This is a genomic window from Rhizobium sp. LC145, from assembly GCF_001005825.1.
Classification (GTDB): domain Bacteria; phylum Pseudomonadota; class Alphaproteobacteria; order Rhizobiales; family Rhizobiaceae; genus Neorhizobium.
The window spans coordinates 1-57671 of the sequence record NZ_LBHV01000006.1 but is presented as its reverse complement, the minus strand read 5'-3'; the positions used below and the strand labels follow the sequence as shown (position 1 = coordinate 57671).

Annotated in this window: 52 protein-coding genes, 1 tRNA gene and 2 pseudogenes (1 of these 55 running past the window's edge); 27 read left to right on the top strand and 28 right to left on the bottom strand. The window is 58.4% G+C overall.

Annotated elements, in window-relative coordinates:
- Nucleotides 1–293: the 5' portion of a DUF2147 domain-containing protein gene (locus tag YH62_RS17955; RefSeq protein ID WP_046795643.1), read on the bottom strand. 46 nt of this gene lie to the left of the window's left edge; 293 of the gene's 339 nt are visible here — the first part of the coding sequence; its start codon is at nt 291–293; its stop codon lies off the left edge, out of view.
- A 484-nt stretch (nt 294–777) separates the two neighbouring features.
- Between YH62_RS17955 and YH62_RS17950 the strand changes: the two genes are divergently transcribed.
- Nucleotides 778–1044, top strand: a complete 267-nt coding sequence (locus YH62_RS17950; protein WP_046795642.1) for a sel1 repeat family protein — start codon at nt 778–780, stop codon at nt 1042–1044.
- Between the two features lie 94 nt (nt 1045–1138).
- Here YH62_RS17950 and YH62_RS17945 read toward each other — a convergent pair whose 3' ends face one another.
- Both YH62_RS17945 and YH62_RS17940 read right to left on the bottom strand, forming a co-directional pair.
- Nucleotides 1139–2260 carry a pyridoxal phosphate-dependent aminotransferase gene (locus tag YH62_RS17945; protein ID WP_046795653.1) on the bottom strand — a complete coding sequence of 374 codons (1122 nt, stop codon included), beginning with the start codon at nt 2258–2260 and terminating at the stop codon, nt 1139–1141.
- 70 nt (nt 2261–2330) lie between these two features.
- Nucleotides 2331–3197, bottom strand: a complete 867-nt coding sequence (locus tag YH62_RS17940) for a LysR family transcriptional regulator (RefSeq protein ID WP_046795641.1) — start codon at nt 3195–3197, stop codon at nt 2331–2333.
- 144 nt (nt 3198–3341) lie between these two features.
- On the opposite strand from YH62_RS17940, the gene YH62_RS17935 reads away from it, so the two are divergent.
- Nucleotides 3342–3584 carry a hypothetical protein gene (locus tag YH62_RS17935; RefSeq protein WP_052760454.1) on the top strand — a complete coding sequence of 81 codons (243 nt, stop codon included), beginning with the start codon at nt 3342–3344 and terminating at the stop codon, nt 3582–3584.
- Here the strand turns inward: YH62_RS17935 and YH62_RS17930 are convergent.
- Complete coding sequence (locus YH62_RS17930) at nt 3548–3901, bottom strand: PilZ domain-containing protein (protein ID WP_046795640.1); 354 nt, start codon at nt 3899–3901, stop codon at nt 3548–3550. The genes YH62_RS17935 and YH62_RS17930 overlap by 37 nt on opposite strands.
- A gap of 217 nt (nt 3902–4118) precedes the next feature.
- On the opposite strand from YH62_RS17930, the gene YH62_RS17925 reads away from it, so the two are divergent.
- From YH62_RS17925 to YH62_RS17905, 5 genes are all read left to right on the top strand, one after another.
- Nucleotides 4119–5336, top strand: coding sequence for an FAD-dependent oxidoreductase (locus tag YH62_RS17925; RefSeq protein WP_046795639.1), 1218 nt, complete (start codon nt 4119–4121; stop codon nt 5334–5336).
- Nucleotides 5337–5360: 24 nt separating this feature from the next.
- Nucleotides 5361–6161, top strand: coding sequence for an HpcH/HpaI aldolase/citrate lyase family protein (locus tag YH62_RS17920; protein ID WP_046795638.1), 801 nt, complete (start codon nt 5361–5363; stop codon nt 6159–6161).
- A 255-nt stretch (nt 6162–6416) separates the two neighbouring features.
- Nucleotides 6417–6507, top strand: a tRNA-Ser gene (locus YH62_RS17915).
- A 407-nt stretch (nt 6508–6914) separates the two neighbouring features.
- Nucleotides 6915–7988, top strand: coding sequence for a porin (locus YH62_RS17910; protein WP_046795637.1), 1074 nt, complete (start codon nt 6915–6917; stop codon nt 7986–7988).
- A 169-nt stretch (nt 7989–8157) separates the two neighbouring features.
- The gene (locus tag YH62_RS17905; RefSeq protein WP_046795636.1) at nt 8158–9087 is read left to right on the top strand and encodes a site-specific integrase; all 930 of its coding nucleotides are present in this window, start codon (nt 8158–8160) and stop codon (nt 9085–9087) included.
- Nucleotides 9088–10010: 923 nt separating this feature from the next.
- Here the strand turns inward: YH62_RS17905 and YH62_RS31030 are convergent.
- The 4 genes from YH62_RS31030 to YH62_RS17885 form a co-directional block, all read right to left on the bottom strand.
- The gene (locus YH62_RS31030; protein ID WP_280950066.1) at nt 10011–10136 is read right to left on the bottom strand and encodes a hypothetical protein; all 126 of its coding nucleotides are present in this window, start codon (nt 10134–10136) and stop codon (nt 10011–10013) included.
- A 46-nt stretch (nt 10137–10182) separates the two neighbouring features.
- Complete coding sequence (locus tag YH62_RS17900) at nt 10183–10389, bottom strand: hypothetical protein (protein ID WP_046795635.1); 207 nt, start codon at nt 10387–10389, stop codon at nt 10183–10185.
- Nucleotides 10390–11363: 974 nt separating this feature from the next.
- The gene (locus YH62_RS17890; protein WP_046795633.1) at nt 11364–12437 is read right to left on the bottom strand and encodes a porin; all 1074 of its coding nucleotides are present in this window, start codon (nt 12435–12437) and stop codon (nt 11364–11366) included.
- Between the two features lie 286 nt (nt 12438–12723).
- A complete protein-coding gene (locus YH62_RS17885; RefSeq protein WP_046795632.1) occupies nt 12724–13734 on the bottom strand; it encodes an NAD-dependent epimerase/dehydratase family protein in 1011 nt (336 codons plus the stop codon).
- A gap of 518 nt (nt 13735–14252) precedes the next feature.
- Between YH62_RS17885 and YH62_RS30795 the strand changes: the two are divergent.
- The 3 genes and pseudogenes from YH62_RS30795 to YH62_RS17875 all read left to right on the top strand — a co-directional run.
- A pseudogene (locus YH62_RS30795) lies at nt 14253–14460 on the top strand (hypothetical protein); the annotation flags it as partial.
- A 276-nt stretch (nt 14461–14736) separates the two neighbouring features.
- On the top strand, nt 14737–16203 hold the full coding sequence (locus YH62_RS17880) for an SLC13 family permease (RefSeq protein WP_046795631.1): 1467 nt from the start codon (nt 14737–14739) through the stop codon (nt 16201–16203).
- A gap of 144 nt (nt 16204–16347) precedes the next feature.
- Nucleotides 16348–17523, top strand: coding sequence for a glycerate kinase (locus tag YH62_RS17875; protein ID WP_046795630.1), 1176 nt, complete (start codon nt 16348–16350; stop codon nt 17521–17523).
- A gap of 202 nt (nt 17524–17725) precedes the next feature.
- Here the strand turns inward: YH62_RS17875 and YH62_RS17870 are convergent, their stop codons facing one another.
- Nucleotides 17726–18319: a nitroreductase family protein gene (locus YH62_RS17870; RefSeq protein WP_046795652.1), complete on the bottom strand. Its 594-nt coding sequence runs from the start codon at nt 18317–18319 to the stop codon at nt 17726–17728.
- A gap of 408 nt (nt 18320–18727) precedes the next feature.
- Here YH62_RS17870 and YH62_RS17865 point away from each other — a divergent pair, with 408 nt between their 5' ends.
- From YH62_RS17865 to YH62_RS17855, 3 genes are all read left to right on the top strand, one after another.
- Nucleotides 18728–19627 (top strand): LysR family transcriptional regulator, encoded by a 900-nt coding sequence (locus tag YH62_RS17865; protein WP_046795629.1) that lies wholly within the window; start codon nt 18728–18730, stop codon nt 19625–19627.
- Between the two features lie 350 nt (nt 19628–19977).
- On the top strand, nt 19978–20295 hold the full coding sequence (locus tag YH62_RS17860; RefSeq protein ID WP_137326849.1) for a hypothetical protein: 318 nt from the start codon (nt 19978–19980) through the stop codon (nt 20293–20295).
- Between the two features lie 186 nt (nt 20296–20481).
- Nucleotides 20482–20709: a hypothetical protein gene (locus YH62_RS17855; protein WP_046795627.1), complete on the top strand. Its 228-nt coding sequence runs from the start codon at nt 20482–20484 to the stop codon at nt 20707–20709.
- A gap of 753 nt (nt 20710–21462) precedes the next feature.
- Here the strand turns inward: YH62_RS17855 and YH62_RS17850 are convergent.
- The 5 genes from YH62_RS17850 to YH62_RS17830 all read right to left on the bottom strand — a co-directional run bounded on the left by YH62_RS17850 (nt 21463) and on the right by YH62_RS17830 (nt 27025).
- Nucleotides 21463–22023, bottom strand: a complete 561-nt coding sequence (locus tag YH62_RS17850) for a hypothetical protein (protein WP_046795626.1) — start codon at nt 22021–22023, stop codon at nt 21463–21465.
- Nucleotides 22024–22216: 193 nt separating this feature from the next.
- Entirely contained in the window at nt 22217–23671 is a 1455-nt protein-coding gene (locus YH62_RS17845; protein ID WP_046795625.1) for an aldehyde dehydrogenase family protein, read from the bottom strand.
- A gap of 120 nt (nt 23672–23791) precedes the next feature.
- Nucleotides 23792–24871 carry an MBL fold metallo-hydrolase gene (locus YH62_RS17840; RefSeq protein WP_137326848.1) on the bottom strand — a complete coding sequence of 360 codons (1080 nt, stop codon included), beginning with the start codon at nt 24869–24871 and terminating at the stop codon, nt 23792–23794.
- Between the two features lie 46 nt (nt 24872–24917).
- On the bottom strand, nt 24918–26036 hold the full coding sequence (locus YH62_RS17835; protein ID WP_046795650.1) for an NAD(P)-dependent alcohol dehydrogenase: 1119 nt from the start codon (nt 26034–26036) through the stop codon (nt 24918–24920).
- A 263-nt stretch (nt 26037–26299) separates the two neighbouring features.
- Nucleotides 26300–27025, bottom strand: coding sequence for a pirin family protein (locus YH62_RS17830; protein WP_245282126.1), 726 nt, complete (start codon nt 27023–27025; stop codon nt 26300–26302).
- A 326-nt stretch (nt 27026–27351) separates the two neighbouring features.
- On the opposite strand from YH62_RS17830, the gene YH62_RS17825 reads away from it, so the two are divergent.
- From YH62_RS17825 to YH62_RS17810, 4 genes are all read left to right on the top strand, one after another.
- Nucleotides 27352–29031, top strand: coding sequence for an MFS transporter (locus YH62_RS17825; RefSeq protein WP_052760453.1), 1680 nt, complete (start codon nt 27352–27354; stop codon nt 29029–29031).
- Between the two features lie 121 nt (nt 29032–29152).
- Complete coding sequence (locus tag YH62_RS17820; protein WP_046795623.1) at nt 29153–30253, top strand: Gfo/Idh/MocA family oxidoreductase; 1101 nt, start codon at nt 29153–29155, stop codon at nt 30251–30253.
- A 126-nt stretch (nt 30254–30379) separates the two neighbouring features.
- Complete coding sequence (locus YH62_RS17815) at nt 30380–31396, top strand: aldo/keto reductase (protein ID WP_046795622.1); 1017 nt, start codon at nt 30380–30382, stop codon at nt 31394–31396.
- A 30-nt stretch (nt 31397–31426) separates the two neighbouring features.
- Nucleotides 31427–32404, top strand: coding sequence for a LysR family transcriptional regulator (locus YH62_RS17810; protein WP_082118405.1), 978 nt, complete (start codon nt 31427–31429; stop codon nt 32402–32404).
- Between the two features lie 54 nt (nt 32405–32458).
- Here YH62_RS17810 and YH62_RS17805 read toward each other — a convergent pair whose 3' ends face one another.
- The 4 genes from YH62_RS17805 to YH62_RS17790 form a co-directional block, all read right to left on the bottom strand.
- Nucleotides 32459–33178 carry a L,D-transpeptidase gene (locus tag YH62_RS17805; protein ID WP_046795621.1) on the bottom strand — a complete coding sequence of 240 codons (720 nt, stop codon included), beginning with the start codon at nt 33176–33178 and terminating at the stop codon, nt 32459–32461.
- A 127-nt stretch (nt 33179–33305) separates the two neighbouring features.
- Entirely contained in the window at nt 33306–34223 is a 918-nt protein-coding gene (locus tag YH62_RS17800) for a LysR family transcriptional regulator (protein WP_046795620.1), read from the bottom strand.
- Nucleotides 34224–34376: 153 nt separating this feature from the next.
- Complete coding sequence (locus YH62_RS17795; protein WP_046795619.1) at nt 34377–35126, bottom strand: MerR family transcriptional regulator; 750 nt, start codon at nt 35124–35126, stop codon at nt 34377–34379.
- Between the two features lie 9 nt (nt 35127–35135).
- On the bottom strand, nt 35136–37040 hold the full coding sequence (locus YH62_RS17790) for a S9 family peptidase (RefSeq protein WP_046795618.1): 1905 nt from the start codon (nt 37038–37040) through the stop codon (nt 35136–35138).
- A gap of 1301 nt (nt 37041–38341) precedes the next feature.
- On the opposite strand from YH62_RS17790, the gene YH62_RS17780 reads away from it, so the two are divergent.
- Genes YH62_RS17780 through YH62_RS29140 form a run of 3 tightly spaced genes read left to right on the top strand, consistent with a single transcriptional unit; the run spans nt 38342 to nt 39925 of the window.
- The gene (locus YH62_RS17780) at nt 38342–39016 is read left to right on the top strand and encodes a response regulator transcription factor (RefSeq protein WP_046795616.1); all 675 of its coding nucleotides are present in this window, start codon (nt 38342–38344) and stop codon (nt 39014–39016) included.
- Nucleotides 39003–39638, top strand: coding sequence for a hypothetical protein (locus tag YH62_RS17775; protein ID WP_052760452.1), 636 nt, complete (start codon nt 39003–39005; stop codon nt 39636–39638). The genes YH62_RS17780 and YH62_RS17775 overlap by 14 nt, the downstream gene beginning before the upstream one ends.
- A gap of 29 nt (nt 39639–39667) precedes the next feature.
- On the top strand, nt 39668–39925 hold the full coding sequence (locus YH62_RS29140; RefSeq protein WP_052760451.1) for a hypothetical protein: 258 nt from the start codon (nt 39668–39670) through the stop codon (nt 39923–39925).
- Between the two features lie 141 nt (nt 39926–40066).
- Here YH62_RS29140 and YH62_RS17770 read toward each other — a convergent pair whose 3' ends face one another.
- Nucleotides 40067–40396, bottom strand: coding sequence for an antibiotic biosynthesis monooxygenase (locus YH62_RS17770; protein WP_046795615.1), 330 nt, complete (start codon nt 40394–40396; stop codon nt 40067–40069).
- On the bottom strand, nt 40393–41379 hold the full coding sequence (locus YH62_RS17765; RefSeq protein ID WP_046795647.1) for a zinc-dependent alcohol dehydrogenase family protein: 987 nt from the start codon (nt 41377–41379) through the stop codon (nt 40393–40395). The genes YH62_RS17770 and YH62_RS17765 overlap by 4 nt, the downstream gene beginning before the upstream one ends.
- Nucleotides 41380–41531: 152 nt before the next feature.
- Between YH62_RS17765 and YH62_RS17760 the strand changes: the two genes are divergently transcribed.
- Nucleotides 41532–42464, top strand: coding sequence for a LysR family transcriptional regulator (locus tag YH62_RS17760; protein WP_046795614.1), 933 nt, complete (start codon nt 41532–41534; stop codon nt 42462–42464).
- Between the two features lie 257 nt (nt 42465–42721).
- Here the strand turns inward: YH62_RS17760 and YH62_RS17755 are convergent, their stop codons facing one another.
- The 3 genes from YH62_RS17755 to YH62_RS17745 all read right to left on the bottom strand — a co-directional run bounded on the left by YH62_RS17755 (nt 42722) and on the right by YH62_RS17745 (nt 45996).
- Nucleotides 42722–43786 (bottom strand): MFS transporter, encoded by a 1065-nt coding sequence (locus YH62_RS17755; RefSeq protein ID WP_197082532.1) that lies wholly within the window; start codon nt 43784–43786, stop codon nt 42722–42724.
- 347 nt (nt 43787–44133) lie between these two features.
- Entirely contained in the window at nt 44134–44898 is a 765-nt protein-coding gene (locus tag YH62_RS17750; RefSeq protein ID WP_046795613.1) for a 3-oxoacyl-ACP reductase family protein, read from the bottom strand.
- Between the two features lie 168 nt (nt 44899–45066).
- The gene (locus YH62_RS17745; protein ID WP_046795612.1) at nt 45067–45996 is read right to left on the bottom strand and encodes a LysR family transcriptional regulator; all 930 of its coding nucleotides are present in this window, start codon (nt 45994–45996) and stop codon (nt 45067–45069) included.
- A 191-nt stretch (nt 45997–46187) separates the two neighbouring features.
- On the opposite strand from YH62_RS17745, the gene YH62_RS17740 reads away from it, so the two are divergent.
- The 5 genes from YH62_RS17740 to YH62_RS17720 all read left to right on the top strand — a co-directional run bounded on the left by YH62_RS17740 (nt 46188) and on the right by YH62_RS17720 (nt 51141).
- Nucleotides 46188–46784 (top strand): NADPH-dependent F420 reductase, encoded by a 597-nt coding sequence (locus tag YH62_RS17740; RefSeq protein ID WP_046795611.1) that lies wholly within the window; start codon nt 46188–46190, stop codon nt 46782–46784.
- Between the two features lie 65 nt (nt 46785–46849).
- A complete protein-coding gene (locus YH62_RS17735) occupies nt 46850–47803 on the top strand; it encodes a zinc-binding dehydrogenase (RefSeq protein ID WP_245282125.1) in 954 nt (317 codons plus the stop codon).
- A gap of 97 nt (nt 47804–47900) precedes the next feature.
- Nucleotides 47901–48638 (top strand): glucose 1-dehydrogenase, encoded by a 738-nt coding sequence (locus YH62_RS17730; RefSeq protein WP_046795610.1) that lies wholly within the window; start codon nt 47901–47903, stop codon nt 48636–48638.
- Nucleotides 48639–49138: 500 nt separating this feature from the next.
- Nucleotides 49139–49861 carry an alpha/beta hydrolase gene (locus tag YH62_RS17725; protein ID WP_046795609.1) on the top strand — a complete coding sequence of 241 codons (723 nt, stop codon included), beginning with the start codon at nt 49139–49141 and terminating at the stop codon, nt 49859–49861.
- Nucleotides 49862–50022: 161 nt separating this feature from the next.
- Nucleotides 50023–51141, top strand: coding sequence for a Gfo/Idh/MocA family oxidoreductase (locus YH62_RS17720; protein ID WP_046795608.1), 1119 nt, complete (start codon nt 50023–50025; stop codon nt 51139–51141).
- A 244-nt stretch (nt 51142–51385) separates the two neighbouring features.
- Here the strand turns inward: YH62_RS17720 and YH62_RS17715 are convergent, their stop codons facing one another.
- Nucleotides 51386–51619, bottom strand: coding sequence for a helix-turn-helix domain-containing protein (locus YH62_RS17715; RefSeq protein WP_137326847.1), 234 nt, complete (start codon nt 51617–51619; stop codon nt 51386–51388).
- A gap of 43 nt (nt 51620–51662) precedes the next feature.
- Here YH62_RS17715 and YH62_RS17710 point away from each other — a divergent pair, with 43 nt between their 5' ends.
- A complete protein-coding gene (locus tag YH62_RS17710) occupies nt 51663–51887 on the top strand; it encodes a hypothetical protein (RefSeq protein ID WP_046795606.1) in 225 nt (74 codons plus the stop codon).
- A gap of 217 nt (nt 51888–52104) precedes the next feature.
- On the opposite strand, the gene YH62_RS17705 is transcribed toward YH62_RS17710, so the two are convergent.
- The 4 genes and pseudogenes from YH62_RS17705 to YH62_RS30185 form a co-directional block, all read right to left on the bottom strand.
- Entirely contained in the window at nt 52105–54054 is a 1950-nt protein-coding gene (locus YH62_RS17705; protein WP_046795605.1) for a MacB family efflux pump subunit, read from the bottom strand.
- An 8-nt stretch (nt 54055–54062) separates the two neighbouring features.
- Nucleotides 54063–55256, bottom strand: a complete 1194-nt coding sequence (locus YH62_RS17700; RefSeq protein ID WP_046795604.1) for an efflux RND transporter periplasmic adaptor subunit — start codon at nt 55254–55256, stop codon at nt 54063–54065.
- Nucleotides 55257–55475: 219 nt separating this feature from the next.
- Complete coding sequence (locus tag YH62_RS17695) at nt 55476–56837, bottom strand: HAMP domain-containing sensor histidine kinase (RefSeq protein ID WP_046795603.1); 1362 nt, start codon at nt 56835–56837, stop codon at nt 55476–55478.
- Nucleotides 56824–57015 (bottom strand): annotated as a pseudogene (locus YH62_RS30185) (winged helix-turn-helix domain-containing protein); the annotation flags it as partial. The gene YH62_RS17695 and the pseudogene YH62_RS30185, both read right to left, overlap by 14 nt.
- Between the last annotated feature and the right edge of the window lie 656 nt (nt 57016–57671).

Here is a 57671-nt window from a genome sequence, read left to right as displayed (position 1 = left end):
CAGCCCTTCATCCGCAGCGAATTGCCCGAGACGGTGCCCGACCCGCTATAGGTCTTGTCTTCGGCCGGATCGGTGATCTGCCCGCTATATTGCCCGCCCGTGCCGGAAAGTCGGCCGATCTGCTTTCCCGCATGCTTGCCGGTGACCAGCGTCACGCAATAGGCGCCGCCGCAAGGGCCGATCTTCGCGGTTTCGCCGCTTGCCGTTTTCCAGTTTCCTTCGATTGCTTCGGCGGCGTTTCCGGCCGTTGCGGCAACCAGCACGAAAGCTGCCGCCAGCATCAATTTCTGCATCCTCGTTTCCCTCCCGATGCATGAGGCACGTTCATTGCGGACATGCCTTTTTCCTCCGGCCTTCCTCCAGAAAGCCGGTTCCCACAATATCTTACGCGAACGTAAAGGTAAATATGTGCGGAGGCCGGCTTCATCACCTCCGCGTCTGGTGCATCCGGCAAGGCTGACGCGATTCTTGGTTAGCAATCCGTTGAAATTCCAATTCTGAAGTTTTCGTAAAAATCCTGCAGAAGTCCTTAATAGGCAGGAGTTCCGATGTTTAACAAAAACTCAAATTTACCAATCATTTGAACTTTGTTTTCGGCAAATTAAGCATGCGTTTTAAGCGAGTTTTTGAAGGTTTCCGCGAAGGTTTGGGCATCAGACGAGCGGGAAACCCGCCGGCCGAGGGATCAAGAAGCCGCATGAAGACGGCGATCTCGAGGAGCCCGAAAGGGCATCGAAACAGGGACGATGAATAACAGGTACGAACAGGGATAAACCGATGGCACATTTCGAAACGCACATGTCCGAGCCCACCATGATGAGGGGAGAAGGACGCGCCGACGCTCTCTGTGAGATGGGAGTGCGGTACGCGACAGGCCGCGGGGTGGATCGCGATCTGGTTGCCGCGCACAAGTGGCTTAACATTGCCGCCATCAAGGGCTGCGATCGCGCCGCCGAGTTGCGCGCCGATCTGGTGTCGACGATGAGCAAGGCCCAGCTTGCCGAGGCGCTCCGCGCGGCTCGCGACTGGATGACGGTGCATTGAGTAGTGAGTAGTGATTAGCCGTTAGTGAGCAGAAATGCGGATTGCGCCAAGGTCCGCATGTGAAAGCTACTCACTACTCACTACTCACTACTCACTACTCACTACTCGCTACTCGCTTCAAAACCTGCGGCAGTGCCTTTGCCAGCAGCGTCATGTTCTCTTCCGGCCCGGTGCTGATGCGGATGCAGCGATTGAGCGGTGCCACGCCTGGCATACGAATGAAGACGCCGTGCTCCATCAATCCGTCGACGATCGCGCGGGCGTGGGCTCCGTCGCGGCCGCAATCGATGGCGACGAAATTGGTCGCTGAGGGCAGGGGGACAAGGCCGTCCTCGCGCGCGATCGCCGCGATCCGCTCCCGAGAGGCTTTTATCTTGCCGATCACTTCGGCTAGATAGGCCTGGTCCTTGAGCGCAGCGATTGCCGCCGCTACTCCGACTATGCTCATGCCGAAGTGATTACGGATCTTGTCGAAGGCCTGCGCCGTGCCGGGCGTAGAGATCGCGTAGCCGACGCGAGCGCCTGCAAGCCCGTAAGCCTTCGAGAAGGTGCGGGTGCGGATCACGTTGGGCAGGTCGATCAGCGCGGAGATCGGCGGTGTCGCCCCGGCGGGCGCGGTTTCGCAATAGGCCTCGTCGAGGATCATGAGGCAGGTTTCCGGCAGCGCCTTGGCAAAGGCCACGATGTTGTCGGCATCGTGCCAGCTTCCCATCGGATTGTCGGGATTGGCGAAATAGACGAGCGGCGCATTCTCCCGCTTCACCGCATCGAGAAGCCCTTCCAGATCCTCGCGGTCGTCCACATAGGGCACCGTGACCAGCCGCCCGCCATGGCCGGCAACGTGGAAGTTGAAGGTGGGATAGGCGCCGAACGAAGTTACGACCGGCATTCCGGGCTCGATGACGAGCCGCACGATGAGACCGAGCAGAGAATCGATCCCTTCGCCCACGGCGAGATTGTCGGACGAGCAGCCGAGATGGGCGGCGAGCGCCTGTTTCAGGAGAAAGTTCTCCGGATCGGAATATTTCCAGGTTTCCGTCGCCGCGGCACCGATCGCTTCGATCACGGAAGGCGCGGGGCCGAAGCCGTTCTCGTTCGCGCCGATGCGCGCCTTGACGGTAAGCCCCCGATTGCGCTCGATCGCCTCCGGCCCGACGAAGGGAACGGTTGCGGGAAGCGCGCCGACCAGCGGCGTGAAACGCGAAAATGCAGGCATGACGATGTCCCGGTTATGAAAGCCGGCACACAATAAGAGCGATTCTTTCCCATGCAAGGGCCGCGTCCGTTCACGACGTCCGCTCGCCGCGGAACCGCTTCTCCTCGTCCTTGAAGAGACGGCTCAGCCGCTCGATCACGAGGCGTATCTCCGGACGATGGCGATCGTCGTCATTGGCGACGATCCATATCGTGTGGGTGAGGTCCTCTATAATGTCACCCTGACGCCGAAGCCCAGGCTGCGAATCGCCCACGAAACACGGAAGGACGCCTCTGCCGTTGCCGCTGCGGATCAGCCGGGCAAGCAGGGCCGGCGAGTTCGTCCAGGTAAGAATGTCGGCCTCGTGATGCTGGAACACCCATTTGTCGGCGGGCGAAAAGGCATTCTCGGTGCCGATGGATATCCAAGGCAGCTCGTCGGAATCGGGAAGGTCCGAGGCCTTATATATAGCATAGGCGATGTCGACGGAGCGGCGCACCGCGACATTGCCGCTCTGCGGCCGGCGGTTGACGAGGCCGACATTCGCCTCCCGATAGGTGAAATCGACGCCTGCGTGCAGAGATTTGCAGCACAGGCGAAAGCGGTCCTCGCCGCCTCGGAGAGCTGGGATATTGTCGGCGATGAAGCCCGAAAGCCAGACATCGCTGCCGATCGAGACGATCGGGAGCGCAAAGGCCTTCCTGTGCCAGTCGGATATGCTTTCCGCCGTCCGGCGCATGGCCCGCACGTGTTCGAGCAGGACCTCGCCGTCCGGCGCCAGCCGGTATCCCTGTTGGCTGCGCACGAACAGGGTGCGCCCGGTCACCCTTTCGAGCGCCAGCATCCGCCGGCCGATCGTCGGCGCGCTGATGCCCGTGCGCTCGGCCGCGCCGCTGAGGCCGCCCTCCTGCGCCACATGGAAGAACAGTTTGAGGTCGTCCCAATCGGCATCCTTCATGGCGGCACCCTTATGCCTCAAACGGCGACTTCTCCATCTTTCAGCGGTGAAACGCGCCTTTCGCCGTCGCGTCTACAGGTCCGCTCCCAACCTCCCTAGCTGAACGGCAGGTATAGCCAAGACATTATAGATGGAGTGGATGCCATGCTTCTCAACTGGGTAAGGCTCTGGGAGCGTCTTAGGGACGAGGATTGCAAGAAGAAGAGCAATCCTCTTGCCGATCCGCTGGAGGGCACCGAATGGCGGGGTCTCCTCTGGGCGCTGCCGTTTCTCTCATGGGTTTCGGGCGGTTCTTCGCGCGCCGGCCGGAATCGGCCGGGCCGCCGCCTGCGATCGGAAAACGACGAACCTCAATGGCTCGTTTCGAAGTTCAGCCGCACGACGTGATGCAGGAATTCCGGATCGATCAGCATGTTGAAGCCGACCGTCAGCCTTTCCTCTTCCCGGCGGATGACCGTGCAGCCGATCTCGTCGTGGATGCCGAGGATTTCCAGGAAGAAATTGTTCGGCACCGGCATGTGCGGGGCGATTTCCAGTTCCGCACCATAGAGAGAGATGGAGTGGACGAGGCAGCGGAAATGCGTGGTCGTGCTCAACCGCCGGCCGACGAAGATGATTCTGCCTGGGCGATCCACGGTGAATTTCTGGAAGGCCCGGTCGCGCGGCGCGTCCCGTTTCGGGTCCTCGTCCATATTCAAGGGCATGGCACCCTCCTTTTCTCCTCATGCGGTCAGTCTAAGCCCAGATCGGCTGACGCATTCTGAAACAGATCATTAAAATGCCGTCTGTCCCGCGCGTTTTCGTCGCGCCATGGCTTCCGTGCGTACGCGCAACCGTCTGCGGTTGACGGGCAGGCGCGGCAGGGTTACGCCTCAACTGACGCGACATGCGTCATGTGGCGGATGTGTCAGGGGGATCGAGGTGACAGGCAGGCTGGTGATCGTCGGCGCGGGGCAGGCGGGTTTCGCGCTCGCCGCGAAGCTTCGCTTGCTGAAGGATGAACGGCCCATCACCCTGATCGGCGCCGAGGACGTGCCGCCCTATCAGCGCCCGCCGCTTTCCAAGAAATACCTGCTCGGCGAGATGGAATTCGACCGGCTGACCTTCCGCCAGGAAAACTGGTATGCGGAAAACCAGGTCGATCTGAGGCTTTCCACCCATGTCGAGGAGATAGACCGGGCCGCCAGGCGGGTGCGCATGCAGGACGGCTCCGTTCTGGACTATGAGACACTGGCGCTTGCGACCGGCTCCACGCCGCGCACACTGCCCGCCGCCATCGGAGGCGATCTCGACGGGGTCTTCGTGGTCCGCGACAAGCGCGATGCCGATCTGCTTTCCGGGGAGATGCGGGCCGGCCGGCGGCTTCTCATCATCGGCGGCGGCTATATCGGCCTGGAGGCGGCGGCGGTTGCCCGCCATCTCGGCGTCGAGGTGACGCTGATCGAAATGGCCGACCGTATCCTCCAGCGCGTCGCCGCCAAGGAGACCGCGGACGCCATGCGCGCCATCCACCTGCGGCACGGGGCGGTGATCCGCGAGAAGACCGGGCTCGTGCGGCTGCTCGGCGAAGGCGGCAAGGTGCGCGGCGCCGAGCTTTCCGATGGTTCGGTGGTCGATGTGGATGTCGTCATCGTCGGCATCGGCGTGATGCCGAATGACCGGCTGGCGCAGGAAAGCGGCCTTGATGTCGGAAACGGCGTAATCGTCGACGAATTCGGCCGCACCTCCGATCCTTCCATCTTCGCGATGGGTGATTGCGCCATGCTGCCCTGGAGAGGGCGGCGAATTCGTCTCGAATCGGTACAGAATGCCGTCGATCAGGCTGAAGCCGTGGCGACCGTTCTGGCGGGTGACGGCGAACCTTATGATCCGAAGCCCTGGTTCTGGTCGGACCAGTATGACGTGAAACTGCAGATCGCCGGCTTCAATCTGGGTTACGACGAGACGCTGGTGCGACCTGGAATGCGCGAGGGCAGCCTTTCCATCTGGTATTTCCGGGAAGGCGAGTTCATCGCCGTCGATGCGATCAACGATGCCAAGGCCTATGTCACCGGCAAGAAGATGCTGGAAGCGGGGATAGCGCCGGACAGGAGGGTGCTCGCCGATCCATCCATCGATCTCAAGCAGCTCCTTTCCTGACTCCTTTAATACTGGACGAACAACATGCCCGTGCCGAAGAATCACTTCAAAGCCGCCATTCGCGAGGATCGCCTGCAGATCGGCCTTTGGCTGAACATGGGCGAGCCGCTGCCGGCGGAGATTGCCGGAACCGCCGGTTTCGACTGGCTGGTGATCGACGGGGAGCACGGGCCGAACGACCTGCGCAGCATTCTGGCCCAATTGCAGGCGCTCGCGGCCTATCCGGTCGAGCCGGTGGTGCGCGTGCCGGTCGGCGAGCCGTGGATGCTCAAGCAGGTGCTCGATATCGGCGCGCGGACGATTCTCGTGCCCATGGTCGATTCGGCGGATCAGGCGCGCGAGCTGGTGCGCGCGCTGCGCTATCCGCCTAAAGGCATTCGCGGCGTCGGCGCGGCGGTGGGCAGGGCTTCCGCCTTCAATGCGGTCGCCGACTATGCCGATACCGCGGAGGACGAGATCTGCCTTCTGGTGCAGGCCGAGACCATGGCGGCGATCGCCGATCTCGAAAACATCGCGGCCATCGAGGGCGTGGATGGGGTCTTCATCGGTCCCGCCGATCTTTCCGCCGACATGGGCTATCTCGGCCGCATGGAAGCGCCGGAGGTGCAGGAGGTGATCGAAAAGGCGATCGCGACAATCACCGGCGCGGGCAAGGCCGCGGGCATCCTGACTTTCAGCGAATCACTCAACCGCCGCTATATCGATCTCGGCGCCCGATTCGTCGCTGTCGGCGCCGATGTGACCGAATTTGCCGCAGCACTTCGTGGGCTCGCATCCCGCTACGGCCGGGGCGGCGAACCTGCCGGACAGCGGGCCGGCTATTGAGAATCGATCTGTCCGCGGCAAGCATCGCCCGAAGAGCCGGCGTTCGGCCAGCGTGTGAATGCCACCGAATCGCCGGATCTGCGTCAGATAATCCATCGGCTCCGCCAGGACGGCCCGCTGGAGAATCAGCGCGCGCGAGCGGGGATATCAATCTCCCTGGGAAGCAGTTCGGACGGTGTGATTCGTCCAAAACTTGGCGGATGAATTCACAAAGGCCTTGCATTCACAGGCTCTTCAACTTACTGAGGCCTCACCGGAGAGGTGGCCGAGTGGTCGAAGGCGCTCCCCTGCTAAGGGAGTATACGTCAAAAGCGTATCGAGGGTTCGAATCCCTTCCTCTCCGCCATCAACACCATGCGTTTCGGGGTTTTCCACACCCGCCCGCTCATCCACATTCGGCATCGCCCTTTGCGGGAAAAGCCGTTCCGCGATGAACCGCATCGGTTGTTGCGCCCATTTCCCCTATGCCTTTGCTAAGTAACTGGCACATAAGTCCTTTCTTAACGAAGGGTAAATGTTGATGCCGTCCTGCTCTCGCTTTTGTGTCCTTTCGGCAACAGCCTTCATCGAAGCAGGTCGGATGAGCTTGTTTGGCTGTAGTTCAAGATTGCATGGCCTTCGACGTCTTGTATTTTCACATTCGGAAGCGAGGCGGTGGATCGTCCGTTTTCTGGTAATCGCGGGGATGGGGCAGGGAACGCTGTCCTTCAGCAAAGAACCCAGACCCAAACGAAACTTTGACTGGAGGTCAAAATGAACATCAAGAGCCTTCTTCTCGGCTCCGCTGCTGCCCTCGCAGCAGTATCTGGCGCCCAGGCGGCCGACGCGATCGTGGCCGCTGAGCCCGAGCCGATGGAATACGTTCGCGTCTGCGACGCGTTCGGTACTGGCTACTTCTACATCCCGGGTACGGAAACCTGCCTCAAGATCAGCGGTTATGTCCGTGTGCAGGTCGATGGCCGCAGCGATTTCGATATCGATGGCGTGGAACTGCAGGACGGCGGTTACCGCACCAACACGCGTGCTCAGCTTCGCTTCCAGGCGAAGAGCGACACCGAGTTTGGTGAGCTGCACTCTCAGATCACGCTGCGCGCCAACAGCAACAGCGATGACGACTACTACCTCGAAGAGAGCTTCATCCAGCTCGGCGGTCTGCAGGTCGGTTACTTCTACAACTACTTCGATATCGGTCTGCCGGGTGAAACCGTTCTCTCCGACGGCGGTCCGATTGCTGGCGCTGACTACATCGGTGGCGACACCCTGAACAACTCGATCCGCTACACCTTTGCAACCGAGGCATTCCAGGCTTACATCCAGGGTGACGCTTTCAACTCGCAGGCTGGTTGGAAGACCGACGAAGCCGGTAACGACGACGAACTCGGCGTCAACGGCCTGATCGGCGGCACGTTCGGCGGCGTATCCGCTAACCTCTTCGCGGCTTACGACTTCGACTACGAAGACACTGTTATCGCTTCCACGATCACCGCTGCGATCGGCCCGGGCGAACTCGGCATCTTCGGCGTGTACTCCTTCGGCGCGACCCGTTACTGGGACTTCTCTGAATGGACGATCGGCGCTGAATACGCCATCGCTGTCAACGAGAAGTTCAGCATCGCTCCGGGCGTTCAGTACTGGGATAACATCCTGTACGATGCCGACGGTGACTATGATGGCGGTAGCGCTTGGCGCGTTGGCGTGACCGCTGACTACAAGATCACCGAAGGCCTGACCGCCAAGGCGACCATCAACTACACCGACGTTGACCTCGACGACCTCGGCGATGGCGATCGTTGGGACGGCTTCATCCGTCTGCAGCGCTCGTTCTAATCTGATCTAGCGAATTCGATAGCTCGCAGCCTTCGGGTTGCGGGCTGTTGCTGTTGTGCAACTGCGCAACGAAGATGCTCGCATTCAAGCAGCATTTTCTTTCAGTGCACGTTGATGACAGAGCCGTGTCATTGTTTCTTTGCCTGACGGAGAGGCAGGAGAAACTGAGTTGGCGGGAGAGGCTGATCCAGACGCCGAAGGCGACTTCAGCACGTTCAAGCTAGCATATTCGGTTAACTTCCAATTCAATCAAGGCGGCCCATTCAAGGCTGTCAAAAGCATTAGTCTCTCCGAATTGTTCCAGAAGTATGGAGACATACTCTGGGAGGTTGGAAGCCATCGAAACAATGTCGCAGCCTTCATCGCTGAACTGGACGACATTTTGCTCGGGGCAACGTTCACTACTTTTTCTCAAGAGATGGTGGACGGCCTGATCGGCGAACTGCGCAAACGGAGCAACAGCAACGCAACCATCAACCGAAAGATGGCAGCGTTAAGCAAGTTGCTGCGGAAAGCGTTCAAGATGGGCGACCTACATAGCCTACCCGAGTTCAAGCGGCAAAAGGAACGAGCGGGGCGGATCCGTTTCCTCGAAACAGACGAGGAAAAGCGCTTGTTCTCGGCCATTGCTTCAAAGGATGAGCACTATCATGCACTGTGCGTGTTCCTTGTCGACACCGGGGCGCGCCTGGGCGAAGCAATAGGTCTGAGGTGGAATGACATCCATGAACGGCGGGTCACCTTCTGGATTACAAAATCGGGCAAAAGCAGAACGATCCCACTTACGCCCCGCGCGTTAGACGCAGTTACTGCTCAAAAAGGCCGTCCCGAAGGCCCTTTCGTTGCTATCGATCAGCAGCGATTCCGTTACATTTGGAATAGCGCAAAAGATCAGGTTGGCATGGGCATTGATCGAGATATCGTGCCACATGTTCTTCGCCACACCTGTGCTTCACGTCTGGTGCGGGGAGGAGTTGACATCAGGCGTGTACAAATGTGGCTTGGCCACCAAACATTGCAGATGACAATGCGCTATGCGCATTTGGCCTCGCACGACCTCGATGTTTGTGTGCCTATCCTCGAGCGAGCTTCAGGCTAAGAACGAGCCCTTCCTCCCGTCGATTTTGACTGATGGTCAGAATAGAATTCTGGCCATCAGTCAAAGAGAGGCGGCCTCCTCGTGGGCTTGTTTGCCGGCCCGCAACTTGTTCTGTGGACGAGAAAGCAATGCTGCTCCGGAGGGAGCATGGCCTCGAAGCGAATCGGTTTGCAACCAGGTGAGGTACACTGCCAAAGTCAACCGTCTGCATACGACTCAGTCTCGGTAGGTGATGGGCGACATCTGTACGCTCTTAATTGGATGTGGCGCGAGAACGGTGCCCTGCTCTCGACAATTCAGCGACTTTGCCAGCCAGTTGCCCGGCGGTGCCTGGCCTGCAAGCTGACGAAGTTGTCAATCGTTGACTTGGCTGTCATCACGGCGTTGTCGGGAATAGCACCTGCGCATGGCTTTTCCATAGGTGTACCGGCACAGACTGTCACCACACCAAAAAACGTTCATCTCGTTCAGGACCGGGACCCAAGCATACCTGAGCCAAGGAGAGTTGTGCGAGATAGGGAGGATAGAAGAGATCGGCGCGAGTGGCGACGGGACTGGCGCGGAGATAGGCGAGATCGCTATGGCTGGTATAATTACTCGCTTGCCGACACGTCATGTCGATTGGTGCTCTGCCCGATATCGTACCTACCGGGTTTCCGACAACACCTATGTGCCGCGAGCGGGGTGTCAGAGCCGAGTGCAGATTACCATATTATTGATACCTGATCGCGAACCAGAGACATGAACCCGTCGCGTTCAGGCGGGTTCATCGGTCGTAAGCAGGCACGACACTGGAAGTACGCCGAAACGACACCCGCGCGACAGCTTGCAATTTCAGCCATAACGGGCTCGATCAGCCTCCGTGTCAATTGACAGGAGGGCGGGCTTTTAGGGAAACAGTTCGCCTGTTCCGGCCAAACCCTTCAATAAGAGCCGCCGCCTGCATGGCTGCCTTGGTCTTGAGGAGGCACCGGCTTCCTATCCGCGGTGGCGCACCCGCTGAATGCGATGATAGCCAGCAACATAATGGAGTAGATGATCCATTTCATGGCACTTCTCCCGCGAAACAATTTGGGGAATGGAACTCGAGAGAGCTTACTGCTCTTTGGGGCCATTCGCCAGTTGATCCATTGCCGGATCAACGCCGGGGCACAATGCGGGTGCCACTCTCTGATCGATCCGCGCGCCCACTCCGCTCGCGTTCCATCCTGTGAAGCTCAGGAACGCTAATGCGTCCGCGGCTGCCGTGATCATGATCACGATCACCACGACTTCCATACCAATCTCGGTCAAACCGATCATAGGTGCGATAGCCGACGTATCGCCCTGATCCTCCGTCCCCAACGCAGCCGGCCAGGAATGAACAGACAATGCCAATCATAGTGGCCAAGGTGAAGGTTCTGATATTCATGATAGTCTTTCCTGGATTCTTGATGACGATCAACGATACCGATTTCTGAGAGTTCCGGATATGCGGAAAGATACAAAAGAAGCGAAGCGGTGGATCACCGTCCAGGTCGTCAACCGGAAGCTTGTGGCGGTTGGCGGATAGTAGCTGCCTCTCAACCGGCAATTCTGGGAGCTTCCCGCGGTCAAGCCAGTTCGGACGATGGATGGGATGTAATCACAATGACAAGAGAGAAATTTTCCGCATAATTCAAAGCTTTTTACGATCACTGTCCTATCACTCAGCCTTGCCACAGTAGCAGTAGCTCAAACCGCAGGCGGAAGCAGGGGTGAGGCTGGCTCCGGACAGGGTGAGGCTGCCGGGGGCGGCGCATCAAACGGCTCCCAACGCACGGACGACAAAAGTAGCGCAAACAGGAATTGTGGCTACACATCAACGCATGGAACGGTGGGCAGCACCACAGGTTCCGTGCCACTCCCATCGCCGATACTTCTTGCTAACGTGATTGATGAGCATGGGATGCGGTTCTCATCCTCATTCCTCGTCAATGCCTAGGCCTTGAACTGGAACGTGCAGGGCATCATTCCACGGATTGCGATCCGGAGTGTTCGTATGCGCCAAGATGGGCAGACATTTCCCAACAACCGCCCGATCCGTTGGGGCGTTGGATTGGCGTTCAGGAGCTGGATCGAGTCCAGTCGACTCGGCTTTCCCTTTGCCTCCGTTAAGCAAGGAAACAATGATGAGACCGTCATCATTCATGCTGCGCGACAATGCGACCTCGACAGGAGCATTCCGATCGCTCGATTGATGAAACAGTAGCTCGCAGCCTTTTGGCTGCGAGCTACTTGTTTTTAGTTGGCTCAGATCAGAACGAACGCTGCAGACGGAGGAAGCCGTCCCAACGGTCGCCGTCGCCGAGATCGTCAAGATCGACGTCAGTGTAGTTGACGGTTGCCTTGAGATCCAGTCCTTCGGTGATCTCGTAGTCAGCGGTTACGCCAACGCGCCATGCGCTGCCGCCGTCATAGTTACCATCGGCATCGTACAGGATGTTATCCCAGTACTGGACGCCCGGAGCGATACTGAACTTTTCGTTGACCGCAATGGCGTATTCAGCGCCGATCGACCATTCAGAGAAGTCCCAGTAACGGCTGGCACCCGTCGAGTAAACGCCCATGATACCGAGAGTTCCCGGACCAAGACGCGCCGTAATCGTGGAGGCGATCACCGTCTCTTCATGGTCGAATTCATAGGCAGCGAAGAGGTTAGCGGATACGCCGCCGAACGTGCCGCCGATCAGGCCGTTAATGCCGAGTTCGTCATCGCTGTCGTCAGCATCGGTCTTCCAGCCGGCTTCCGAATTGAAAGCATCGGCCTGAAGGTAAGCCTGGAACGCCTCGTTCGCAAAGGTGTAGCGGATCGAATTGTTCAGGGTGTCCCCGCCAATGTAGCCGGCACCGGCAATCGGACCTTCGTCGGAGAGGAAGGTTTCTCCGTCCAGACCGATGTCGAAGTAGTTGTAGAAATAGCCAACGCGCAGACCGCCGAGTTCGATATAGGTCTCGTTCAGGCTAAAGTCGTCGTCGTCGTGGTTTTCGCCACGCAGAGTAATGAGCGAAGTCAGGGTACCGAGTTCGGTGTCGGTCTTGGCCTGGAGTTCTAGCTGCGCGCGCGTACGGGTCCGATAGCCGCCATCCTGGAGTTCCACACCGTCGATGTCGAAGTCGCTGCGTCCTTCGCCCCCCGCACGGACGTAACCGCCGATCTTGAGGCAGGTTTCGGAACCAGGGATGTAGAAGTAACCGGCGCCGAATGTGTCGCAGACGCGAACGTATTCCATCGGCTCGGGCTCAGCGGCCACGATCGCATCGGCAGCCTGAACGCTGGACAACGCCACAACCGCGCCGGCTGAGCCAAGAAGGAGGCTCTTTAGGTTCATTGGTAAACTCCTATTAAAATTGAGGATCATCTTAAAATGGTGATCACCCCGAATTTCGAGTTCCCCTCGGGGCCGAGGTCCGCGAACTCGTTGTTATCAGCTACGCACCAACAGGTGGTTTGTAAATCGACGATCAGCATGACCTGCCGTATTCAGGTCTGCTTTGAAGTTCACTGTGGGATAACGGACACACAATGCTTGCCAAGCAGGCAAATTAACTAATTTTTAGGCAATTAGCCTCCTGGATGAGCTTTCCTTTTCACGGGACGGTAAACCGATCGGCGATCTACAAATCCAGCTCTTTCAAATATATCCGAAACCAGTCTACGAATGCGCGAACTCCAGCATCCAGACCGGTCTGCGGCTTGCGCCCGGTCAGCGCAACTAGAAGATCGGGATTCGCGAAGGTGCCTGGAACATCCCCCTTCTGCATCGGCAACATCACCCGCTTCGCCGGGCGCTCCATAACCCGCTCGATCGTTTCGATGAAGTCGAGGAGGGCCACCGGCTGCCCACCACCAATGTTCATGATCCGAAAGGGTGCCTGATACGAAAGCGTATCGATTTCAGGCACCCGGTTTTCCTCGGAGGGGGCGATATGCGAAAGATCGATGATAGAATCCACCAGATCATCGATATAGGTGAAATCACGGCTCATCTTGCCTTCGCCGTAGATTTCAATCTCTCGATCCTCCAGCATGGCTTTCACAACCTTGAAGAGCGCCATGTCTGGCCGTCCCCATGGACCATAGACCGTAAAGAAGCGGAAAGCAGTTGTCGGTACCTTGTGCAGATGGGCATAGGAATGCCCCATCACTTCCATCGCCTTCTTGGTGGCTGCGTAGAAGGCCAGCGGCTCGTCGGCCTTATCGCTTTCGCTGAAGGGGATTTTCGGATTGGCTCCATAGACGGACGAAGTCGAGGCTAGCATCAGATGCCCGACACCGAGGTTGCGAGCGGCCTCCATGACGTTCCACGAGCCGACCAGGTTTGATTCAACATAGGCCTTGGGATTTTCCAGGCTGTAGCGCACACCAGCCTGCGCTGCCAGATGGATCAGGACGTCCGGTCGGGCATTGGCCACCGATTTTTCGAGTAGAGCCTTTTCCTCCAGCGTGCCGCGCGTTGATCGGAAAGCAGGAAACTGCAGAAGAGCAGCATTTCGAGCTTCCTTCAGGCGCAGATTGTAATAAGGCGTCATTCCATCAAAGCCGAAAACCTCATGGCCGCTTTCGAGTAACCGACGCGCGAGATGGAAGCCGATGAAGCCCGCGGTGCCGGTGATGAAGTACTTCATAGTGAACCCTAATTTGTGTGCTTGGAGCGTGCGGCTCACATGCCTCGTTTCAAAGAATTTAGCAATTCCCGGCCGACGCGTCTCTTTCGTCAGGCACGCCCTGCTGATGGCGTCGAAGGTAGCTCGGGAAAAAAGCACTTCGCAAAGCGAGTCTCTTCACAAGTGTGCCGCCTTGTTGCGCCGCCCCGTCGCCCTAAGCACCAGTGCCGATTTTGCATCGCTCATCCTAAAGGTCTCTTCCGTAACGATCGATCGCCGGAAGATGGTACTGCTATATCTTCCTCACAAGGCGGCACAATTCTGTGTGCCGGTCACAGTGAGGTGACTGTTGAGCAAGATGGTCCATGGCAGGCCTTATCGGGAAGGTTTAAGAAGCCCGGTACTGTTGCTGTGCGCACCTCATAGCGTCCTTGGCGATAGCTTGGTAGCCACGCAACGAAGTCGAACACCGCTTGAAAATTCACCGCCAGCTGGGCGAACATGCCACCTGTCGCGGAGGCCATGCGGCCCCTCGCGCCCCGGGCACATTGTTCGTGACGACGGCCAAGACCTCCAGTAAGGACACCGCCCACAACCAGACGATATTCTACGAGGCTTGGCGTCTGACAACCAACGCTATGACATCGACAATCTCCATACCGGTCGTGGCGCGTCCAAGCTCTGCTACCGCACGTGCCGCATAACGTTCGCGACGTGCTTGCCACCCATATCCTGAAGCAGATCGGTGGTGTATCGACCCAAGCAGGAAGCGCAATAAATCTACCAAGCGAGCCGCGGCAACCTGACTGCTTTGATCGAAACCGTTTATCCGGCTCGGTTCGATGAGCGAACATGCTCGTGCCATTCAAAAAAGCGAAAACGCACGGCGATCAGGAATATCCTACGTCATCAAACGTTCATAATCGGACACGGGAGATCTGAGCCGACTTGTTCACCTCCCCTCGATCTGAAACTGCCCTCTGATGATGGCGTATCCAAGGAGGCCAAGTGGTGGCGCACCTCATGTCCTTGCCCATAGCAAATCCGCAGAAAGACAAGACAACGACTGCCGCATCCGAGACCGTCGTATCCGTGCAATATCTCAAGCAGGTGGTTGCGGCACTGCTGGTTGGTTTTGCTGCTGTGCTGATCTTCTTGGCGATCGACGATCTAACTATGCAGATGCGGGCGACACTCTTCATTTTCTTCGCTGCGGTCATTGCCTGGTCGGTCCTCGATCTACCGGAGACACCGGTCGCGTTGGCGGGTGCCGTCGCGCTTGCCGTGGTCGGAGCCGTACCGGAAGAACTGGTCTATCGGTCGCTGGGCAATGACATCATCTGGTTGCTTCTGTCGGCCTTCGTGATTGCCGGTGTCTTGCGGCATGTGGGCCTGATCGAACAGGTGACTGACAGAGTGATGCCGAAGATACACAGCATCCGCTCGATGTTCTGGGTACTAACGCTGCTCATCTTCGCCACCGCCTTCGTCATTCCCTCCACATCCGCGCGCGCCGCAGTCCTGATGTCGGTTTATCTTGGCCTTTCCGCCGCAATCAACAATACGCGGATTTCCCGCGCACTCGGCCTGCTGTTTCCCACTGTCATTCTTCTCTCCGCCGGCGCATCGCTGATCGGCGCCGGCGCGCATCTCGTTGCCGCAGGTTTCCTGTCCCGCCTCACCGATAGTCAACCGGACTTCATCGGCTGGCTGGTTCTCGCCGGTCCGTTTTCCCTGGTAACCTGCCTGATTGCCTGCGCCATCCTGCTCCACGTGTTCCTGACCAAGGAGGAACGCGACAGGGCGCTGGGCGGCAACGCTACGCTAAAACGTCCCGCAGCCCTTTCGCGCGAACAAATCGCGGCAACTGCCGTGGTCTGCGTTACCGTGCTGATGTTTTCCACCCAATCCCTGCATGGCATCGGCATGGCACTGGTCGGCGTCGTCGCGGCGCTCGTACTGTGTATGCCTAATGTTTCCGGAATGACGCTGAAGGCCGCTTTGAAAACCGTCGAATGGAACCTCCTGCTTTTTATGGCGGGCACTCTGGTGATCGGCGAGGCGCTGATCGAAACGGGCACGGCCCAGATGCTGGCCGATCGGTTGGTGAGCGTTTTCCGTCAGAGTATGATTACCGCGCCCACCGTCATCATCTCGTTTGCCGTGATCATCGCCACCTTTTCCCATCTGGTGATTACCTCGCGCACGGCGCGGGCGACGGTACTCATTCCCGCCTTCGCGCTGCCGCTCTCGGCCCTCAGTGCCGATCCGGCCGTTCTCGTGATGGTCGTGACACTGGCTAGCGGTTTTTGCCAGATGACCATGGTATCGGCAAAACCGGTCGTGCTGTTCGGTGGCATGGAACCTGCGGTTTTTACCCAGACCGATCTGCGCAAGCTCGGTTACATCCTCGTCCCGCCTTTCGTATTCCTGCTCATTGTGGTGGCAACCGTACTGTGGCCAATGCAGGGCCTTCCTGTCAAAAAATAAGCAAAAATAACGGCCTACAGGACTTCAAGAGCCGCTCCACGCGGCTCTTTTTATTTAGCCGAGTAAATTTCTAGAATCTTGGAATAAGCATCGAGCCGTCACGTTTCCCTCATGTCACATACATGTCATGAAAGGATAGCTCCCATGCCCTTCCGCGTCGTTGTTGCCCCTTCCGGTTTCAAGGAAAGCCTCTCCGCCGAACAGGCCGCCGACTGCATCGAAAAAGGCGTTCTGCGCGCGTTTCCCGGATCCATCCTCACCAAGGTGCCTATGGCCGATGGCGGCGAAGGATTTACCCGGGCGCTGGTGGGCGCCACCCATGGCACAATCCATCCGGTCACCGTCACCGGGCCGGTTGGACAGCCGGTGCAGGCGTTTGTCGGCTTTCTCGGCGGCTGCACCGAGGCGACGGCGGTCATCGAGATGGCGTCTGCCGCTGGTCTCAGCCTCGTTCCGCGCGATCGACGCAACCCTTGCCTGACCACAAGTTATGGTGTCGGTGAACTGGTGCGTGCCGCGCTTGACCTCGGCGCCGAGCGGATATTGCTCGGCTGCGGTGACAGCGGCATCAACGATGGCGGCGCCGGGATGGCGCAGGCGCTGGGTGTCCGCTTGCTCGACGCTGACGGCAACGAACTCGACCGCGGCGGTGCGGCACTGACGCAGTTGAACCGCATAGACATCAGCGCCCGCGACCCGCGCCTCGCACATATCCGCATTGATGCAGCCGTCAACTGGCACAACCAGCTTCTCGGCGAGCGTGGCGTCGCGCGCGTTTTCGGTCCGCAGAAAGGCGCAACACCGCAGCAGGTCGAGCAATTGGCCGCGGCCATGGAAATCTACGCGGTCTGCATCGAAAACACCACCGGCCTGGATGTCGGCTCGGCCCCCGGCGCCGGTGCATCAGGCGGTCTGGGGGCAGCCGTTCTCGGCCTCCTTTGCGGCAGCCTTCATCCGCGCTACGAGATCGTCATGCAATATCTGGAGATCGATGATTATATTCGCGACGCCGATCTCGTGATTACGGCGGAAGGCAGCCTTGACGGCCAGACACCATTCGGAAAAGTTCCGGCCGAAATCGCGCGCCGGGCCAAGAAGGCAGGCGTCCCTGTGGTTGCGCTTGCGGGTACGATCGGCAAGGGCGTAAGGCTCAATCTCGATTGCGGCATTGATGCCTTCGCATCGATCCTGACGCGGCCATGCTCGCTCGAAGACGCGATCTCCTCGGCTCCCAAACTGCTAGCTCGCGCTGCGGAAGATGCGGTCAGGATGATCATGATCGGCACTACGTTACGGCTGTCGATGGCCAAGGCCGGATAAGTTCGATACAAACGCGCTCACACGGGCGACCATCTTGAAGATGATGGCCTGGAGGGCAGGATCTTGCTGGGATCGCTCAGCCCGGTTGAGTATCGTCAGAGCCTCGGCCTGAACTTATGAAGCAGTCCAACTTTCTATCCGCACCCCTCAACAACCTAACCCAATGAATACACTAAGAGGCATCCGTCTTTCTTCCGCAGGTCTAGCGAAAGAAGCTTCGAAAACGGTCACTATCGGAGATGACTGTCTTTGCGGGAAAAGGCGCCTCGTTGGAGCCGAACGGCATCTGCGCGCGTAATCTCCACGTCTCCGGTATGTCCCAATGCCTTTTGATCTTTGCGTCAACCAGCGGGTTATAATGCTGGAGACTGGCTCCAATTCCCACGCCAGCAAGCGCGATCCAGACCGAAAGTTGCGCCATACCAGAGGCTTGCTCGGACCAATCTGGAAAGTGATCAGCGTACAAAGGCCACTGATCTTGTAAGATCCTGACCACATTTCGGTCCTCGAAGAAAAGAACAGCACCTGCTCCAGCAGCGAAGCTATCGATTTTTCTGAAGGAGTGCATCTTCGCTTCTCCTTCAACGACATGACTCAACTCCGACTTCACGATGTTCCAGAGTTTTTGATTTTCATCGCGGTGCAGGATCACAATCCGCGAACTTTGCGAATTGAAGGCTGAGGGTGACAGGCGAACCGCCTCGCGAATAAGTGCATCAATCTCTTCGTCAGAGAACGCGATGTTTTTGCCGAGAAAATACTGTGTCCGACGTTTTGCAAGAAGTTGCACCGTCACACTGCGGCTATCCGGATTATCGGTTGGAAGGACCAATTTAATCTCCTGGCTTTTTGGTTGAATCAATCATGCGGCTTGGATCGTCGGAGCAATAGGCCGCTATGGCGAAACCCATTGTTGCGGAAAAAAGAACGATGCCAGCGCCCCTCGCCGCGTTGATGCGATCCGGAGGGGTTAGGTCGATGCGGCAGAGCTCGCCACTGATCTGCAGCAGTGATACCGCTCGGCTCCAAGGGCGACGGTGGGCCGCGATTTTTACCCGGCATTGCAACTTACTTGGTTCGTTTATTCAGCTCGGCCATAGGGTTGCTGTAGTACGTTAGTGCGAGCGCCTAGCGGATTGGGAACTTGACAATAATCCGCACCCCGTGTTGCAGTAGTTGCATTTACTGGAATATGGAGTTGCTAATGGCGGAACCTGAGTCTGTTGAGATCTTGGACTTGATCTCCTTCATTCGGGTCGTCGAAACCGGGAGTATCGCGGGTGCGGCTAGCCGTTTGGGGATCGCTAAATCGATCGTCAGTCGCCGCGTCAGTCGCTTGGAAAATTTTCTAGGTGCAACGCTCCTCACACGTTCCCAAAAGGGAACAGCCCTCACAGATGTTGGCCGTGAGTATCATGTACGAGCAGCTTCTGGGTTGGCCGAATTAGAGTCCGCGCAGGAGATGGTTGTAAGATCGACTACCGAAGCATCTGGCCAGGTTAGAGTTTCCGTTCCCGTAGCTTTCGGAGAGTTCTGTCTCGCTCCGCTGCTGGCCGAGTTCGCCCTCCTCCACCCACGGATCCATTTCGATGTCCGCTTTGAAGACCGTCAGCCGGATCTTGTCGCCGAGGCGTATGACTTGGCGATAAGGATCGGAAGCATCCCTGATTCCGTGCTGATTACCAGAAAACTTGCAAAGGTCCGTTGGGCTGTTGTCGCCAGTCCCTCCTATCTAGAAGCCAGTGGGCGCCCCTCAAAGCCCGCTGAACTGGCTGCGCATAACGCCATACTCTACACCTTAGATACGGTCAGCTGGCGTTTTCATGGTCCGGATGGGTGGGAACATGTCCGTGTGAACTCACAATTTCGCACAGACAATGGTCAAATGATGCTAGCCGCCGCGCGCGGCGGACTTGGTATCGTGGTACTGCCGATCTTCATGGTTCAAGGTTCCCTGGACACGGGAGAACTTGAGATCGTCGTGCCCGGTTATCAGCACGAAGGTGCTGATCTCCACATTTTGATGCCACCGGCGCGCGCCGGAATAGCTCGAGTGCGTGCACTTGTGAACTTTTTGTATGAGAAATTCGAACGTGAGATCTGATGGAATTGCCGCCTTACGAGTTCGATAACTCGTGGTTTTCCTCGCATTGGCGCTACGACCTGACGCAAACTCACCAGGAGAATACTGTCATTTTCTACGGCGTTCTCCCCGTAAAATTAGCTAGGGCTTATTTCCACTAAGACCGCGATGCGCTCCCGAGGGTCGCGATAGGCGGGAAAGCGACCGAAGAGTTCCTTACTTTCTGTAGCTGGGCAACGCCCTTCGTGTCGAGTGCGCGTGCGGCAGAATAGTGCAAGAGCTGGAAAAGAAAATTCTCCGCAAAACGACGCTTTCAGTGTTCCGGTGTTGCCAGAATCTGAACTCAACGTTCCGGATAGCCATACTTTCAAATGGCTAAGATGCGTTCAATATCGTTTTCAGCCAAGCGAGAACGCTTCGCTCCAACTGAACAAGGAACCAAAATGTTCAACTCAAAAACACTATTCGCCGCCGCCGCTGCCCTTCTGGCATTTTCTGCGTCCGGCGCCGCAATCGCTGAAGGCGACTACTACCAGGGATTCGCTGGCCAGCAAGTAACTTTCAGTGACCCGTTGCAGACCAGCAGCAATAGCGACCACAACGTAAATCGTAGCGACTTTCTCTTGCTGACATCGGGCCAGACAGTCGACAGCGGCGATTACTACCACGGCGTAAGCCGCCCGATCTAGAGCATTTCCAGCCGAAGCGGGATCGCTACGGCGTCGGATAACGCAGGGAAAACAGGAATCTAGAGCAATTCCGGTGAGCCGGGTTTCGCCGGAATTGCTCTAGACAAGCAGATCATTCACAACCCCGGCATTCCGCGCGCAGGTAGCAACTTGGCACGAAAGCCATAGCTTCAAGGAATCGATCAGATGACCAAGTCTCTCAATTTCATTGCCGCTCTCGCAGCCTTCTTCGCATATGCGGGCACCGCGATCGCGGATGGCGAATACTACGCAGGTGCTTCCAGGCACGCGGATAACCACATTGACCGCATGCCGACGAACAGCGTGGGCGACCGCGGTTACGTCCTTCGGCAAGACACGCAACCCAATGCAGATAGCGGTGATCATTACGAGGGAGTGGAGCGTCCGCGATAACCACCAAGGAAAAGCGAAGGCCAGCGGCTCTGCAGCTGGCCTTCGCTGATTCTGAGCGCTTGATGTAGGCGCCCATCCCAAGAGGCGCCGAATTCGGCGATGGTCTGATCCCCTAAACTGGACCTTCTAACTGGAATTTCTCGCTGTATTTCCCGGCTGGGAAAGGGAGCGGAAGCATGAAGGCATCGAAGTTCTCAGACGCTCACAAAGCGCAATTTTGAAGCAGGGTGATAACGGTGCCGGAAACGGCGCACGTCACCTGCTCCTCCGAAATCGTCTAAGCAGCAATCGGTCCTATCCCGGGGGTTTGCACAGGAGTTGATAAACCTGATGGTCTGCCAGCAGCGACTGCGCGATTGCTCGATGCAATTTCGTTCGCGGATTAGGCTTCGCCCATGGCCAATAAATTTGCGGAACATGCTGATCGCGAAGGCGTCTTCGGCTATAGGCCGCGCGTTGGAGCGCCAGGACTGGTGATCGAGGACGGGTGGCGACCCACACGCTAACCTCGGAAGCTATGGCCTCAGGAACAATCGCGAAGCTTGCGGATAGACTGAAGCCGCGCGGTCGTATGGCGCAATGGAGACATCTTCACCATCGCACAAACCTGAGGCCGTGATGCCAGGAGTTGAAACGACGAGGCTCGCGATCCCATCGTTGACCTTCGAAGGCCAGGGCCTACCATGAGACCGCAAGATCAGATGATCTTAACCGTAGGACGGAGCGCACTCGACAACGTTTTGCCGATGTCTTTCAAGTGCCTGTGCCAACGAGGCGGGCGATCGAAACTCTCGCCAAATCGGCGAAATCCTGCTCGACCTGCGACAGTTGATCGGTGATGCTGACACGCGCTTCCACCGCAGATGATATGCGGTCGCGCAAGGTCGGGTCGGCTTTACTCGCATGTTCAATCAGCGCATGTATGGCCGTATCCGTTGCAAATTTCTGGGCGCTTTGCAGGAGGGCGGATTTGTCGCGCGTCTCCCTTTCGAGCTCCGCATGGCTCTCCGTCTTTCGGCGCCTCGACCGAATTCCTTGTTCTTTTTCCCAATAGCGGGCTGTACCGCGCCCCACATAGAGTATGTCCCAGGCGCGCTCTGGATCACCACCCTTGGCCGTATCCGCATCAGCACCACACAGGTGTAAAAATAGCCGACGCGTGGCGACGTCCGCGAAGTAAGTTTGGGCGGTGGTGCGCGGTCCAAGTGACCGAAATGCAGCCTCCGATTCCTTTGCCGCCTGGGTGATAGCTGCATGTATCGCATCCATCATAGTTCTTTCCGCCTGCTTCACCGCGTCGACCTTGTCCTGCAAATTACTATCCTTTCGAAAGGTGCTGCATCCAACTCGAGGAGATGCCAACCGGTTTGATCGGATATCTCCATTGGTCAGCCAGACGCGATTGGTAACATTAAGTGGGAATTACGTCGCAAGACCGCATGCAAATTTCCGTTTAACCTCCAGTAATCCCGGCCGCGAGGAACATCTTTAGACCAACTGGCTCCTTTTATCGCAGCAAACCCGGCTTAAGAGCGATGTGCTTATACTCGATAAAGTCCTCGATGGCGGCAACGCCGTTCAGCCTCCCGAGACCGGATTGCTTGAAGCCACCCTCCTCCGTCCCGTCGTACACTTTGGCCCAGTCGTTGACGAACACGCTTCCCACTTCAAGCGCCTGTGCGACCCGTAACGAGCGATCCAGGTCCCGCGTCCAGACCGAGGCGGACAGGCCATAGTCGTTATCGTTTGCCAGCACGACGGCTTCCCGCTCATCTGAGAACCGCTGGATTGTTATGACGGGACCGAATGTTTCCTGCTGCACGATCGGCAGGCTGTTGTCGAATACCTCCAGCATCGAAGGACGGAAAAAAGCACCTTTCGCCAAAGGGCCTTCTGGCACGGGACCGCCTCGAACGACCACAGTTGCACCCTTCGACAGCGCATCTTTCACTACGTTGTCGACACGGGCGACGTTCTCCTTGTCAATGAGTGGCCCCATATCGCTCGCTGAGTCCGATGCCGGCCCGACTTTGACAGCACGCAGCCTTTCGGCGAGGCCGTCGCGCACCAGTTCATAGATTGAACTCTGCACCAGTAGCCGTGAGCCGGTCATGCAGAACTGACCAGCAAAGATGGTGAGAGCCTTTTCGAGAACAGGCAGCATGGCTTCAATGTCGGCATCGTCAAACACGATCATTGGGGTCTTGCCGCCGAGTTCGAGCCCGAACCGCTTCATTCTCTTCGCACCGATAGCCCCGATGGTTCGCCCGGTCTGTGTGCTTCCAGTGAAGCTGATCGTCGGCACATCGGGACTTTCAACCAGAAGCGCAGCGCCGTCCGCACCGCTCTCGACGAACATGTTCACGACGCCTTCCGGCAGGTCTGTCGCTTCCGCGAGGACCTCGGTTAGAACACTGGCGATCTGCGCCGTCTGACCGGGCATCTTGATGACGACCGTGCAGCCGGCGGCGAGCGCTGGAGCGAATGAACGAACCGACAATATGACGGGAGAATTCCAAGGGACGATGATCCCCGCCACTCCCATCGGCTGGCGCAGAATCACGGAGAGGCTGCCGGGCCTGGGCGATGTCGCTCGCCCTGCCTCCGTACGCGCCATAGCAGCCCAGTATCGAAGCTTGCTCGGACTACCGTCGATCTCCAGCGCCGCCTCGCCGAGCAGTTTGCCGTTTTCAAGCGAGAGGATGTCGATCAGGCGTTCGCGATTTCGCTCGATTGCCGATGCCATCTGATCGAGCACCCTTGCCCGAAGCTCAGCATCGTCGCGCCAAGCGGTTCCGCGGAATGCGCGTTTTGCGGCTTCGATGGCAGAGTGCGCGGCCGCTCCGCCATCGTCCGGATAATCTCCGATCGTCTCATATGTCGCCGGATCGATGGAGCGGCCGCGTTTGGAAGACGAGACAAAGGTGCCGTCGATCCAGTTGCTTGCGGAAAACGTCGTCATTGACTTGCCTTTCTGATGTTGCAAGGGCGCGCGAGATCCGGCCCGCGCTCACCGGCGGCCTCCGGACACAACGGGGTAATGCCCACTCGATTTCGAGGTGTGCCGGAGGACGATCCCGGTTCAGGTCAGGAACGGTGGGGGATTTTCGCCCCTCAGGCGGTAGTTCGGCCGCGGCCTTTCCAGGCGGATCGACTCCAGCACGGTATAGGCGTGGTATTTCGTCTGGGTCGTCACGCCCGCAAGCCGCTCGGACCAGAGCTGGCCATTGCTACTCTTCTTTTCCAGGACATATTTCGTGGCAAAATTGGCCATCGAATTGATCCAGTTCTCGGTCCCGGAAAACACCTGGTCCCAGCCGGCGCCCTCCAGGATGCTGACGAGCGCATCCGACCGGCTGAAGCGATCCACGGCTGCCTGTGCTCCGTCGAGGACGTCCTGGAAATACTCGATTGAAGCTGCGACCGTTTCCGGCGTCCCGTATTTCATGTGATGGCCGGCCACGAGGAAATCGAAGTCATATTCCATCAGTTGCTTCTGGGCTTCGTACCAGCCGGTAATATTCTGCGATGCGTCGCAATGCATGAAGGTGGCGCTGCCGGGACTGACGATGTCGATGACGGTCAGCACCTTTTGCGCTGGCGCATAGATAAAGATGTTGCCGGGGCAGTGGTTCTCGCCCTTGTAGGACAGTTCGAGCGTCACCCCGCCGACGACAAGCAGATGATCCTTGTCGAATGTCACGCTCGGTACTGGTCGGTTTGGATCAGGAAACCGCTCGAGCAGTTCCCTGGTGATTTCGTGTGCGACGATCTCGACATTCGGTCCGAAAACAGAGGCGGCGCCGATGTGATCGGTGTGCCAGTGGCTGTAGATCAAATGCGTTACCGGTTTGTCCGTGACGTCTTCGATCGCGGCCAGCATGTTTTCACCGATCGTCGGCGGTGCGTCGATGGCGACGACACCGTCGCTGGTCACGACGAAGGCTGCATCGTAGCCTCCACTGGTGACCCAGTAGAAACCGCCACGAAGCTCCTCGACATGGTAGCCGAGCCGCTGGAAGCGTTCGGAAGAGAAATACTCAGGATAGTACCCTGGCGGATCTGCGGGGTGTTCCCCGGCCTCCGGAAAGCCGTAATGGTCGATCCCGAAAAAGTTCGGCTCGTCGGTCGCTCTGATCAGCTTCTGGTGTCGGTCGCACATGTGATCAATCCTCCATGATGATTTCATATCGAAAGAAAGTGGGTGGCTAAGCTGCTTGCGGGGGAAAGCGTAGGACGGCCTTGATCGCGCGCCCTGCCGCGACATCGTCAAATGCCTTATTGATGTCGGCGAAGTCGTAGAAGGTGAGCAGCCTATCGAACGGGAAACGGCCGCTTCGGTAAAGACCGACCAGTTCCGGAATCATCAGGCCGGAAATGGCATCGCCCTGGATAATCCCGATGAGGCTTTGCCCTACCGTGAGCCGGGAGGCATCGACGACCGCGCCCGAATGGTCATTGAAGGCGACGAAACCGAACTGCCCCATCGGAGCAAGAGCGCCGATGCCGGCGTCGAGGTTCTCCTTCCGACCGCTCGTGTCGAGAACGTATTCGACGCCGCGAGGCGCGATATCCTTGATCGCCGAGGCAACATCGGCTTGCTCACGTGGGTTGACGCAATGCGTCGCGCCGAGCTCGGAAGCGAGCTTCAGCCGTTCGGTATTGACATCAATGGCGATAATGACGGCCGCATCGGCGACCTTGGCAGCCATGATCGCCGCCAGCCCCACTGCCCCTACCCCGAAAATGGCGATAGAGGCGCCTACCGGCACTTTGAGCGCCTTCAAGACCGAGCCGGCACCGGTCTGGAAGCCGCAACCGAGCGGTCCAAGCAATTCGAGCTGAACATCGTCGGACACCTTGATGGTGTTGCGCTGGTGGGCAAGAGCATAAGTCGAGAACGAGGATTGGCCGAAGAAATGGGCATGGAGCCTGTTCCCGTCGGGCGCTGCAACGCCGATCGTTCCATCGAGCCTGGCGCCGGCAAAATTCGTTTCCCAGACGTGGTCGCAATAGGCCGCATGGGAAGACATGCAGGGCTTGCAATGGCCGCAGGAGTGATAGGAAAGAATGACATGATCGCCGGGCTTGAGATGCGATACGGTCGATCCGACGTGTTCAACGATGCCGGCGCCTTCATGGCCCAAGATCGCCGGCAGCGGAGTTGGCATGAGCTGTTGCCTGACATGCGCATCGGTCGCGCAAATACCCGTAGCAACCATGCGAATGAGCACTTCGTCGGGGCGCGGTGCCTCAAGCTTCACTTCACGAAGAATGAAGGGGCCGTTTTTTTCTTCCAGTACGGCTGCGGTGGCTGATTGGGTCATCTTTTCCTCCATGGGCTGATTTCGGATACTGGGACGAGTGATCCCGCGCACGGACCGGCGGCGATCCGTGTTCGGATAGGCTTGATCCGATCCGCTTGAGTTTTGGACGAGCGGTGGTGAAGCGGCTGGTTTTCTCAGACCGTTTGCGGGCCTGTTGCTCGCGAACATATCCATGCTGTCGAACGGCTAAAGACAGCAATGGCGGAACGTCGGGTTGCTGATAGCGAAACCCTTTGTGGATTCATGGCAGCTGGACAGTCAGATCAGACAGGCCGCATCTCGCCGGCATTCGGGAATTTGCCTTGGCGGTATGCGGCATAGTAGCCGGCAAGCTCCTCTTTGGAGCCTGCGATAAATGGGCCTTGTGCCACGACATGGATGTTTTGCGGTTGGCCTGCATACAAAAGCACGCGCGCGCCGTTCTCGCCCGCTTTCAGCCTCATTGCGCTTTCACCGCCAGTTGCCAGCGGATTGGTCCAACCGACCTTATCCGTAGTGAGAGCCGTCGCTCCGGCGCCTGCCTCGATTTCACCCGCGATGACCACGACGAAGCCATTATATGATGACGGCAGAACCTGCTCAAACTCGGCGCCTGGCTCAAGCCGAATTTCGACCAAGGTTACAGGCACGGCATTCTTCGTCGACGCGATGATCTCTGCCGAACAGCCACTGTAAACGGTCGTCTCGAAGCCGTCGCCGCGGTGTACCGGCATTTCATCCCGTCTCAGGATCTGCACCCTTGGCGCCATGTTGCGGTCCCGCTCGGGGAGAACCAGCCATAGCTGAAACAGACGCATCCCTGTTGAAACCTGGGTATCTTCCGAATGTACGATGCCGCTTCCGGCAGTCATCCACTCCACGTCGCCCTGGGCCAGACGTCCACCGGCATCTGCCATCGTGCCGTCAAGCATGAACGTGACAGTCTCCAGGCCGGCATGAGGGTGGGCCTCGCCGAATTGCCCCTCTCCGGTCACATGGTCGTCCGCCATTAAGAAGAACGGATCGGTCGAGGAAAAATCTCCCGGCGCGATGACGAGGGCTGCTTTATGCCGCTCGCCGGCGAAACCGGGCCCGAGAGGCGGTGTGGTCGTAGTCCTGTTGATGGACCTTTGAAGCATTTTTGCTGCACTCGTGAAGTTGAGAGGTGAAACCTGTCCGCTCTGTCAACGGATGTGTAGTGATTTTGAACGAGGCACCGCTCGCAACAAGTCACGATCCCCCGAACCCTATGTTGCCAAACCAGCAACGCCTCAGGCCACCTGAATTGCGTTACGCTGCTGCGGATTGATGCTGACAAACCAACAACGAGAGCACGATGATGAGACTAACGCAGCGTGTTCGCAGCTTTTTCCGTGAGGAAGCATGGGACTTTCCCGAGCATGAAAGACCAGTGGCAGCGGGGTCGCCGGCGACGCCAGAGCATGTCCTGACGCTGCGGATCGCCTATGCCCTAGTCGCAATTCTGGTCGGCCTGACAGGCGGACTGGGCAACGCACTGGTCATGGTCAATATCGCGGAGCTCCAAACGGGCTTGGCGTTGAGCTCCGTTCAGGCGGCCTGGCTGCCGACGGCCTATGCCATGACCAATATTTCTGCCAATCTGCTGCTGATCAAGTTCCGCCAGCAGTATGGTCTGCGTGTATTCACGCTGGTTGCCCTCGGCCTGTATGCTCTCCTCTCCCTTACCTATCTGTTGACCGCAGATCACTGGCTCACACTCGCCATCAGGGCTGCAAGCGGCTTTGTTGCGGCGGCGTTAACGCCGCTGTCTTTGTTCTACGCGATGCAGGCCCTTCCGGGCCGTTGGCGCGTCAGGGGGCTGATACTTGGCCTTGGTATCTCGCAATGCGCGTTCCCGCTTGCAACCGTCATCTCGCCATGGCTGTCTGCCGGATCGCATTGGCAGTCGATATTTCTGCTAGAAGCCGGTCTCGCATTTCTCTCTTTCGCCGCCGTCGGGGCGTTCCGGCTGCCACCCGCCGAGCGAGAGCGGGTCTTCGAACCTATGGATTTCCTCACCTTCCTGCTTTTGGGTGGTAGCCTCGCTCTGATTGCAGCAGTGTTGGGGCTCGGACGATTGGAGGGATGGATCGAGACGCCTTGGATCATTTGGTTTCTGTCGCTCGCGCTTCCGATGATCATCAGCGCGCTGATACTCGAGAACGGCCGGACCGCACCTCTCCTCAACCTGCGCTGGCTCGGGAGCGGTGATATCGTCCGCTTTGCTTTTGCAATTCTCATGGCCAGGATCGTCCTTGCCGAACAGAATGTTGCAACCAAGTTCCTGACGGCGCTAGGAGGCAGCGACGAACACATCAGAGCACTTTCGATCGTCAACTTTGTCAGCGCTGTTGCCGGCGTGATCGCGAGCGCAATCACGGTGAATGTCGAAAAACTGGTGATGCCCATGATGCTGGCGGTCACCGCAATAGCTGCCGCGACACTTGCCGACAGCTCCGCCACGAGTCTTGAGCATCTGCCCTGGTTTTATTTGTCCCAAGCGGTGATCTCATTCGCGGCCATGTTCTTTCTCGGGCCGGCACTGGTGTTAGGCATCACGAGCGCGCTGCAGAAAGGCGGCCGAGAACTCTTGAGTTTTATCGTCCTGTTTGGGGCGATCAATTCGATTGGCGCCCTCACCGGCCAGGCCTTGTTCGTAGCCTATATCGACGGCATCGCGACTGTTTCGCGAGATTGGGTCCTTGCCCATCAGAACGCCTTGCGCTTGGCAGCGGTGTTGGCTTTCTTCACCGCGGCCTATCTGGCTGTGCTCCTCGCAATTCGTATCCGCCATAAGCTGGCGGAAATCCGCCGGGAAAAACAGGTGTCCACTAGCGGTGCTGCCCCTTTCAATCAGGTTGGTCCGCCTAAGCGGCAGTCAGGAATGCCTTGGCACCCGCCGACCCTTTCGTTTCAGGCACGCGTGGTCTTGAGCGCTGTAGCGACAACCGGGGCAATACTTCTTTTGGTCGCAGTGTGGCCGCAGGGGCGCTAGGCGATATCCATGGCGTGGATGTCCGCCCATACCGTTTATCGATTTCGTCGCAGTGCCGGGGTCGATTAGATCTTGCTCAGGACGCAGGTAGCGTCCCGCAACGTGATTTGGAGCATTGCAGATGTCGGATAAGAAATTTCGTGTGGGTATTATTGGAGCAGACACTCACGCAAGCTGGGCAGGCGCATCGCATGTGCCAGCTCTGGCGTCACAAGCTCACCTGACGCTGGCGGCAGTCGCGACCCGACGCGAGGAAAGCGCCAAGGCGGCGGCCGAAGCATTCGGCGCAGAACTCTGGTTTGCCGATCCCTACGCGATGATCAGCGACGAAACCATTGACGTCATCACGGTCGCCGTGAAGGTGCCGGCGCACAAGGATCTTGTGATGGCGGCCTTGCAGGCGGGTAAAGCCGTCTATTGCGAAGCGCCTCTGGGCGCAACGCTGACGGAAACTAACGAGATGGCGGCAGCAGTCGGGTCTTTACATACCGCGATCGGCCTGCAAGGCCGGCATAATCCCGCCGTCCGGCGTGCGGCGGAACTGGTCGCGTCAGGAAAGCTCGGTCGCCTGATGTCAGCGCGTGTCGGCGCAACCACGTTCGGCTACGGTCCGCAATCTCCGAGCATGTACGACTATTTCAACAAGGCCGCTTCTGGCGCCAGCTTCATGACGATTACGGCAGGCCACGTGCTGGACGTCATCGAGGCTGTGCTCGGCAACATTGTGGAGGTCGATGCGCGCACGGAACTGCTCTGGCCGGAGATCGAGATCGTCGATACAGGCGAGACTTCACAGCGAGAGATTCCGGATCATCTCGATCTGATCGCCAAGACGGCAAGCGGTGCGCCTGTATCCGTGCAGATTCTGGCCGGTGTACCTGCTGATGAGGCGAGTTTTGTATTCGAGATCCGTGGTTCGCAGGGCTGGCTGAAGCTGACCGGCAATCATCTGGCAGGCGTACAGGTCGGAGACATTTTACTTTCATCGAGCCTGGAATTCGCTGCGCCCGATAGGCCGGTCGCGAACGGTGTCGGCCCAACAGCGGCCGATTTCTGGGCAGGAGCCGCTATCAATGTCGGGGAGGTCTATGCGTCCCTGGGGCGCGATCTGACGAATGGTACATACACCACTCCCGGTTTCGACCATGCCCGCCATAACAGCCGTTTGATCGCGGCCGTCGAGCTTGCGGCAAGAACTGGCGAACGGCAGCACATCGTGTAAGGCGCCGTAGAAAGGCTCGGCATTCGCAACGAATGTCGAGCCGGCCGTGAGCGCAATCAGTGTGGAAACGCGCGCAACAAAGCGAGCGCCGGCAATCTCGGAGATACCAGAAAGAAGGACGACATCATGCAAATGCGCAAGCTGGGTGAAAGCGGGTTGTTCGTGTCGGAATTGTGTTTCGGCGCCATGACATTCGGCGGAACTGACGGATTATGGGGAAAGGTGGGAAGACTTGGACAGGGGGATGCCGATGCACTGGTCAAGGCCGCTCTCGACGCCGGCATAAACCTGTTCGATACGGCAAACGTCTATGCGCACGGACGCAGCGAAGAAATACTGGGACGCTCGCTGAAGAACCTTGGTGTGTCGCGCCGGGATGTCGTGATCGCCACCAAAGTCGCCTCCGCCATGGGTGACGGACCAAACCATCGCGGCGCTTCGCGGAGGCATGTAATTTCCGAATGTCGGGCAAGCCTCGGCCGGCTGGGTCTGGACCACATCGATCTATACCAGATCCACGCATTCGATTCCGCGACACCGATCGAGGAAACGCTGGAGGCGCTCGATACACTCGTGCGGGCCGGGGACGTCCGTTACATCGGCCTTTCGAACTGGGCCGCGTGGCAGATCATGAAGGCGATCGGGATAACACGCGCCAGAGCCCTCGCACCTATCACGTCACTGCAGGCATATTATACGCTTGTCGGGCGCGATCTGGAGCGCGAGATCGGCCCGCTGCTCTCATCGGAACGTGTTGGCCTCATGGTCTGGAGTCCGCTTGCCGGCGGCTATCTCACCGGAAAGTATTCTTCCGGTGGCAACGCAGCAGGCGGTCGACAGACGGAACTGGATTTTCCACCCATCGATCGCATCCGGGGAGAGCCGCTGATCGCGGTCCTTAAAGCTGTCGCGGAGAAACACGGCTCCAGCCCGGCACAAATCGCGATCGCCTGGTTGCTGAAGCAAAGCGTCGTCTCGACCGTCATCATCGGCGCCAAGCGCGTCGAGCAATTGCAGGAAAACATTCGGGCCGCATCGATTGACCTGGACGATGACGACATGGCGAAGCTCGATGCGGTCAGCCGTCTTCCCGTCGAGTATCCTGGCTGGTTGCTGAACGCCGAAAACGGACACTCGCGCTGACATAGAGAATATGCTTGAGATCGATGAAGGATGGGCTTAATGATCCATGCCATGAATTTACATGGTATCGATCTCAATCTTCTGGTAGCCTTTGATGCTCTCAATTCCGAGCGCAATGTGACACGTGCCGGAAGCCGTATCGGCCGCACCCAGCCGGCCATGAGCGCGGCTTTATCGAGATTGCGGTTTCTGCTGCGCGACGAATTGTTCGTTCGTGGGCCGACCGGTCTTCAACCTACACCGCGCGCTGTAGAACTTGCCGAACCTATCTCGCTTGCTTTGCGGGAAATTCAGCGGACATTGCAATTCACACAGGGTTTTGATCCCGGCAAATCGACCATGTCTTTTTCCATTGCCGTTTCAGCACATGCAGGTTCAGTCATATTGCCGCGCCTCCTGTCACTGCTTGAGGAAAAAGCCCCCGGCATTGATATCAAGGTGAGGGATTATAGCAGCCGCGATGATGCGATTTCCCTGCTCGATAGCGGCGGCGTCGATCTGACGGTCGGAATTCCTCCCGCGCCCACGAGCCGGATCCTGAGTGCCCGTCTTTTCCAGGAGCGATTCGTTTGTATCCTGAGGAAGGATCATCCAATCCTCGGCCGCCCTTTCGATGCCCAGACGTTTCTGTCTCTGACACATATCCTGGTCGCCCCCGACAATGAGGGCCTGGATGTTGCCGATGCCGCATTGGCTTCGAAGAATTTCAGGAGGCGCGCGGCCGTGACCATTCCCCATATGCATGCCGCGCCGGCATTGGTTGCAGCGTCGGATATGGTTGCGACAGTCATCGAAAGCGTCGTTGCTCATTCAGGCTTTGCAGAGCGTCTCGCTGTCTTCGATTTCCCGCTCCCCCTAAACCCGATACCATTCGTGCTGTCGTGGCATCGTCGCAATGACGGGCACCCGGCACAGCAGTGGCTGAGAAACGGTCTGCTCGCCGCGTTTCCCCACGTGTGGCTCGCTTCAGAAAATATCTGCAGCGATCTTGCCCAGCAGTACTATTAGGCGGCCATCCGTATCGCCGCCAAGCAGCTCAGAACGCGGAACGCTCAATTGGCATCACACAGCCATCGGCGTCTGATGCACGACGATTGGCGCATGGAAAGGAACGCGGTCGTAAAGGTCAACGATGTCCTGGTTCATAAGGCGGACGCAGCCGGATGAAACAGCCTTGCCGATGGATTGCCATTCGGGATTGCCGTGGAGACGATACAGCGTATCTTCTCCATTTTGGAAAATATAAAGGGCCCGAGCGCCTAGGGGGTTATGGAGACCAGGATCCATCCCTCCGTTTGCGACAGAGTATTTTTCCAGTTCGGGTTGCCGGGCAATCATCTCGCTTGGCGGCTTCCATCTTGGCCAATGCTGACGCCAGTGGATATATCCGTTCCCTTCCCACGAAAATCCGTCGCGGCCGATGCCAACGCCGTATCGTAACGCGCTTCCGCCGTTTTCCACCAGATAGAGAAATCGCCTTGGCGTATCGACGACAACAGTTCCTGGCGCCTCCCCGGTCGGGTCAGCGACGCGCTGCCTGAGATATTCCGGGTTCATTCGCTCAAAAGGAACTGCGGGAACGAAATGTCCGCCGTCTTCAAATGCGGCGTAACGGGAAGCGAGTTCCGGGTCGATCGGTGAAGGCGTTGGATCGGTAATTCGCTGAGGCGAGTTCGACGCCGATCTTTCTTGCACTGTTGTGCATCCGCCGAGTATTGCCGGCGCCGCCAGAGAGCCGAGTACGAACGTACGGCGAGATATGAAACTGTTTGGATTCTGCATTATGGAAAGTGACCTTCGGGTTGGGCCTGGCATACATTGCTTGAATCGCACAGTATCCCCCCTCCGACCGAACATTCCATATCTGCATGAGTGATAGCCCTCATAACCGTCGGCTATGCCGTGACCGCTACCGCTGCTCCGCTGAGATCCCTTCAATGGTTCTGAGTCGCGGCATGACGAAGTCCGTAAATGCTCTAACGACCGGTCGCATAAACTTTGTGGACGGATAAGCAAGGAAAGCTTCGGTAGATCGGAGCCAATATTCGGGAAGCACCCTTACAAGTTCGCCGCTGGCCAGCAACTCCGATACGAGGTTCTTCTGCACCAGTCCAACGCCCCGACCACGTAAAAGTGCTGCGATCATCACATGCGCATTGTTCGTTGTGAGTATCGGCCTGACGACAACGTCCTCAGCGCGCCCGCCTGGTCCCAACAGGGAAATGGTGCTGCGCTGAGCGAGCATCTTCGGGGTACCGATGACGTCAAGCTCCGAAAGCCGTTGTGTGTCTTCGATCTCCCCCACCTGTTTCAGGTAACGAGGGGACGCGACGAGAAATCGCTCCACCCACCCGATGCGGCGTGCGATGACCTCCTGATCCTCGATTTTTCCGTAGTGAAGCGACAAATCGAAGTTATCATAGACCAAGTCGATTGTGCGCTCGTCGAGAGCCAGTTCGACTGAAATCCCGCAATGCTCATCCTGAAATTCCCCGACTATCCGTTCGAGATGGCCAACACCAATGCAAGATGGGGCGTGAATTCTCAGATTGCCTTCAATCTCACCTGTGTTGATGCGAACGCCCTCCAGCGCCGCGTCGATCGACGCGATCGCAACGCGGCTGGCCTCGTACAATTCGAGCCCATGCGCCGTCGGGCGAACGATTTTCGACGACCGCTCCAGAAGCCTGGCTTGAACGTGCCGTTCGAGGTTCGAAATATGCTTCGTGACCGCCGGCTGCGTTACCCCGAGGTCCCGTGCCGCAGCCGTAATCGAACCCTTCTCGACGGTGCGGATGAAGGCCTTCAAGGCAACGTTGATATCCATGATATTGCTCTTGGTTATAATCTTCCCCGGCCATAACCAAAAGCTTAGAATATGGCGTGATGATGTTTGGGAGCGGCAAACCGCCAAAATTTAGTGTGTCTGCCCACCGCAATCGGTCAATCATCTTGCGAGTGGACCAGCGCAAAACGGCGATCAACGGCTGGATGCCAGCCTGCTTCTGATTTCCGTCAGTAATCGTTTCTGCTGATTGTTCGTATTATCGAGGGCATGAAGCCAGAGCAGCGCTGCTGCTTGCTGTTTCCCACTTCTGCTTAGAGCGTTGTCGAAGTCTCTCATCCATGACCCGAGATGTGCGATGTAATCGTCGGCAAGCGCTGAAATCTCGCCGTCGTCGCTATCCGGCCCTAATGCATCGAAACGATGCCCCAGCTCTCTTACGGTAGCACCATGTTCGATATCTGCCAGTTGGTCGTAGAGCCGGGCCAGTTCTGCGCGCTGCTCTTTATCCAAAAGGTGTGACAGGAGTACAGATTGCTCTCGACCGGCTCGGACCGCTATAGGCTCTCGTCCCGCCTCCAGCGCCATCAGCGACGCGGCGAATTCCGGTGCCATGTCGGGCGGTCCTTTGCCGTCGCGCAGCGCTGCCACAATTCGGCGTTGATGATCGAGAAGTTCGATCTGCCGCGTCAGCCCGTCATGAAGAGCCTCTAAACTGCCTATGCTCATCCCGGTATGATCGTCGAGAAGCGTTGGGATTTGCGAGAGCGAAATACCGAGCGCGGTCAATCGAACGATACGCAGCAGCCGGATCAGATGCGGCAGGCCGTAAATGCGATACCCTTTATCCGTCCTTGGCGGCTCCGGCAAAAGTCCGATCTGGTGGTAGTGCCGCAGCGTGCGGATACTCACGCCCGCCAGTCCTGCTATCTCCTTGCTGTGCATGAGCCCCCCTCAGTGCTCGCCCCTCAAATGCCGTGCCAGAAAGCGCTCGATCCTTTGATAAAGTTCGATATTGCTATCCTCATTGATGAACCAGTGCCCTTCGCGCTCGTTCAGAAGATAGTCAACCTCCACACCATTGGCGCGTACCGTTTCCGCCACCAGATCCGCCTGTGCCTGTGCGACACGTACGTCGTTGGCGCCGTGGACCACCAAAAGCGGTTTGGAGATGCAATCAAGCCGGCTTGCCGGCGAGCGCGCAAGCATGTCCCGATTTTGCGTCTCGATGTCCGGATCGCCCATGTAAGCAAGGTAGGTGTTGATCAGCGCAGGCTGCACGAATGGGACGGCCCCATCCAAAAGCACGCGGAGATCGGACATGCCGGAATAGTCGATAGCGGCAGCGAAGCGCTCGGGCGTAAAGCTGGCGCCCACCAGCGCGGCATAACCGCCATAGGAACAACCGTAGATCGCCACCCGCGCCGGGTCAGCGATACCCTGCCCGATTAGCCAGTCGAGCCCGTCGATCAGGTCGTCATGCATTCGCCCGGAGAACTCCCCGATCGCGGCTTGCATGAACGCTTTGCCGTAGCCGGTCGAGCCGCGAAAATTCACCTGCAGCACGGCATAGCCGCGGTTGGCGAGGAACTGCACTTCCGGATCATAAATGCAGGCATCGCGATACCACGGCCCACCATGTACCAGAAGCACGGTCGGCAGCGCACACGGCTGATCCTTGGCGTCGAACCCGACGGGCAGCGTGACATGGCACGGCAACGTCAATCCGTCGCGCGACGTCACATCGATGGGTCGTACGCTCGCCAGCCGCTCGGCTGAGAGCTCTGAAAATCGCTCGCCAAGCACATACGCTTCGCCGCTCTCATGTTCGTAAAACCATGTCGTGCCGGGATGTCGGTCATCCCAAAATTCGATCACCCATTTTCCCCCACCGGCATCGCAGGAAATGTGCCCTATTTCCCCGGTTGACAGCCGCTGTAAGCTATCTAGCACGGCGGCAAAATGCGGGTTCAGCGGCCGTATCTGCTGTCTTTTGCCAAGGTACCGTAGTCCCAGCAGCTCGCCTGTCACAAGATTGGTGATCAGGCTGGACGGAAAGCGCGGATCGGCCTCAGGTCGCGGCGTATCGAGGCTGCAATCGGGTTGGCTGTCGATTACCCTTTGTCTGCCCGTCGCAAGGTCGATGGCGGCAAGATAGGTGTGGTCGCTCCCCGTATTGCAGCCGACGAAGATGCTCTTTCCATCCGCCGCAACCATCAGCGGCATCGGCCCGATTGGCTGGTCACGCCCCTTAAGTCTGGCCAACGTGATGAAAACCCCGTTCTCGTAGCGAGCCAGTTCGTGGTCACCGGCGTCGTCGATGATAAAGGCGTGCATCGGACTGTTCGGTGTAACGATCCAGCGTACGAAGCGATCAGGACTTTCTGCAGCGATCTTGGTTTCACCATTTTCGATATCGACCTCGTATAGGTCGATCAGGCCCGGACTTCTGAGGTTCATCTGCACGAAAGCCTTGCCCGGAAGCGCGGCGGAAAAGTCCAGTCCCATCACCCGCACGCCGGCAAAGGGCGTCAAGTCGACAGTTGTCGCCTTTCCGCAAACCGTCTCTGCCCCGTCCACCTCCACGCGTTGAAGGTGCCAGTTCTCGTCGCCCCGGCTGTCCTGCACGAAGAGAATGTAGCGAGCATCAGGCGTCCAACTAAAGCCGTCGATATTGCGCGTGTCATCGCCCGTCAGTCGCCGCGCCGCGCCTTGTCCGACAGGCCGCACCCAGATGTTCAACCGGCCACGCCAGGGCGCAAGATAGGCCACCAGCCGGCCATCGGGTGAAATCTGCGCCCGCGAAAATTCTGGCGTTCCGAACAGCGTTTCAATCGGGATGAGATCAGGTGCAGTCATGTCGAACCTCGCATCGTCGACGGACCCTTCGCGGGCCGCCCACACTCAAACAATATCGACACACTGCCTGAACTATGACGTCGCGTCGGGGTCAACCGTGAAAGCTAGCTTGGTCCGGCAATCAGGTAATTTCTGCGTAACTGTGAAAACCCATAAGCGTCCGGCGGGAACGCGCTTCGCTCTCGCAATCCAATGAACTTATCGAGAAGAAGGTACATCAAATGAGCAAAGACTCCCCGGATCACGTTTTCATGCGACGCTTATCTGTCGGAACGGTGTTCGCAGGCCTCCTTATCCTGACCGGCTGCCAGACACCAGAACAGGAACGCTACGCCGATCTCGACACCTGCTCTGGAATGGGCGCGCGATACGGATCATCATCTCATACCGGATGCATGTTACAGCAGCAGCAGCGTCGTGACGACGCGCAATTGCGGACCCTCGAGGCAGCTAGGCTAAGCCAGATCATGGCAGAAGATGCGCGCCGGCAGCATGAGCGCATGAAAAGAGAGAGACGGCGGGACTAGTTTCGAGTTCGGTGGGAGGCTGAACCGATCAATACCGATCTACTGAAGCGGCCGCCGGCTGATGAAGGCCAGTCTCGAGACGTTTGCCCTCAAGCCTCTCACCACTGATGCGCCCCCTCTACGGAATCCGCATCCAATCGAACCCCAAAGATCGGAAACCAACTGCTCATGTTAACGCCCTTGCGTACGCCTTATCCAACGCCACAGAACGCAGTTTATTGTTGTGAATGCAGCTTTTTTTGCCTGTTTGTAACGACGATGCGGTGACGCTGCTGAATCGCGGAATCCAGCCAGCCGTTTTGGATGCGATATCGGGGATAGTGCGCACAGACCTTGCCGTGCAGGTCTATCTCAGCGGAAACGTCCTCAATGCAGCATCAGCAACCGTCGCGGTCAACCTCGGAATCGAAGTAATGCTCATTGCGATCCCATCGTTTCTTGTGCCTCTTTCGGCGTCGTGTTCGCGATGATTTTTGCGGCGGTTATGGTGTCACGCTGCTCCGATTGGTCCTTATGCGGCTGCGATGATCCCTCACTCCATCACGGTCCTGATTGAGTTCCAGGCCTATATCGTAGCGGCCTTCGGCGCCCATTTAACCGGTCGCACCATCTTCCTTCTGTGGCGGGAGGAAAGCGGGCGGGCGGCAAAAGATACGGGGCTGCAGCCACTCACGTCCTAACGCTTCACGCGCTTATCGTCCCCGCTCCTTTTCTTGGGCGCGGTCTACGAAGCCTTTGAAATCATCAATCTCGTGAGGTACTTCATTTAGCAACATGAAAATCTTGTTGGTCGAAGACGATCCCGAAATGGCCGAAGCGCTTCGAACAGCGCTTTCGAGGCATGACTTCGTACTTGCGGCGGTGGCGGATCTCGCCATGGCGCGAGAAGCGATCGCCGTCGAAGGATACGATGTTGTTCTCATCGACCGGCAGCTTCCAGACGGCGACGGGAGTAGTTTGCTCGCCGAGATCCGGCAAACAAGCAATCCACCGCGCTCGATAATCATCTCTGCCATGGGATCCACGAAAGACAGGATTGCCGGGCTTAACGGCGGGGCCGACGACTATCTGCCCAAGCCGTTCGAGGTCGATGAACTGGTCGCCCGCCTTAACGCAGTGGCCCGCCGAACGCCTGAAGCCAAGGCAGACATCATCACGACCGGCAATATCCGGTATGATCGGGTGACACGAGACCTGTACGTCAATGGCATCCGGCAGGAACTCGCTCGACGAGAGCTTTTGATCATCGAGTCGCTTCTCAAGAATCTCGGACGAACGGTGCTGCGGTCTTCATTGGAGGAAAGCGTTTACTCGTTCGACGACGAGATCCAGTCAAATTCGCTGGAAGCCAACATGTCGCGCCTGCGGCGCAAACTGGCGGATGCTGGTGCGGATATCGTCATCCGTAACATTCGCGGCGTCGGATATTTCCTCCATGAGCAGAAATAGCAAGTCTCACCATTCGCTCCGCTGGCGCTTCACTCTCGGCTTCATCACACTTCAGCTCCTCACCATTGTCGCCTCGTTCGGGGTCGTTCTATACATCGCGGCGTTGAGTGCTCCCCGTGGGGCGGTCCCATCCACGTGGTACCCGCAGGAGATAGCGAAATCCGTTACAATTGACCAAAATGGCGTCGTGGCGGTCCGGCCTACGCAGGCACTCCGAACTGTGATGGCTAAGCGGCCTACATCATGGTTTGCGGTTCGTCTTGCGGATGGCACAACACTCACCCATGGGGTGATCTCGAGGGACATCGGTGAGAACGCTGCTTTTCTTGACAATTTTCGCAGCGTCGAACTGCGCGGCTACGTCGATGCCCCCGATCGACAGGCCACGATTGATAAAATTCAGACCGCAGCAGGTGAAGCGACGATTATGGCTGGTGGCGTTTCGATGTCCCTTTACCAGCTCGTTTTTGTCGTAGGTCAGATAACGATCGGCGTGCCCGCCCTCATACTTCTTTTTGTCACCCTCGTCGATGTCCCTTGGGTGACAAAATGGTCGCTTCGCTCCCTCGGGAAGCTCACCGACCGATTGAACAAAGTCGATTTTGAAGCCGGGGCGGTGTAGTAAACGAAACCGGACTGCCCAGAGAGCTGTTGCGGGTCGTCAGGGAGATCAATCGCGCCCTCAATCAGCTCGACGCCGGATTCGAGAAGACAGAGCGCTTTTTCATTAACGCAGCTCACGAACTACGCACGCCCCTCGCCATAGTTCAGGTCCGTGCAGACACCTTGCCGCAAAGCGAGGAGAAGCTTCACATTCAAAAGAGCATCAAACGGCTGACCGGACTGACTGCGGAAAGAAACGGAACCCAAACGTCCTATGTCGCTTCTGAGCATGATCTTCCAAAGTAAGATAATGCTGCCGCAGGAGAGCTCCACGAAGTCACCTCCTATACTTCTGACGGGTGGATCGGGTACCGAATGTAACTGGAGGCCTCCCCTGCGCTTCTGTGGCACACGCTCTGTTGTTTCACATGGCAGAGGTCGCTCGTGTTAGACAGCGACCTCGCCTTTGTCGTGCTCGTTTGCGGCTAGGGCGCCGCCCTCGAGATGATAGACCGACGGTTCCTCCGAGAAATATGCCTGTATGCCTCTCATGAACTCCTCATGGTCTTCGCTCGCTTCGAAACCTGGAGTGTGATCCTCAAGCGAGCGCCATCGCACGATTAGGTTGAAGACCTTCGGCGTTTCGATCCCCTGAGCCAGAACGTGACCGCGGTACCCCTGCGCACGTGTGAGCAGAGGAACAACGCTCTCGAATGCCTGCCTGAACTCTCTGATCTTGTCCTCATAGACGGGCAGCACGGCGATCTCATAAATCATGGTTGCACCTTTGTGTCGGCCGACGGGCCAATGGCGATCGCGATCTTACCCCGCAAACCGTTATTGGGTTTCTCGAGCAGCGCATGGGCAAGCGGAAGGTCGGCGAGTGAATAGACGGCGCCTACGTGCGGCCGCAGCTGACCGCGTTCCACCAGTGTGCTCAGCTCGTCAAGCTTGCCCTGGTTCTGCCTCGTGAAGACGAAGTGGTAGCTCGCGTTCTTACCCCATGCCTCAATGAGGTTCTGCGGCTGTGCAATGTCCACGATCGAGACAACGCGACCAAGGTGCGCGAGCACCTTCGGGCTGCGGGACAATGTGTCGCCGCCGAGGGTGTCGAACACGACGTCTACCCCGAAGCCTTCGGTTTCCCGCATGATGACGTCGACATAATCTTCTTTCCTGTAGTCAATGACGACATCTGCCCCGACACTTCGCGCAAACTCGAAGTTTTCTTCGCGCACGGTCGTGAAGACCTTCGCGCCGATGGCTTTAGCGACCTGGATAGCCACATGCCCTACCCCTCCCGCGCCACCATGGATCAGGATGCTTTCTCCCACCCTGAGGGAGGCACGCGAGACAAGGGCTTCCCAGGCTGTTCCGCCGACCAAGCTGAGGCTGGCGGCTTCCAGATGGCTGAGCGCACCGGGCTTCCTTCCAATGATATTCTCGTTTGCAACGTGGTACTCGGCGTAACTTCCCGGACCATCGAATATTTGCGGCGTATACCAAACTTCGTCTCCAACCGAGAACATCGTCACGCCCGTTCCCACCGCTTCGATAACGCCGGACACGTCATGCCCCGTAATGGCCGGCAATGGCACATAGTCACAATAGTCGCCGCGCCGAACCTGATAATCCAAGGGATTAACGGACGTGGCATGGACGCGAACCAGGACTTGTCCCGCTTGGGGAACTGGCTTCGGCACGTCGGAAAGGTCGAACGATTCCGGGCCACCGAAGCGAGTGAGGACGGCTGCTTTCATGGACTTGGTCATGGTGATATCCCTTTAATAGTAGCCTTGACGGGCCCACCCATTATGGCGCCGTCTGGTTGGCTCTATTTGATCTCTCACGATTGTCTTCGGTAGCACCTCCGTTTTAGGATCAGCTTCAACAAAAATTTGGAAGTCATCTCATGGACGTGGACGATTTGAGTCTCTTCGTGCGTATCGCCCAACTGCACAGCATCAGTGCCGCAGCCCGCGATTTGGGTTTGACGCCCGCTGGCGCTAGCGCCAAACTGGCCGCTCTTGAGCGGAAACTCAGCGCCAGGCTTCTCCATCGCACCACGCGGCAAGCGTCATTGACCGAGGACGGCCTCGCCTTCCTGCCACATGCGGAACATATTGTGCTCGCAGCGGAGGCTGCCCGAGCGGCGCTTGGTCGAGAGCAAGCTGCGCCTCGCGGCACCTTGCGAGTAGCCGCCCCCGCCTCGTTCGCGCGAATGCATATTGTGCCGGGTCTGCCCGACTTCTGCAGGCAATATCCCGACTTGGCACTTGATTTGCGCATTTCAGACAGCATCGTTGATCTGGTCGAGGGTGCCTTCGATGTGGCAGTTCGTTATACCGAGCTCAGCGACTCATCCTTTATCGCGCGACGACTTGCTCCGGACAATCGGGTGCTGGTCGCGTCACCCGACTATCTCGAGCAGCGCGGGCGGCCGACGACGCCCGACGAGCTGGCGGAACATTCTTGTCTCGTCGTCGGCACTTTGGATCTCTGGACGTTTCGAGGGGAAGGTGAGGAGGTGATCGAGCGGCGTGTCACGCCGAGCCTTCGCATCAATGACGGCACTGCAGTGCGCGACGCGGCTTCTGCCGGACTTGGCATCGCTCTTATGGCCACGTGGTGCGCATCGAACGAGTTGCTATCTGGCGCCCTCGTTCCAGTCGTTCCAGAATATCCACTAATCTCAACACAGACACTTTGGGCGTTGTATCCCAGCTCTCGCGAACTGGCGCCGAAAGTGAGAGTGTTCATCGACTGGCTTGTCAATCGGTTCGGCAATCAACCCTACTGGGATAAAGGGCTAGAAAACATCCTCGATCACGGTCGATATACCTGATGTGCGGTTCCGATGCGCGCGTGAACACGAGTTCATACCGAATCGGCAGCATTTGCGCTTGAACGACATGATGTCACGATCTGATGGATTGACGAGGCAGAAAAGACCTTGGGACGTAAACAGTTCGATCAAACGCAAGGGGCGGACTGAGTTCGGAGCCGTTAGAAGATCGAAACGAAGTGCTGCAGGTGGCTGAAGGAAACCGGCTTCATTTTGCGCTCTCGCGTTTGAAGAGCCGTATAATATTTATCTACCAATTATAGACCCGTAGATCGACCCTCTTCACTCACTGCCTCTTGAACCCGAGGATGACCATCGCGCCAGTAAGCGTCGCCGAAGCCGCATAGAGGATTGCGCCAGTCGAGCCGAAGCCCTCGACGATGAGACCGCCAATTGCCCGCGCCTGTCGCTATCGCGACCTGAAAAATCGACGACAGAAGCGCACCAGCGCTTTCGGCGTGATCGGGCGCTGCTCGCGCATTCCAGATCGAGATCGCCACGGGGAAACCGCCGAAGGCAACGCCCCAAAGAGCAGTCGCCACGAACGCAACTCCTGCGATTGTGCCGAAAAGGCTGAGCGCGAATGCAGCACCGGCTATCAGGAGTGAGAATAAGGCGACGGCCCATGCGGGATTGCGCGCGGCGATGACTCCGCCGACGAAATTTCCCATGAAGCCCCCAAGGCCGAAGACCAGGAGAGCGAGCGAGACGGTCGAGATGTCGAGGCGCGGGACCTCCTCCAAAAAGGGGCGAATGAAGGTGAAGCCGGCGAAGTGCCCTGACATCACGAGGAATGCCGTTACAAAACCGATCGCCACCGAACGGCGCGACAGCGTCGTTTTAAAGGAGTTCAGACCGGGCGCGGCCATAGCAGGTAGCTTGGGAAGGGCCAGTACCTGGATCGCCAGCGCAGCCAAACCGATGCCGGACGCAGCGAGAAAAGTGGCGCGCCAGCCCCATAGTCCTCCAAGAAAAGTGCCCAGCGGTGCAGCAAAAACTAACGCGAGGGAGATACCCATGATGATGATCGAAATTGCCCGCGGCACCTTGTCGGCAGGGACCAAACGCAAAGCGAGCGCCGCCATCATGGCCCAGAAACTACCGAGAGCGAAGCCCAGAATCGCGCGAGCGGCCAAGAGTATTGTGATGCTGGGTGCATAGGCCGAAAGGATGTTGGAAATGATAAGCATCGCCGTCAGGCCAAAAACAATCTTCTGTCGGTCCAGCTTGCCTGACACTAAAATAAGAGATGGCCCGGCGATTGCAGCGATGGCGGCTGTAGCCGTAATAGCCTGGCCAACCACACCCTTGGAAACACCCAATTCATTCGCTATTCGCTATCGGCGTCAGCAAACTGATCGGCAAGAACTCCGCAGTGACCAGGCAAAATGCTCCGAATGCAAGCGATAATACGGCTAGCCACGCAGCGGGCGGCTCGTCAAACAGATCATCGCGCTCTTTTGTATTCGCTAGCTCAGACAAGGGATTTCCTTCGGATTATGCCGGACCCTCCTCAGCGTGGTTGTTTTCGGTCCCACCAAGTGGCGACCATCCAGCGGCGTCTTGCAACCGTGTCTGTGAAAGCCTGCGTTGAGCCGTTGATTGGTCGGTGAGGCGTCGATATCGATGGGGTCGTCGAAGCGAATTTTGCACTTCGCTGCGACATTTTTCAGGATGTGAAACCGCCATCAGCCCGGATGTCGGCACCCGTTACAAAGGAGGCCTCTGGACTTGCAAGGAATGCGACAACGCTCGCAATTTCCCGAGGCTTTCCATAGCGGCCAGCCGCGATACGCGAGATTTGCATAGCCGCAAACTCGCCATCTGCAGGATTCATATCGGTGTCGGTTGGGCCCGGATGTACTGTGTTGACTGTGATGCCGCGTGGCCCGAGGTCATGAGCCAGGCTTCTATTGAAGCCGGCGACTGCCCCCTTGGTGAGGCCGTATGCTGAGAGCCCAGGAACCCCGGCATATTTCGTAATTGAACTGCCGATCTGTATGATCCGGCCGCCATCCTTCATATGACGTACGGCTTCCTGCGTAGCAACGAAAACGCCTGTTACGTTGACGGCGAGCATTGCCTGATAGTCATCGAACGCGATTTCGTCGATCGGACCGGCGAAGGCGATCCCTGCATTATTTACAAGAATGTCGAGGCCGCCGAACCTATCGACCGTCTCGGCGACGGCGGCTCGTATCGCATCCGGATTAGCGGCATCAGCTGCAATAGCCAGGGCGCGACCCCCCGCTTTCTCTACGGCGACGGAGACTTCCTCAGCCTTCGCAGGTGATCCGCGATAGGTGAAGGCAACCTGAGCGCCGTCGGCTGCTAAACGCTGGACGATTGATGCGCCGATAGATCGTGATCCACCGGTGACAAGTGCGATCTTGCCGCTCAGTGGAAGATATCGAGACGAGGTTAATTCAGTCATTTTTTTCACTCCTTTTACGTGTCTGTGGAGTGATATATTTGCCCATTCCTATCCTAGTTTATTAGCGTAATATCGGTTGGATCATATTCAAGCATGTGTTGAATATGGGATATTCAATGCAGTCCAACTACCACGCTTTTCAAAGAAGCTAACAAGGACGTGTGGACATTAGCCGAGACTGCCTGCAAACCGGGCACTGAGGCGCTCGCGACGGAAATATTCAGTATAGAAGTCGATGAAAGCGCGTGTTTTTAGCGGTTGGAGCACGCGGCCTGAGTAGTAGAGCGAGATAGATCCGGCATCGGCATACCACTTCGGAAGGATACGTTCGAGCGCGCCACTTTCCATATGCGGCAGCACATCGGGTACGGCCAACAATGCAATGCCCAACCCCGCGATTGCCGCCTGCACCATGGGCGCGGCGTCGCTCATTACAATTGTCTCGTTGAGGAGCGCGCGCTCTTCGCGTCCTTGAGCGTCCCGCATCAACCATTGCCTGATCCGGCCCGAATTCGAGGACCGCATCAAGATTCCGGCATGATCGGCCAGATCGGCGGGGCTGGCCGGCCGGCGACGTGCAGCAAAATAGCTGGGCGATGCGACCGCAATAACGTGTATGGGTGCGAGCGTCGTCGAAACGATGCCAGGATTGAGTTCGAAACCACCGCCGATCGCGGCGTCGAAACCCTCGGCGATAAGATCGACCTTGCGGCTGTCGAAATGCCAGTCAGGTCTGACGCCCGGATAACGGGCCAGAAAGTCGGGCAGTGCGGGGAGAACGTATCCCATCGCGAACGACAAACTCATGCTGAGCTTCAAAACGCCGACGGGCTCGCCCTTCGTTTGTGATGCGCCGTCGATTGCCCTTTGAAGGTGGTTCAGGCTGTCGCCGATGCTTGCCAGAAACGACTCCCCCGCCTCGGTCAGGGTCAGCTTCCGCGTTGAGCGGTGAAACAGCCGTATACCGAGGTTCCGTTCCAGCATTGCAACATTCCGGCTGACTGCGGCCGGTGTGATGGAGAGACGCCGTGCAGCCCCAGAAAAGCTGCTCGCTTCTGCGCTTCGAACGAAAGCTTCGAGGTTTGCCAGTGTCTCCATAAAACGCAACCTTCAAACGTTGATTGAAACTAAAACAATTCATTTATGACTTATGCTGCGTGTATTTGCCAGCCATATTCCAGCCAACAGCAGCACCGGTTTTCTGCAACGCCAACCGCATCAGGCCCAGGATGCAGCGGGAAAACCGACCCTCGCAGACAAAATTCTCACGAACCGTAAAGGAGTGGGTCATGACCGTAGGAATTATCGGAGCCGGCAATATAGGGGGTGCATTTGCCACTGCGCTCGGCAAGGCGGGAATCGAAGCCGTGATCGCAAACAGCCGAGGACCGGAAAGCCTCACGATGCTTGTTTCGAAGCTAGGCAGCACGATCCGGGCTGGAAGCCTGCAAGAGGCCGCGGCGCAAGACATCGTTCTCGTGGCTGTCCCGTGGTCAAAGATACCTGGTGCGCTCGCCGGTTTGAACTTCGACGGCAAGATCGTAATCGATGCCAACAACTCTATCGAAGCGCCGCTTTACCGGCCGGCGGACCTTGGCGGCCGCACCTCTACGGATATCTTCACCGCCCTCGTGCCAGGCGCGCGCGTCGTCAAAGCGTTCAACCACCTGACGCCAAAGCAACTGTCGGGCGACCCCCGCTCTGAAGGAGGCAGGCGCGTCCTGTTTTACTCGGGCAACGATATGAGGGCGAAGGCTGAGGTCGCCGCCATCATTGATCGCCTCGGCTTCTTCGGGATCGATCTCGGCGGGCTCGCGGTCGGCAGCCAGCTGGTTCAGTTTCCCGGCGGCCCGCTGCCCGCTCTCAACCTCGTCAAGTTCGATTGAACATCGCTGCGCTCCTTCCTTCTGCAATCGGAACGCCGCGCCATCTGGAATACGGAGACAAGATCATGACAAGAATCGTTCAAATGCAGTCGGCCGGCGGACCGTCAGTCTTGCAAGTCATCGAGAAAGACCTGCGCGCGCCCCGTGCCGGCGAGGTCAGGCTCATTCAAGATGCGATCGGCCTCAACTTCGTCGATACGATGGTACGAAAAGGTCAGTATCCGATGGCGTTGCCAGCGGTCCCCGGTTTTGAAGCGGCCGGGACGATCACCGAGGTCGGATCCGGCGTCGAGGGGCTGTCGGTCGGCGATCGAGTCGCTTACTTCTTTTCGGAAGGCGCGTATGCCACCGAGAGGATCATTCCGACCGGGCCGCTCGTCCGCCTGCCCGCCGATATCTCGAACGAGATCGCGGCGACCTACCTGGCAAAGGGCGGGACGGCTTGGATGGGGATGCGTGGTCTCCACAATCTCAAATCCACCGACACAGTGCTGGTACTTGGGGCATCGGGAAGCGTGGGTGCTATCCTGTCTCGCTGGGCGAAGTCGCTGGGTGCTACAGTGATTGGCGTCGCCGGATCGCCGGATAAGCTCGACAAGGTCGCGGCCGGTGCTACTCATGCCTTCCACGCTGGCGAACCAGATATCGCCGCCAAGATCCGTGCGATCGCACCTGACGGTGTCGACGTCGTTTATGATTTCGTCGGCCGGGCGACCTTCTCGTTGGGCGTGTCAAGCGTCCGAGATGGTGGTGTAATTGCCGCGATCGGAGCCGCGTCGGGTCAGCCAGCGCCGGCCTCTGATGTTGTGCGACGAGGCGTTGATGTCCGCAGCGGCGGTGCCCCGCAATACGTCCGGGGACCGACAGTCGAGATCGCAACCTCTCAGCTATGGGATGCGCTGCGCTCAGGCATCTTCAGTGATCTCGAAACCGTCCGCTATCCGTTCGACGAGATAGCCCGCGCGCATGACGACATGGACAACCGCCACTTGAGCGGTCTGCCGGTCCTGATCGCGTAATCCCGAAAATAATCGGGCGGCGGCAGGCCGCACGGACGCCCGCCGCAAGGCGGCCCGGCGAAACATTTCCCCTGTCGATAAAGAAAGGAAAAGATCGATGAGTGAATTAGCAGGTAAACGTGCGCTTGTGACAGGTGCGTCCCGCGGCATCGGAGCCGCGATCGCAATCGCACTGGCCGAAAAAGGCGCCGACGTAGCGATCACGTATGAACGCGCCGCTGATCGGGCAGCGCAAGTTGTCGCAACGATCGAAGGCAAAGGGCGCAAAGCGTTGGCTATCCAGGCTGACAGCATGGACCCCAATGCGGTCAAGCGGTCGGTTGATGAGGCGGCGCAGGCGTTGGGCGGCCTCGACATCTTGGTGAACAATGCGGCTATCGCGATCTACAAGGATGTGGCGGATTTCACCGTCGCCGAGATCGACGCCCTCTTCGCCGTAAACGCTCGCTCCCCGGTCCTGGCATCGCAGGCCGCGATGCCGTATCTCGGCCAAGGCGGCCGGATCGTCACAATCGGTTCCGCAGGCGCAGAACGCATTGTCGGACCATCGACGGTTTATTCGATGACTAAATCGGCACTCCAATCATTTACCCGCGGTCTGGCGCGAGAACTTGGCCCCCGTGACATTACTGTCAACCTCATTCAGCCGGGATCAACCAACACGGAAATGAACCCGGCCGAGGGCGAGTTCGGAGATTTCCAGCGTGCTCTGATTCCGCTCGGCCGGTACGGCGAGCCGGAGGATGTCGCGGCTGCAGTGGCATTCCTCGCATCTGGTGCGGCCCGGCAAATCACCGGAACCATCCTGACAGTTGATGGCGGCACGCTAACCTAAGACATGCCGACGGATCCATGGCTTGTAACGTAGGAGGTCTCAGAGTGGGGGCTAGCCGATATCATCAACTACTAGCTTTCCACTCTCACTCCACGAGGTGGCTTTGGAGCATTGGATCGAATGGCGTGATCGAACCGCGTCTAAGTCGCGCGTCTTTCAGGAACGGACTGGCCATCGGCTGGGGTACACCCGCCTCGGAATCGTGTTCGGTGAAACACTCCGATTGCAGTTCTCAACGTGGCCAGCGGTCTGTGACCGCACTCACAGGCCGGACATTTGACTACACCCTCTGAAAGCGATTTGCGCTGAAGCCCTTGCCAACCGGCCGCTCCACATATGGGTCAGAGCCAATATGCCATGTTGGAACATGAACTTGCACGGGGAGTGACACGCATGTTGGGTGGGTTCCGGAGATAACAACGTAGGGTTCCTCAAATGGCGGCTTCTGCGACACCCGGGTATCGATATCATCCTGACATCGATAATTTGGAGATCCCGACATGCCCGCAGTACTCGTCCACGGCGTACCTGATACCCACCGACTCTGGGACACCGTCCGCTCTTATCTTCAACGCAAGGATATCGTTACGATCGATCTCCCCGGCTTTGGCAATCGGTTGCCGCCAGACTTCAAGTCAACAAAGGAAGAGTATCTCGACTGGCTTATCCACCGGATCGCTGAGATCGGCGAACCCGTAGATCTGGTCGGTCATGACTGGGGCTGCCTGCTGACAGGCCGTCTCACGTCGATCCGACCGGATCTGGTGCGGACCTGGACCGGCATCAGCGGGCCAATTGATCCGGAATATCCCTGGCACTATCTCGCCAAGATCTGGCAGACCCCAGGTGAGGGCGAGCAATGGATGAAGGAGCTCGACCTCGAGGAATTTGCGGCGAAACTCGTCGAGGCCCAGATGCCGAAAGATGCGGCGGATGAATCGGTTCGGCATCTCGATGCCACCATGCGGGCGAGCATTCTCGCACTTTACCGTTCCGCAATCGAGGTCGGGGCGGAGTGGAAACCGGGTTTGAGTAGCATAACTGCGCCAGCGTTGGTGATCTGGGGCCTGGACGATCCGTTCCTGCCGCACCGCTTCGCTGACGAGCTCGGCAATGCCACACACGCACGCGCTGTCGTGAAGCTGCGCGCCTCGCATTGGCCAATGATAGAGCGCCCGGCCGATGTTGCGCGCGAACTCGAGACCCATTGGACCCACGTTTAACTCTCTGCGCTGCATCACTTCGGCTCAACCCCACGCAGCCGCAACGCGAACGGCAATGCTTGGTCACTCGCTAAGCACCCGAGCATTTGTCCAAAAACGAAACCATGGTGAAGCAGCACGGCGAGCATTGCCCAGGCTGCACCAGACAGGAGCACGCGTACATGACAAACTCAGCAATCACCCGGATTGGCGTCGGCATCATCGGCGCCAGTGCCGATCGAGGCTGGGGCGGAATTGCCCACGTCCCCGCGCTGCGGGCGCTCGATGCATTCCAGATCCGCGCTGTCAGCACAACTCGTATCGAGAGTGCGAACGCGACCGCTAGCCGACTGGGCGCCGATCTTGCCTTTGACACACATCAGGCGCTGGTCCTGCGGCCGGAGGTCGACTTGGTGGTGGTTGCGGTCAAGGTGCCGGATCACAAGCAGATCGTTTCCGACGCGCTCGCCGCGGGCAAGATGGTCTACTGCGAATGGCCGCTCGCGCGAAACCTATCGGAAGCCGAAGTGCTGGAGGGGGTTGCCCGCGAACGGCGGCTGCGCACGGTTATCGGGTTGCAGGGCGGCCTCCACCCGCCGATCCGCTATCTCCGCGACCTCGTCCGGCAAGGCGTGATCGGCATGCCGCTCAGCACGAGCGTTCGGGCGCATCTGAACGACGAAATGTGGGTCGGCCGATATGACCGGCCATTCGAATACATGGCTCGCGCAGAAAATGGCGCCACGCTTCAAAGCATCATGCTCGGCCACGCGCTCCAACCGCTCGCGCACGTACTCGGCGCATTTGAGAGCCTGTCCGCCGTCGTGGCCAATCAGCGCGGCGACGGCATCCGCCTCTCGGATGGCACTTCCCTCGTGAAGGACGCGCCGGACGAGATCATCGTCGCCGGTGTTCTCGAAGGCGGGATCGTCACTTCGCTGCACTACAGTGCCGGGCAGTCCGCCGGCTTGGTGTGGGAGATCCAGGGCACGGAAGGCAGTCTACACGTGGAGACGGCGTCGGGTTACATCCACTTCGGCGACGTGACCATCACGTTGCGCCGCGGTAGCGAGCCTGTCCAGCAGCTACAGGTTCCGCCCGCATATGCGGCTCCCGACCTGCAACTTGAGGCGCCCGCGGCGGGTGTCGCCCGCCTCTACGCCCAGCTCGCCGCCGACCTCCGCGACGGAACCGCAGATGCGCCGGACTTCGCAGTCGCACTCAATCGTCATCGGGTGCTCGAGGCGATCACACAGGCCGCTGAAACGGGTCATCGCCAGCGTCTGTCCTATCCCGTCTAGTCAACATCAATCTCTGAAAACTCTGGAGGGGCCCGACCATGGCCCTCAACCGCCAGCAGAGGCACCATGGCGTCTATCGAGGCCATACTTAAGACGAAGAGGAAAAAAACCAATCCGCCCGAAGCGGATTCTCGATCGCATGCGCATTGGCCAATCTCCTCTAAAGTTTGCCTTTGACAACAAGCCACCCTTCATCCCGCGGAGGCTGAACTTCGGGGACTAGCGTAGCTACTTCACCACACTCCTACTGCTGAGTAGATCGGCGTGCCTCGAGCTTTAGCGTTGCTCTAAGGTTTGCGGCATCGTCGCTTGGCGTCAGATTGAACAAGCGACGATAATCACGATTGAATTGAGAGATGCTCTCGTAGCCGACGTCATAGGCGACAGCGGAGATCGTGTTAGCACCCATCGCGTCGGTCAACATACATGGCCGGTATTCGGCCGCACTTCTCTTTGCGTCCTCGGCGGCGACCATCATTGTCTCCGGTCGCGACCTACTGCCATATGCAGAAAGCGCCCCGATGGACGGCAATCTGCGGCTTGCCGTTATCGCGCTACTCCTTCCGATGTTTCCTCCGACGAACCTAATCCTGCTGCGGCAGCTATACGGGAGCGCGCGGGACCTGATGATGCCGGCGGCTGGCAGACGAGAAGGACAGTTCGGATTACCTGTCCTGCCGCTCGTCGCAATTGCAATGGACTACGTGGTGGCGGTCGCCATGCTCGCGCTAAAAGTAGCGCCCTAAGGCCGCGGCATCATAGACTGACAGGGCGAGCATAATGCCTGTCGCTCTTGAACCACCATCGGTATCAAAGCCTCGCGCTGCTGTATCGGCTACTGAAACGCTCAACGCCGGATTGCCACGCTTAGAGTTGATCTGCCGTCCAGTCTGCCCTTTGCGATCATATCTACGTTGGACACGGATATTATTGCATACCTAATGAGCAGACGTTTGCGGGTCATCAGTCACGCGCCAAGGCTTCAATCGGGTCAAGTTTCGCTGCGTTGCGGGCGGGAAGGAAGCCGAAGACGATTCCGATCAGGGTGGAGCAGGCGAAGGCCACAATGATGGAGCCAGAAGAGAAGACCATTTTAAAGTCGGGGCTCAGCAAATTGAAAAGAGCGCTGATCCCGAGGGCGAGCATCACTCCCATAAAGCCGCCGACAAGGCAGACCAGAATGGCCTCGATCAGGAACTGGGAGAGGATATCGCTGCGGCGAGCGCCAACGGCCACACGAACCCCGATCTCCCTGGTGCGCTCTGTCACGGACACCAGCATGATATTCATTACGCCGATACCGCCGACAATCAGCGAGATCACGGCGACGGACGAAATCAGCAACGTCAAGGTCTGCGTGGTGGTCTCGATTGTCTCCCGAATGGTCGCCGAGTTGGTAAGGAAGAAGTCTTTCGCGCCATGCCGACGCTCGATAAGGCGCGAAACCGCGGCCTCGACGTTGCCCGGATCGACATCGTCGCTGATACGGACGGTTATGCCATCGACGTTCGGACGACCCAGCATGCGGCCCATGACGGTTGTGTAAGGCGCATAAACCGTCAATGTATCAATCGCCGGGCCGAAGGAGTTTTCCCGTTTCGTCACCCCCACGACCCTCGCCGGCATTGTGCCCAGAAGGATGACCTGTCCCACCGGCTCTACCCGGTTGGGAAACAGGTCTCGCGCGGCGTTTGCATCGATCACCACATTCTGACTGTAGGTGGTAACATCCTGGGCGTCGAACAGTTGTCCATGCGCCAGCTCAAGGCCTCGTACGCGGAAGAAGTCCGCGCCGACTCCGGTGACTGTCGCATTAACAGCCACGGCAGCACGCTTAACTGTCACGCTTGTCGCGACGGTAGGCGTCACGCTGTCGACATAGGGCTGGTTCATAAGCGCTTCGGCGTCGGCGGGAACCAGCGTCCGTATCTTGCCCGCTTCCAGGTCACCGAAGCCTTTGCCGGCACGCACCTCGATCGTGTTGGTGCCGAGCGAACCGATACTGCTCAGGATTTGTTGCTGTGAGCCGGCCCCCAGTGCCGAGATAGCCGCCACCGAGGCGATACCGATGATGATGCCGAGCATGGTCAGGAGCGAGCGCATCTTGTGCGCCCAGATTGCCGAGCCTGCCATACGAAAGGCTTCGGTCATCCGATCAATTGCGCCACGCCAGCCAGCGTCTGGCGCATGTTCGCGGATGGGACGAGCCGTCGCGGCGGACTTGGGTGTATTGCGTTCGTCTGAAACGATAAGGCCGTCGCTGATCTCTACAACCCGATCCGCGTGTTCGGCGATCTTCTTGTCGTGAGTGACGAGAATGATGGTGTGTCCTTCGGCGTGAAGCTCGCGCAGGATCTTCATGACTTCGGCGCCACTGTGCGTATCTAGCGCTCCGGTCGGTTCGTCGGCCAGAATTATCTCGCCGCCATTCATCAGGGCGCGGGCGATCGACACCCGCTGCTGCTGGCCGCCCGAAAGCTTGCCCGGGATATTGCCCGTGCGCTCGGCCAGGCCCAGTCGGGTCAACAATGAGATCGCTCGATTGTGCCGGTCGGATCGGCTGCGTCCGGCGTAGATGGCTGGCACCTCGACGTTACTGGCCGCGCTGAGGTCGCCAAGCAGATGATAGCGCTGGAAGATGAAACCAAAGCGCTCACGACGTAGCGCCGCCAGTTCGTCCACGGACATCTTCGACGTCTCGCGCCCTTCGATCCAGTAGCTGCCGGCCGTGGGACGGTCGAGGCAGCCAAGGATGTTCATCAGCGTCGACTTGCCGGAGCCCGAGGCGCCTATGATAGCCATCATCTCGCCGGCCTCGATGTCGAGATCGACGTCTCTCAGCACCCTCACCATCTCGTCGCCTGCGGGGAAAGCACGGGATACCCCACGTACACGGATCAGTGGTTCCGTCATGGCGCGCCCTACCGCTTCGCCGCGGCCAGTTGAGCCTGGCCATCCGCGCGTTCGTCCGTGGATGCTCCCAGGACGATGGTCTCGCCTGCCTGAAGACCGCCAAGGATCTGAATGTCCGCGCCGTTGTCGATACCGACCTGGACCTGCCGGATTTGGACCTCGCCCACCGCGTCCAGTATGCGGACACGTGCCATATCGCCGGCTCGCGGCGCCCCCTCCACTGCGCTGAGCGGAACCAGCACGGCGCCGCTGGCGCGGCTGAGAACGATGGACACCTGCGCCGTCATGGAGGGCCGCAGGACCCCGTCCGCGTTCGCCACGTCGATCAGTCCGGTGTAATAGACAGCGCCTTTGGTTGAGCCAATCCCGCTCGCGGCTGCGTTGCTTTCGTTAGCGATGGAGGCTGGGGCCGGTTCCACCTGTCGCAACTTTCCATCGAAGCGGCGCTTCGGATCGCCAAGAATGCTGAACCAGACCGGCAAGCCACGGCTTACACGCACGACGTCAGCCTCGGAGATATCTGCGCGCACCGTCATTGTGTCCAATCGTGCGATCATGACGATGGTCGGCGCGGTCTGCAGCGCATTCACGGTTTGACCTTCGTCGGTGACAATCGCCACTACGGTGCCGGCGATCGGGGCAGTGATACGGGTATAGCCCAGCTCTACACCCGCGGACTCGAGCGCGACCTGCGCCTGGGTGATCTGAGCCTCCAGCGCCTGGACCTCCGCCCGCGCATTGTCTAGCGTGGCGACCGCGGCGTCGTACTGGGCGCGCGGCGTCGAGCCACCTGCCAGCAACTCACGCTCGCGCTCGAAATCCTTCTCGGCTTTCACTAGACCGGCCATACGCGCGGCGTGAACGGCGCGGATGTTGGCCAGGGCGGCCTCGCGGTCCCGCAAGGTGTTGCGCCGGGTCTGGGAATCGATCTCGGCCACCAATTGGCCAGCCTCGACGACGTCACCGATCTCGACCGCCAGACGCTCAACGCGACCCGACGCCTGGGCGCCGACACGCACCAGCTCGAGCGGTTCGAGAACCCCTGTCGCCAACACGACCTCTTCAATGTCACCTGTTCTCGCCCGCGTGGTCACCAGTTCAGGCTTTGCAGGCGGACCCAGAAACAGGTTCCAGACAACCAGCAGACCGACAAGGGTCACTGCCGCCAGGATCAGACGCTTGCGGGTAATGTGTCGTGTCATCAAGTCGTGGTCCACGCTATTCAAAATTGCGGGCTTTCTCTGTCACGAGAGTTACCCCAAAATTACGGGGAGCTGTCGTCGTGCCTGGCCCGTCAGGCACGCGCTGGAAAATCAACCGATCGACAAGAGTGCTTGCAATGTGGACGGCGTGCCAGTGTTTGCCCGCCAGGCATCGGCAATCGCGACCGTGCCAGCTAACATCGACGGATGAAGACGGCCCTACCGCTGCTGAAGAACGCGCCTCTCGCGCCAGCGTATGGTAAAGGTGCTGCCCTTGCCTGGCGCGGAAGAAAGCTCGACGTAACCGCCATGGCGGGTCACGATCTCGTTGACCATGCTGAGCCCCAGTCCCGCACCTGAGCCGTGAGGGTTGACCCGGTAGAAAGGCTCGAATATGCGCGAATGCTTGTCGCTGGCGATTCCACAACCCTGATCGGCGACGGTCACGCTGCCGTCAGCCTCAATACCGACCGATATCTGTCCCTTTCCACCGTACTGGACTGCGTTTCGAACCAGATTGACGAATGCACGCTCCAAAGATTCGGCATCACCAGGGACGAACACGTCTTCCGCGTCGCTGTCGAACGAAATCTCGTAGCCTTCAGAGATCGCCAGGGGAGCAAGGTCGGCAACCACCTTGGACACAACGCTGTTGAGATCGACAGGTGTATTCTGCTGGGGCTTCTGCCGGTATTTCTCGGTGTCCAGAAGCTGGTTCGCGATGGCCGTTAGTCGCTTGATGGCCGTCTGCAGGTGCGTCTTGTCCGCACTTGGTGAAAGCGTATCTATCCTCACCTGCAGGACAGCGATTGGCGTTCGAAGTTCATGCGCCGCGTTGACGAAGAAGCGCTCCGTCGCCTCAAAGCCACTATCAAGACGGCGCAACGCCCTGTTAATGTCGCGCACCAGGCGAAGCACCTCATTGGGCAAGCCACGCTCTTCCACCAGGGCGCCACGTGTGTCGAGATCAATCCTGTCAAGACGCGTCGTCAGATCGCTGAAGGACCGCAAAGCCCAGCGTGTGACAAACGGGACGCCAATCAGGGAAATGGCGACGAGGATCAGTGCCGGCACGCCGACTGCAAGGTTCCCCAACAGCACGGTCACACCATATTGGGACATCGAAACGCCGCCAGCAAAAATTGTTGCCTCCCCGGCAGGGGTGTCGAAGCGCTGCATGCGGGCGACACTCAACGGATCATCCAGATCGCCATGGAGCTCGAGACTTTTGAACGTCCGCAAGAATGGCATGTTGTCGGCAATTTTCCGGGGAGGCGCGCCGTGTGCAAGGACAATATCTTTGCCCAGATCTGCTACGAACCACAGGTCAGGAGCGTCCTCCATAATCTCCTGAAGCTTGGCCGTCGGCGCCAGATGGGTCCGGCCATTCGGCTCAAGACGGACCGAGTCTGCGATTTCCTGAGACAGCCAGATGGATGTGATAGCGACATCGGGCTTGAGGCCGGAAAGGAGATAAAAAACCAGGCCCAGCGAGGTAATAACCGCGCAGAGCTGCAGGACAATAAAACCAAATGTGAATCGCCAGCGAAGGGATGAACCGGCCGCCTTATTTCTGCTCATGATGATAGTAGCCTATTCCACGAATTGTCTTTGATAACAATCTCGGCCTCCGCTTCGCCAACTTTCGGCGCAGGCGGGACATATTGAGTTCCAGTGAGTTCGACTGGATCTCGTCATCAACGGAATAGACCTGACCCTCAAGGGACGAGCGCAACACGGTACGACCACGGTTTCGCAAAAAGTTTCCATGAAGAGCAACTCCCCATAGTTGAGCGCACGCCAAACAAAATTGACATGGATAGAGCATGAGACGCGATCATTTCTGACGTTTCCCGCCGAAATAAGGATGGCCCGGCTGCCCTCCCGATCCAAAGCTATAAGGGCCGTCTGTCAATCGTTGCAAAGCACTAACGGGGAAACGTATGGCCACCGAAAATTACGTGAGAGTTACGCAGAATTGTCGGCCCTGACGCCGACCCATGAAGCTGGCGAGCCGGCCGGCCTGGTCGCGCGGTTTGTTCATCAGCTACTACAAATTCACCATGCCGGGGCTGGACGCGTTCCCTCAGGGGCACTCGAGCATCATTTGCGTGGACGGGTTCGACCTGCGTCAACCCCTGAGCCAACAGTTGCCGCTCGACCGCGTCACTGCGTGCAAGAGCGCGGCGGGCCGTGGAAACCGGACACGTCCTTGTGCCCGTGCGGGACCTGCCTCCCTCAATAAGGTCATGGGACGTCCCCTCATCGTGGTGGCGGTGCCGCTAGACGAGCCCGCAGCTCTTGAACGGATGCGAACCTACGACACCTGGATCCACATTGTCGTTATCGGGACCAGGGATTGATCACCTTCAACCCAGCAGCCTCGAACGGGCTTGTGTCGCGAGTGGCGATTGC

Coding starts and splice junctions, on each gene's coding strand:
- YH62_RS17950 (WP_046795642.1), top strand. CDS start 778: ATGGCACATTTCGAAACGCACATGTCCGAGCCCACCATGATGAGGGGA.
- YH62_RS17945 (WP_046795653.1), bottom strand. CDS start 2,260: ATGCCTGCATTTTCGCGTTTCACGCCGCTGGTCGGCGCGCTTCCCGCA.
- YH62_RS17940 (WP_046795641.1), bottom strand. CDS start 3,197: ATGAAGGATGCCGATTGGGACGACCTCAAACTGTTCTTCCATGTGGCG.
- YH62_RS17935 (WP_052760454.1), top strand. CDS start 3,342: ATGCTTCTCAACTGGGTAAGGCTCTGGGAGCGTCTTAGGGACGAGGAT.
- YH62_RS17930 (WP_046795640.1), bottom strand. CDS start 3,901: ATGCCCTTGAATATGGACGAGGACCCGAAACGGGACGCGCCGCGCGAC.
- YH62_RS17920 (WP_046795638.1), top strand. CDS start 5,361: ATGCCCGTGCCGAAGAATCACTTCAAAGCCGCCATTCGCGAGGATCGC.
- YH62_RS17910 (WP_046795637.1), top strand. CDS start 6,915: ATGAACATCAAGAGCCTTCTTCTCGGCTCCGCTGCTGCCCTCGCAGCA.
- YH62_RS31030 (WP_280950066.1), bottom strand. CDS start 10,136: ATGAAATGGATCATCTACTCCATTATGTTGCTGGCTATCATCGCATTC.
- YH62_RS17900 (WP_046795635.1), bottom strand. CDS start 10,389: ATGATCGGTTTGACCGAGATTGGTATGGAAGTCGTGGTGATCGTGATC.
- YH62_RS17890 (WP_046795633.1), bottom strand. CDS start 12,437: ATGAACCTAAAGAGCCTCCTTCTTGGCTCAGCCGGCGCGGTTGTGGCG.
- YH62_RS17885 (WP_046795632.1), bottom strand. CDS start 13,734: ATGAAGTACTTCATCACCGGCACCGCGGGCTTCATCGGCTTCCATCTC.
- YH62_RS17880 (WP_046795631.1), top strand. CDS start 14,737: ATGTCCTTGCCCATAGCAAATCCGCAGAAAGACAAGACAACGACTGCC.
- YH62_RS17875 (WP_046795630.1), top strand. CDS start 16,348: ATGCCCTTCCGCGTCGTTGTTGCCCCTTCCGGTTTCAAGGAAAGCCTC.
- YH62_RS17865 (WP_046795629.1), top strand. CDS start 18,728: ATGGCGGAACCTGAGTCTGTTGAGATCTTGGACTTGATCTCCTTCATT.
- YH62_RS17860 (WP_137326849.1), top strand. CDS start 19,978: ATGGCTAAGATGCGTTCAATATCGTTTTCAGCCAAGCGAGAACGCTTC.
- YH62_RS17855 (WP_046795627.1), top strand. CDS start 20,482: ATGACCAAGTCTCTCAATTTCATTGCCGCTCTCGCAGCCTTCTTCGCA.
- YH62_RS17845 (WP_046795625.1), bottom strand. CDS start 23,671: ATGACGACGTTTTCCGCAAGCAACTGGATCGACGGCACCTTTGTCTCG.
- YH62_RS17840 (WP_137326848.1), bottom strand. CDS start 24,871: ATGTGCGACCGACACCAGAAGCTGATCAGAGCGACCGACGAGCCGAAC.
- YH62_RS17835 (WP_046795650.1), bottom strand. CDS start 26,036: ATGACCCAATCAGCCACCGCAGCCGTACTGGAAGAAAAAAACGGCCCC.
- YH62_RS17830 (WP_245282126.1), bottom strand. CDS start 27,025: ATGGCGGACGACCATGTGACCGGAGAGGGGCAATTCGGCGAGGCCCAC.
- YH62_RS17825 (WP_052760453.1), top strand. CDS start 27,352: ATGATGAGACTAACGCAGCGTGTTCGCAGCTTTTTCCGTGAGGAAGCA.
- YH62_RS17820 (WP_046795623.1), top strand. CDS start 29,153: ATGTCGGATAAGAAATTTCGTGTGGGTATTATTGGAGCAGACACTCAC.
- YH62_RS17815 (WP_046795622.1), top strand. CDS start 30,380: ATGCAAATGCGCAAGCTGGGTGAAAGCGGGTTGTTCGTGTCGGAATTG.
- YH62_RS17810 (WP_082118405.1), top strand. CDS start 31,427: ATGGGCTTAATGATCCATGCCATGAATTTACATGGTATCGATCTCAAT.
- YH62_RS17805 (WP_046795621.1), bottom strand. CDS start 33,178: ATGCAGAATCCAAACAGTTTCATATCTCGCCGTACGTTCGTACTCGGC.
- YH62_RS17800 (WP_046795620.1), bottom strand. CDS start 34,223: ATGGATATCAACGTTGCCTTGAAGGCCTTCATCCGCACCGTCGAGAAG.
- YH62_RS17795 (WP_046795619.1), bottom strand. CDS start 35,126: ATGCACAGCAAGGAGATAGCAGGACTGGCGGGCGTGAGTATCCGCACG.
- YH62_RS17790 (WP_046795618.1), bottom strand. CDS start 37,040: ATGACTGCACCTGATCTCATCCCGATTGAAACGCTGTTCGGAACGCCA.
- YH62_RS17780 (WP_046795616.1), top strand. CDS start 38,342: ATGAAAATCTTGTTGGTCGAAGACGATCCCGAAATGGCCGAAGCGCTT.
- YH62_RS17775 (WP_052760452.1), top strand. CDS start 39,003: ATGAGCAGAAATAGCAAGTCTCACCATTCGCTCCGCTGGCGCTTCACT.
- YH62_RS17770 (WP_046795615.1), bottom strand. CDS start 40,396: ATGATTTATGAGATCGCCGTGCTGCCCGTCTATGAGGACAAGATCAGA.
- YH62_RS17765 (WP_046795647.1), bottom strand. CDS start 41,379: ATGAAAGCAGCCGTCCTCACTCGCTTCGGTGGCCCGGAATCGTTCGAC.
- YH62_RS17760 (WP_046795614.1), top strand. CDS start 41,532: ATGGACGTGGACGATTTGAGTCTCTTCGTGCGTATCGCCCAACTGCAC.
- YH62_RS17750 (WP_046795613.1), bottom strand. CDS start 44,898: ATGACTGAATTAACCTCGTCTCGATATCTTCCACTGAGCGGCAAGATC.
- YH62_RS17745 (WP_046795612.1), bottom strand. CDS start 45,996: ATGGAGACACTGGCAAACCTCGAAGCTTTCGTTCGAAGCGCAGAAGCG.
- YH62_RS17740 (WP_046795611.1), top strand. CDS start 46,188: ATGACCGTAGGAATTATCGGAGCCGGCAATATAGGGGGTGCATTTGCC.
- YH62_RS17735 (WP_245282125.1), top strand. CDS start 46,850: ATGACAAGAATCGTTCAAATGCAGTCGGCCGGCGGACCGTCAGTCTTG.
- YH62_RS17730 (WP_046795610.1), top strand. CDS start 47,901: ATGAGTGAATTAGCAGGTAAACGTGCGCTTGTGACAGGTGCGTCCCGC.
- YH62_RS17725 (WP_046795609.1), top strand. CDS start 49,139: ATGCCCGCAGTACTCGTCCACGGCGTACCTGATACCCACCGACTCTGG.
- YH62_RS17720 (WP_046795608.1), top strand. CDS start 50,023: ATGACAAACTCAGCAATCACCCGGATTGGCGTCGGCATCATCGGCGCC.
- YH62_RS17715 (WP_137326847.1), bottom strand. CDS start 51,619: ATGATGGTCGCCGCCGAGGACGCAAAGAGAAGTGCGGCCGAATACCGG.
- YH62_RS17710 (WP_046795606.1), top strand. CDS start 51,663: ATGGACGGCAATCTGCGGCTTGCCGTTATCGCGCTACTCCTTCCGATG.
- YH62_RS17705 (WP_046795605.1), bottom strand. CDS start 54,054: ATGACGGAACCACTGATCCGTGTACGTGGGGTATCCCGTGCTTTCCCC.
- YH62_RS17700 (WP_046795604.1), bottom strand. CDS start 55,256: ATGACACGACACATTACCCGCAAGCGTCTGATCCTGGCGGCAGTGACC.
- YH62_RS17695 (WP_046795603.1), bottom strand. CDS start 56,837: ATGAGCAGAAATAAGGCGGCCGGTTCATCCCTTCGCTGGCGATTCACA.